This is a genomic window from Chamaesiphon sp. GL140_3_metabinner_50 (assembly GCF_025361915.1).
Lineage (GTDB): Bacteria > Cyanobacteriota > Cyanobacteriia > Cyanobacteriales > Chamaesiphonaceae > Chamaesiphon.
The window spans coordinates 1-47,202 of record NZ_JANYJC010000083.1; the positions used below are offsets into that span (position 1 = coordinate 1).

General features: G+C 46.0%; 53 protein-coding genes, 1 tRNA gene and 2 pseudogenes. 26 read left to right on the forward strand and 30 right to left on the reverse strand.

Annotated elements, in window-relative coordinates; all coding sequences use genetic code 11:
- Positions 1-283: 283 nt before the first annotated feature.
- The 3 genes from Q0R35_RS04065 to Q0R35_RS04075 all read right to left on the reverse strand — a co-directional run bounded on the left by Q0R35_RS04065 (position 284) and on the right by Q0R35_RS04075 (position 4,235).
- Complete coding sequence (locus tag Q0R35_RS04065; protein ID WP_295614728.1) at positions 284-1,150, reverse strand: TIGR02452 family protein; 867 nt, start codon at positions 1,148-1,150, stop codon at positions 284-286.
- 52 nt (positions 1,151-1,202) lie between these two features.
- The gene (locus Q0R35_RS04070; RefSeq protein WP_295614730.1) at positions 1,203-1,463 is read right to left on the reverse strand and encodes a hypothetical protein; all 261 of its coding nucleotides are present in this window, start codon (positions 1,461-1,463) and stop codon (positions 1,203-1,205) included.
- 231 nt (positions 1,464-1,694) lie between these two features.
- Complete coding sequence (locus Q0R35_RS04075; RefSeq protein WP_295614831.1) at positions 1,695-4,235, reverse strand: mannose-1-phosphate guanyltransferase; 2,541 nt, start codon at positions 4,233-4,235, stop codon at positions 1,695-1,697.
- 217 nt (positions 4,236-4,452) lie between these two features.
- Between Q0R35_RS04075 and Q0R35_RS04080 the strand changes: the two genes are divergently transcribed.
- Genes Q0R35_RS04080 through Q0R35_RS04090 form a run of 3 tightly spaced genes read left to right on the forward strand, consistent with a single transcriptional unit; the run spans position 4,453 to position 6,046 of the window.
- Positions 4,453-4,647, forward strand: coding sequence for a hypothetical protein (locus tag Q0R35_RS04080; RefSeq protein WP_295614732.1), 195 nt, complete (start codon positions 4,453-4,455; stop codon positions 4,645-4,647).
- 48 nt (positions 4,648-4,695) lie between these two features.
- Positions 4,696-5,289: a cytochrome b/b6 domain-containing protein gene (locus Q0R35_RS04085; protein ID WP_295614734.1), complete on the forward strand. Its 594-nt coding sequence runs from the start codon at positions 4,696-4,698 to the stop codon at positions 5,287-5,289.
- Between the two features lie 49 nt (positions 5,290-5,338).
- Entirely contained in the window at positions 5,339-6,046 is a 708-nt protein-coding gene (locus tag Q0R35_RS04090) for a molybdopterin-dependent oxidoreductase (protein WP_295614736.1), read from the forward strand.
- On the opposite strand, the gene Q0R35_RS04095 is transcribed toward Q0R35_RS04090, so the two are convergent.
- Positions 6,047-6,844, reverse strand: a complete 798-nt coding sequence (locus Q0R35_RS04095) for a pentapeptide repeat-containing protein (protein WP_295614738.1) — start codon at positions 6,842-6,844, stop codon at positions 6,047-6,049.
- 106 nt (positions 6,845-6,950) lie between these two features.
- On the opposite strand from Q0R35_RS04095, the gene Q0R35_RS04100 reads away from it, so the two are divergent.
- Positions 6,951-7,532: a phycobiliprotein lyase gene (locus tag Q0R35_RS04100; protein ID WP_295614740.1), complete on the forward strand. Its 582-nt coding sequence runs from the start codon at positions 6,951-6,953 to the stop codon at positions 7,530-7,532.
- 72 nt (positions 7,533-7,604) lie between these two features.
- Here Q0R35_RS04100 and Q0R35_RS04105 read toward each other — a convergent pair whose 3' ends face one another.
- Entirely contained in the window at positions 7,605-8,642 is a 1,038-nt protein-coding gene (locus tag Q0R35_RS04105; protein ID WP_295614742.1) for a DUF4351 domain-containing protein, read from the reverse strand.
- 137 nt (positions 8,643-8,779) lie between these two features.
- Between Q0R35_RS04105 and Q0R35_RS04110 the strand changes: the two genes are divergently transcribed.
- The gene (locus tag Q0R35_RS04110; RefSeq protein WP_295614744.1) at positions 8,780-9,283 is read left to right on the forward strand and encodes a pentapeptide repeat-containing protein; all 504 of its coding nucleotides are present in this window, start codon (positions 8,780-8,782) and stop codon (positions 9,281-9,283) included.
- Between the two features lie 339 nt (positions 9,284-9,622).
- Here the strand turns inward: Q0R35_RS04110 and Q0R35_RS04115 are convergent, their stop codons facing one another.
- The gene (locus tag Q0R35_RS04115; protein WP_295614746.1) at positions 9,623-10,258 is read right to left on the reverse strand and encodes a hypothetical protein; all 636 of its coding nucleotides are present in this window, start codon (positions 10,256-10,258) and stop codon (positions 9,623-9,625) included.
- 239 nt (positions 10,259-10,497) lie between these two features.
- Here Q0R35_RS04115 and Q0R35_RS04120 point away from each other — a divergent pair, with 239 nt between their 5' ends.
- Positions 10,498-10,623, forward strand: a complete 126-nt coding sequence (locus Q0R35_RS04120; RefSeq protein WP_295614748.1) for a hypothetical protein — start codon at positions 10,498-10,500, stop codon at positions 10,621-10,623.
- Positions 10,624-10,701: 78 nt separating this feature from the next.
- Here Q0R35_RS04120 and Q0R35_RS04125 read toward each other — a convergent pair whose 3' ends face one another.
- Positions 10,702-10,956 (reverse strand): hypothetical protein, encoded by a 255-nt coding sequence (locus tag Q0R35_RS04125; RefSeq protein WP_295614750.1) that lies wholly within the window; start codon positions 10,954-10,956, stop codon positions 10,702-10,704.
- Between the two features lie 81 nt (positions 10,957-11,037).
- Positions 11,038-11,799, reverse strand: coding sequence for a response regulator transcription factor (locus Q0R35_RS04130; protein WP_295614752.1), 762 nt, complete (start codon positions 11,797-11,799; stop codon positions 11,038-11,040).
- Positions 11,800-12,119: 320 nt separating this feature from the next.
- On the opposite strand from Q0R35_RS04130, the gene Q0R35_RS04135 reads away from it, so the two are divergent.
- Positions 12,120-12,368 carry a DUF6761 family protein gene (locus Q0R35_RS04135; protein ID WP_295614754.1) on the forward strand — a complete coding sequence of 83 codons (249 nt, stop codon included), beginning with the start codon at positions 12,120-12,122 and terminating at the stop codon, positions 12,366-12,368.
- 101 nt (positions 12,369-12,469) lie between these two features.
- On the opposite strand, the gene grxD is transcribed toward Q0R35_RS04135, so the two are convergent.
- The 4 genes from grxD to Q0R35_RS04155 all read right to left on the reverse strand — a co-directional run bounded on the left by grxD (position 12,470) and on the right by Q0R35_RS04155 (position 14,615).
- The gene (grxD, locus tag Q0R35_RS04140; protein ID WP_295614757.1) at positions 12,470-12,793 is read right to left on the reverse strand and encodes a Grx4 family monothiol glutaredoxin; all 324 of its coding nucleotides are present in this window, start codon (positions 12,791-12,793) and stop codon (positions 12,470-12,472) included.
- 78 nt (positions 12,794-12,871) lie between these two features.
- Positions 12,872-13,129, reverse strand: a complete 258-nt coding sequence (locus Q0R35_RS04145; RefSeq protein ID WP_295614759.1) for a BolA family protein — start codon at positions 13,127-13,129, stop codon at positions 12,872-12,874.
- Between the two features lie 64 nt (positions 13,130-13,193).
- Positions 13,194-13,646 (reverse strand): NAD(P)H-quinone oxidoreductase subunit N, encoded by a 453-nt coding sequence (locus tag Q0R35_RS04150; protein WP_295614761.1) that lies wholly within the window; start codon positions 13,644-13,646, stop codon positions 13,194-13,196.
- Positions 13,647-13,877: 231 nt separating this feature from the next.
- The gene (locus Q0R35_RS04155) at positions 13,878-14,615 is read right to left on the reverse strand and encodes a hypothetical protein (protein ID WP_295614763.1); all 738 of its coding nucleotides are present in this window, start codon (positions 14,613-14,615) and stop codon (positions 13,878-13,880) included.
- Positions 14,616-14,899: 284 nt separating this feature from the next.
- Here Q0R35_RS04155 and Q0R35_RS04160 point away from each other — a divergent pair, with 284 nt between their 5' ends.
- Positions 14,900-15,490 carry a 5-formyltetrahydrofolate cyclo-ligase gene (locus Q0R35_RS04160; protein ID WP_295614765.1) on the forward strand — a complete coding sequence of 197 codons (591 nt, stop codon included), beginning with the start codon at positions 14,900-14,902 and terminating at the stop codon, positions 15,488-15,490.
- Here Q0R35_RS04160 and Q0R35_RS04165 read toward each other — a convergent pair.
- Positions 15,480-15,617: pseudogene (locus tag Q0R35_RS04165) on the reverse strand (arsenical resistance protein ArsH); the annotation flags it as partial. The gene Q0R35_RS04160 and the pseudogene Q0R35_RS04165 overlap by 11 nt on opposite strands.
- A gap of 113 nt (positions 15,618-15,730) precedes the next feature.
- Between Q0R35_RS04165 and purU the strand changes: the two are divergent.
- Entirely contained in the window at positions 15,731-16,588 is an 858-nt protein-coding gene (purU, locus tag Q0R35_RS04170; protein WP_295614767.1) for a formyltetrahydrofolate deformylase, read from the forward strand.
- Between the two features lie 395 nt (positions 16,589-16,983).
- Here the strand turns inward: purU and Q0R35_RS04175 are convergent, their stop codons facing one another.
- From Q0R35_RS04175 to Q0R35_RS04200, 6 genes are all read right to left on the reverse strand, one after another.
- A complete protein-coding gene (locus tag Q0R35_RS04175) occupies positions 16,984-17,679 on the reverse strand; it encodes an urease accessory protein UreF (RefSeq protein WP_295614769.1) in 696 nt (231 codons plus the stop codon).
- A gap of 39 nt (positions 17,680-17,718) precedes the next feature.
- Complete coding sequence (gene ureE, locus Q0R35_RS04180) at positions 17,719-18,156, reverse strand: urease accessory protein UreE (protein ID WP_366944819.1); 438 nt, start codon at positions 18,154-18,156, stop codon at positions 17,719-17,721.
- Between the two features lie 99 nt (positions 18,157-18,255).
- Positions 18,256-18,720, reverse strand: a complete 465-nt coding sequence (locus Q0R35_RS04185) for a DUF4168 domain-containing protein (RefSeq protein WP_295614773.1) — start codon at positions 18,718-18,720, stop codon at positions 18,256-18,258.
- Positions 18,721-18,963: 243 nt separating this feature from the next.
- Positions 18,964-19,305, reverse strand: coding sequence for a 30S ribosomal protein S6 (gene rpsF, locus Q0R35_RS04190; protein WP_295614775.1), 342 nt, complete (start codon positions 19,303-19,305; stop codon positions 18,964-18,966).
- 169 nt (positions 19,306-19,474) lie between these two features.
- Entirely contained in the window at positions 19,475-19,600 is a 126-nt protein-coding gene (locus tag Q0R35_RS04195) for a hypothetical protein (protein ID WP_295614777.1), read from the reverse strand.
- Positions 19,601-19,854: 254 nt separating this feature from the next.
- Positions 19,855-20,580: a fatty acid desaturase gene (locus Q0R35_RS04200; RefSeq protein WP_295614779.1), complete on the reverse strand. Its 726-nt coding sequence runs from the start codon at positions 20,578-20,580 to the stop codon at positions 19,855-19,857.
- Positions 20,581-20,897: 317 nt separating this feature from the next.
- Between Q0R35_RS04200 and Q0R35_RS04205 the strand changes: the two genes are divergently transcribed.
- The gene (locus Q0R35_RS04205) at positions 20,898-21,860 is read left to right on the forward strand and encodes an orange carotenoid protein N-terminal domain-containing protein (RefSeq protein ID WP_295614781.1); all 963 of its coding nucleotides are present in this window, start codon (positions 20,898-20,900) and stop codon (positions 21,858-21,860) included.
- A 73-nt stretch (positions 21,861-21,933) separates the two neighbouring features.
- On the opposite strand, the gene prmC is transcribed toward Q0R35_RS04205, so the two are convergent.
- From prmC to Q0R35_RS04220, 3 genes are all read right to left on the reverse strand, one after another.
- A complete protein-coding gene (gene prmC, locus Q0R35_RS04210) occupies positions 21,934-22,833 on the reverse strand; it encodes a peptide chain release factor N(5)-glutamine methyltransferase (protein ID WP_295614783.1) in 900 nt (299 codons plus the stop codon).
- Entirely contained in the window at positions 22,834-23,700 is an 867-nt protein-coding gene (locus Q0R35_RS04215; protein WP_295614785.1) for a Tic22 family protein, read from the reverse strand.
- Between the two features lie 93 nt (positions 23,701-23,793).
- Positions 23,794-23,865, reverse strand: a tRNA-Asn gene (locus tag Q0R35_RS04220).
- A gap of 100 nt (positions 23,866-23,965) precedes the next feature.
- Here Q0R35_RS04220 and Q0R35_RS04225 point away from each other — a divergent pair.
- The gene (locus tag Q0R35_RS04225) at positions 23,966-24,289 is read left to right on the forward strand and encodes a hypothetical protein (protein ID WP_295614787.1); all 324 of its coding nucleotides are present in this window, start codon (positions 23,966-23,968) and stop codon (positions 24,287-24,289) included.
- A gap of 154 nt (positions 24,290-24,443) precedes the next feature.
- Here the strand turns inward: Q0R35_RS04225 and Q0R35_RS04230 are convergent, their stop codons facing one another.
- Complete coding sequence (locus Q0R35_RS04230) at positions 24,444-25,169, reverse strand: DUF2993 domain-containing protein (protein ID WP_295614789.1); 726 nt, start codon at positions 25,167-25,169, stop codon at positions 24,444-24,446.
- Positions 25,170-25,252: 83 nt separating this feature from the next.
- Between Q0R35_RS04230 and Q0R35_RS04235 the strand changes: the two genes are divergently transcribed.
- From Q0R35_RS04235 to aroA, 3 genes are all read left to right on the forward strand, one after another.
- The gene (locus tag Q0R35_RS04235) at positions 25,253-26,038 is read left to right on the forward strand and encodes a pseudouridine synthase (protein ID WP_295614791.1); all 786 of its coding nucleotides are present in this window, start codon (positions 25,253-25,255) and stop codon (positions 26,036-26,038) included.
- A gap of 82 nt (positions 26,039-26,120) precedes the next feature.
- Positions 26,121-26,987: a RodZ domain-containing protein gene (locus Q0R35_RS04240; protein WP_295614793.1), complete on the forward strand. Its 867-nt coding sequence runs from the start codon at positions 26,121-26,123 to the stop codon at positions 26,985-26,987.
- A gap of 323 nt (positions 26,988-27,310) precedes the next feature.
- On the forward strand, positions 27,311-28,645 hold the full coding sequence (gene aroA / locus Q0R35_RS04245) for a 3-phosphoshikimate 1-carboxyvinyltransferase (protein WP_366944820.1): 1,335 nt from the start codon (positions 27,311-27,313) through the stop codon (positions 28,643-28,645).
- Here the strand turns inward: aroA and Q0R35_RS04250 are convergent.
- The 3 genes from Q0R35_RS04250 to Q0R35_RS04260 form a co-directional block, all read right to left on the reverse strand.
- On the reverse strand, positions 28,640-29,161 hold the full coding sequence (locus Q0R35_RS04250; RefSeq protein WP_295614795.1) for an O-acetyl-ADP-ribose deacetylase: 522 nt from the start codon (positions 29,159-29,161) through the stop codon (positions 28,640-28,642). The genes aroA and Q0R35_RS04250 overlap by 6 nt on opposite strands.
- Before the next feature lie 4 nt (positions 29,162-29,165).
- A complete protein-coding gene (locus Q0R35_RS04255) occupies positions 29,166-31,397 on the reverse strand; it encodes an NADP-dependent isocitrate dehydrogenase (RefSeq protein WP_295614797.1) in 2,232 nt (743 codons plus the stop codon).
- Positions 31,398-31,818: 421 nt separating this feature from the next.
- Positions 31,819-32,562, reverse strand: coding sequence for a cobalt-precorrin-6A reductase (locus tag Q0R35_RS04260; protein WP_295614799.1), 744 nt, complete (start codon positions 32,560-32,562; stop codon positions 31,819-31,821).
- A gap of 70 nt (positions 32,563-32,632) precedes the next feature.
- On the opposite strand from Q0R35_RS04260, the gene Q0R35_RS04265 reads away from it, so the two are divergent.
- The 8 genes and pseudogenes from Q0R35_RS04265 (at position 32,633) to Q0R35_RS04300 (ending at position 37,384) form a co-directional block, all read left to right on the forward strand.
- Complete coding sequence (locus Q0R35_RS04265) at positions 32,633-33,118, forward strand: glutathione peroxidase (RefSeq protein ID WP_295614801.1); 486 nt, start codon at positions 32,633-32,635, stop codon at positions 33,116-33,118.
- Positions 33,119-33,387: 269 nt separating this feature from the next.
- Entirely contained in the window at positions 33,388-33,585 is a 198-nt protein-coding gene (locus tag Q0R35_RS04270) for a ribbon-helix-helix protein, CopG family (RefSeq protein WP_295614802.1), read from the forward strand.
- 131 nt (positions 33,586-33,716) lie between these two features.
- The gene (locus tag Q0R35_RS04275; RefSeq protein ID WP_295614803.1) at positions 33,717-35,798 is read left to right on the forward strand and encodes a M3 family metallopeptidase; all 2,082 of its coding nucleotides are present in this window, start codon (positions 33,717-33,719) and stop codon (positions 35,796-35,798) included.
- A 113-nt stretch (positions 35,799-35,911) separates the two neighbouring features.
- Complete coding sequence (locus Q0R35_RS04280) at positions 35,912-36,100, forward strand: hypothetical protein (RefSeq protein WP_295614805.1); 189 nt, start codon at positions 35,912-35,914, stop codon at positions 36,098-36,100.
- 5 nt (positions 36,101-36,105) lie between these two features.
- Positions 36,106-36,528 (forward strand): type II toxin-antitoxin system VapC family toxin, encoded by a 423-nt coding sequence (locus Q0R35_RS04285; protein WP_295614807.1) that lies wholly within the window; start codon positions 36,106-36,108, stop codon positions 36,526-36,528.
- Positions 36,529-36,550: 22 nt separating this feature from the next.
- Positions 36,551-36,700, forward strand: a pseudogene (locus Q0R35_RS04290) (M3 family metallopeptidase); the annotation flags it as partial.
- 89 nt (positions 36,701-36,789) lie between these two features.
- Positions 36,790-37,167: a hypothetical protein gene (locus Q0R35_RS04295; RefSeq protein WP_295614811.1), complete on the forward strand. Its 378-nt coding sequence runs from the start codon at positions 36,790-36,792 to the stop codon at positions 37,165-37,167.
- 64 nt (positions 37,168-37,231) lie between these two features.
- Entirely contained in the window at positions 37,232-37,384 is a 153-nt protein-coding gene (locus Q0R35_RS04300; protein WP_295614813.1) for a hypothetical protein, read from the forward strand.
- 99 nt (positions 37,385-37,483) lie between these two features.
- On the opposite strand, the gene Q0R35_RS04305 is transcribed toward Q0R35_RS04300, so the two are convergent.
- Both Q0R35_RS04305 and Q0R35_RS04310 read right to left on the reverse strand, forming a co-directional pair.
- Complete coding sequence (locus Q0R35_RS04305; RefSeq protein ID WP_295614815.1) at positions 37,484-38,176, reverse strand: HAD family hydrolase; 693 nt, start codon at positions 38,174-38,176, stop codon at positions 37,484-37,486.
- Positions 38,177-38,210: 34 nt separating this feature from the next.
- Positions 38,211-39,506, reverse strand: a complete 1,296-nt coding sequence (locus Q0R35_RS04310) for a hypothetical protein (RefSeq protein WP_295614817.1) — start codon at positions 39,504-39,506, stop codon at positions 38,211-38,213.
- A gap of 297 nt (positions 39,507-39,803) precedes the next feature.
- Here Q0R35_RS04310 and Q0R35_RS04315 point away from each other — a divergent pair, with 297 nt between their 5' ends.
- The 3 genes from Q0R35_RS04315 to Q0R35_RS04325 all read left to right on the forward strand — a co-directional run bounded on the left by Q0R35_RS04315 (position 39,804) and on the right by Q0R35_RS04325 (position 43,848).
- Entirely contained in the window at positions 39,804-40,187 is a 384-nt protein-coding gene (locus tag Q0R35_RS04315) for a hypothetical protein (protein WP_295614819.1), read from the forward strand.
- Between the two features lie 42 nt (positions 40,188-40,229).
- Positions 40,230-40,877 carry a class I SAM-dependent methyltransferase gene (locus tag Q0R35_RS04320; protein ID WP_295614821.1) on the forward strand — a complete coding sequence of 216 codons (648 nt, stop codon included), beginning with the start codon at positions 40,230-40,232 and terminating at the stop codon, positions 40,875-40,877.
- Positions 40,878-41,172: 295 nt separating this feature from the next.
- Entirely contained in the window at positions 41,173-43,848 is a 2,676-nt protein-coding gene (locus Q0R35_RS04325; RefSeq protein WP_295614823.1) for a chloride channel protein, read from the forward strand.
- Between the two features lie 60 nt (positions 43,849-43,908).
- Here Q0R35_RS04325 and Q0R35_RS04330 read toward each other — a convergent pair whose 3' ends face one another.
- Both Q0R35_RS04330 and Q0R35_RS04335 read right to left on the reverse strand, forming a co-directional pair.
- Positions 43,909-44,619 carry a hypothetical protein gene (locus tag Q0R35_RS04330; RefSeq protein WP_295614825.1) on the reverse strand — a complete coding sequence of 237 codons (711 nt, stop codon included), beginning with the start codon at positions 44,617-44,619 and terminating at the stop codon, positions 43,909-43,911.
- 64 nt (positions 44,620-44,683) lie between these two features.
- The gene (locus Q0R35_RS04335) at positions 44,684-45,892 is read right to left on the reverse strand and encodes a TetR/AcrR family transcriptional regulator (RefSeq protein ID WP_295614827.1); all 1,209 of its coding nucleotides are present in this window, start codon (positions 45,890-45,892) and stop codon (positions 44,684-44,686) included.
- Between the two features lie 308 nt (positions 45,893-46,200).
- Here Q0R35_RS04335 and Q0R35_RS04340 point away from each other — a divergent pair, with 308 nt between their 5' ends.
- A complete protein-coding gene (locus Q0R35_RS04340) occupies positions 46,201-47,064 on the forward strand; it encodes a fatty acid desaturase (RefSeq protein WP_295614829.1) in 864 nt (287 codons plus the stop codon).
- The last annotated feature ends 138 nt before the right edge of the window (positions 47,065-47,202 follow it).

Below are 47,202 nucleotides of genomic sequence, written 5' to 3' on the forward strand. Positions count from 1 at the left end.
TGGGGCTTCTTTTTCACTTAATGATAAGCATCATCCAGAACTGACGGTTAGATTAAGTCAAAGTGCATTCGTAATCATTTTTCGCTTTCTCTCAGTAGGTTTTGGTGATTAATTATTACTATTAGAAAGCTTTGGGTGTAAATCATCCTTACGTACTGAGCCACTGACATGTATAATTAAATCGCTTGAAGCTAAGACATTAAAAGAAAGACCCAACTTCTTGAAGAAATTGAGTCTTTGGTAGTCTTTGTGGGGATAAAATCTTGAATTTGTTTTAGTCTCTCTAAATCTCATCCAAGCTAATGTTCGATCGAAACCGCTGTTGAAATGCCGTCAGCGTACCTGAATTAGCACTAGAAGTATAAATCGCAAATATCACTCTATCGAAACAACCCCAAAAACTGGGATGTTCCAGCCACCGCCCGAAGGCATCGGCTACCATACCAGGATCGTTACAAAATACCCCACAACCCCAAGCTCCGAGTAATATCGATCGATGTCCATTATCGCGTGCGATGGCTAAAACAATCCCCGCACGTCGTTCGAGTGTGGCTGCAATCGCCGCACTACATTCAGGATCTCGACGTAAAGCTTGTCCCGCGTTGGGTGCGGGTGCGGTAATTACCGATGCTAGAAATACATTATCTGACAACTCCCGATTGCGGACGCGAAACCACGGGACATTCGGAGAATAGATAGTATAATCGCTATACAGCAACGATTCACCCGCACGGTTGACATCGTAGTAAGTGGGTTGAGTCAACAGACACGGGTAGATGCCCGAACAACGCGCCAAATCTTCTTCCTGAGCTTTGGCACCATTAATAAAGCCACCACCCGGATTTCGGGCTGATGCGAAGCTTAATAATACCAAATCTCTACACCCCTCAGCACGCACGAGTCGATTGGCGGCTACTTGGGTTGTTTCGGTTGTCACTTCAATCTGGGGTTGCTGCTTGGATGTACTAGCAGCGGGCTGTTCTAATAATGCATACGACTGTTGCGGGGTGTATAAAACTGTGTTTTTGACTGCACTCTGTTGTGCGGCTAAAAACTCAATTGTTTTTCCAGCCCGATCGATATATTTCCCTATTTTGAGAATATCTAATGTTTCCTTAGCAGTATTTTTGAGTGACATAATTCGATTCATTCATAGAGCGTGAGCTAGACAGCTCGATATCGATCGAAACAGCTAAGTATTGTTAGATTGCATTTGGTTCTTTTGGCTCTTCTCCAATTGCTTGTTGTGAAGAGTGGCGAATATGAAGAATCCGAACACTAGATACGAACTCATCTAATCCCTGCTGAATACCTGCTATCGCTGCCGCTGAATCTTGTGTTTCCCATTCAAGAATACTCGCCAAAAGCTCGGTTGCAACCAGATTAATATCTTGTCCCTGACGTACCGCTTTTTCTCGTAACTGTTCTTCTAATTCTGGACTTAGAGTGACGACAATCGACATAGATCTAGTTCCTACAGCAGTTAATCTGTATACGATTTTAACATAATGGTAGAGTAGATCGTAGGTTGGGTAGAGCAGAGCGAAACCCAACGATCCCACAATTATCGGTATTGGTTTAATGTTGGGTTTCATTCTGGTTGATGAGCGACTCGTACCGTGCGACAGCCGAAGTGTAGTCGAATTACAATCCAACCTACAATTTACTAAAATCTAAAATCTAAAACCTAAAACCTAATCACTAGTCTGGCGATATTGTTCGATGAAATCTTGCACTAGTTGGCGATATTCGCGCATCGTTTCATCGACCCAATTGCGATCGTTACCATTGACATAAATATGTACCAAAGGTTCGCCAGCATCGGGGAGAATTAAGATCCAGCGATCGTCTTGATAATTGATAATTTTAACCCCATCTTCGGTATCTAAATATTCTGGTTGATGGGTTTCGAGAATATGCCGCATTAAGCCACCTTTAGCCGTCCAGGGGCACCGAATTGAGTGGCTGCGATAAAAGACGCGCGGTAGCTCGGCGCGGAGGCTGCTGAGGGAACGTTCTTGGCGGGTGAGCATTTCGATTAGTTTGGCGATGCAAAACATGGCATCGAAGCCGGGATGAAATTCGGGGAAGATAAAGCCCATTTCGCCGCTCCCGCCGAGGACGACGTTTGGTAACTGTTGGCAAGCTTCCATTAATGCTGTGGGGCTGGCTTTGGTGCGCTTGACTTTGCCCCCATGACGGCGGACAATTTGTTCGATTGCGCTGGAAACTTGGACGGGAACGACTACGGTACCGCCGGGGTAGGCGGTGAGGACGATTTGCACCATTAGGGCGGTGAGCATATCGCCGCGAATTGGTGCGCCTTCTTCATCGACGAGGATCAGTTGTTCGCCGTGGGCGGAGACTTGCACGCCGAAGGAGCCTTTGAGGGCGACGACGACATGTCCGAGTTGGTTTAATAGGACTTCCCGCTCGTTGGCGGTGAGGGAGATCTGGCTAAGGCTGGCGTTGAGTACTACTGCGTCGCAGCCGAATTTTGAGAGGAGTACGGGGAGAATTGCGCCAGAGACGGCGTAGACGTAATCGACGACTACTTTAAAGCTAGCATGACGGATCGCATCGATATTAAGTTGCTTTTGGAAGGCGGATTTATAGATTTCCATGCCTTGGGAAAAACGATTGACATCGCCGATTTCGGGAATCCGCGCGCGGCGGAGATCTTCTTTGAAGTAGGCTGATTCGATTTTTTTCTCTTGGGTGGTGGAGATATTAATGCCGCGATCGTCGAAGAATTCGATTAAAATTGAATCCATGCGATCGGGATGCAATCTGACGTGAATGCCGCCGATGACTGTGACTTCATCTTGACGTTGGCGCAAGGCATAAATAATTTTCCGAGCGACGGGGATGGCGGTGGCTTCAAGATCTTGGATATTAATACCTACTGACATTAATCCCGCAATTAGAGATCGCGACACCATCCGCGATACATTTCGTTGATCGCGAGAAACTGTGACTTGGGTGCCTATTTTAAGGGTGGAACCGTAAGCGGCACCCAATTTAACGGCAAATTCGGGAGTAATATCGATATTTGCCAAGCCCTGCACGCCACGCTGGGCAAATAAGTTGCGGTGGGCGATTTGCCCCCAGATTAGATTCAGATTTAGCACGGCCAAAGGTTCGATTTCTTTATTCGGCCATACTCGCACATTCGGATTGATCTGCGCTTCTTCACCCACGTTCGAGAGTGCCCCCAAAACGGCTCCTTCTAGCACTTGGGCACCGCGACCGATCCTCACCCCGCGCGCTAGCACGCAAGCCCGAAGCTGGGCATCCTCGCCGATAATCGAGCCACTGCCAATAATCGGACGTTTGAGATTAGCATTAGCTCCGATCGCCACATTATCACCGACAATCGTCTCGGCAGAAATTTTTACCCGCGCGCCAATTTTACAATTTGCGCCAATTACCGCTGGAGCCTCAATTTGGGCACTCGGATCGATGTAGGTATTCGCCCCAATCCAAATTCCGGGGCTAGCTTCGGGAAATGGCCAGTCGAGCTGGACTTTGCCGCGCAGCGCGTCGTATTGGGCTTCCCGATAGGTATCGAGTTGTCCGATATCGCACCAATAACCGCTGGCGACGTAGCCATACATCGGGATATCATGCGCTAGGAGCTGGGGGAATAAATCTTGCGAAAAGTCGGCTTCGGTATCGGGATGGAGATAGTCTAAGACTTCTGGTTCGAGAATATAAATCCCTGTATTTACCGCATCAGAAAATACTTCACTGGCGGAGGGTTTCTCTAAAAAGCGACGAATCCGTTGATTTTCATCGATGATTACCACCCCGAAATCAATCGGGTAGGGAATCTGAGTTAAAATAATAGTCGCCTTAGCACCTTTTTGACGATGGAATTCGATCGCACCCGTAAGATCGATATCGGTGAGACTATCCCCACTAATTACTAAAAATGTCCCGCCTAGAATTTCTTCGACATTTTTGACGCAGCCAGCCGTACCCAATGCTCGCTCGGCTTCGATCGCATAATGAATTTTGACACCAAAATCGCTACCATCGCCAAAATAATTTTGAATTACCTCTGGGAGATAATGCAAGGTGATGATAATTTCGGTAATGTGGTGGCGTTTGAGCAAATTAATAATATGCTCGGCGATCGGACGATCGATCGCTGGTACCATCGGTTTGGGTAGTTCGCAGGTTAAAGGTCTCAACCGCGTTCCAGAACCTCCAGCCATCAATACTGCGCGCAGTTGCATATCGTTTTTCGAGGGGATAGTCTCACCCAATATATCTTTATTGTCAATCGATTTTTAGAAGCTGGCACCAGGCGATCGCATAGGTTAATATATTCAGCCCAATTCAGGATTTATGGAATCAGACTAGAATAGAATGTAGATTGATACCATAGTGCAATTTTGCGATCCATTCTGTCAAACTCGTCATCATTGAGAAAATAAATAAAGATTTATGCAATTCGTTGTCGTCGGTTTAGTGGGAGCTTACGGATACGGTGTCTGGAGATTTTCGCGCAACTTCAACCGTACCAATTATCAACGTACCCTCCCCACCAAGATCGTGCTAGCTCTATTATGGCCAGTTTGCTACATTGTCAATGCTTCCTATCGGCAGAACTTTAATAGAGCATTAAAGGGCGGCGATTGAGTCCGATCTGGCTCTTGGAATGCGAATAAGTTTACCGAGTTGATTGTTATGGCAACACCCAAAAAAATACCACCGATTCCACACCAAAAAATTATCATCAAGTTATTTCACGGTATCATCATTATCAGTCTATTCTTGATGATTGGTAGCGGACTCCAAATTTATAATGCTACGCCCGTATTTGGTGATAAAGAAGGGTGGCAGTTTCCCGATTTTATGACTCTGGGTGGCTGGCTGGCGGGTGGTAGAGATTGGCACTTTGCCATCATGTGGGTATTTTCATTTAATTTATTAATTTATGGTATCTACATCTTTTTAACTAAGCGGTGGCAACGCCGTTTTGTTGCCAGCAGCGATCTGCAAGCTATCAAAGTCGGACAAAACCATAAGCGTAAGGCTTATGCTTGGCATCGGCTAATTTATACTGGTATTATTCCCATTTTAATTCTGGCGATCGCAAGTGGATTAGCAATGTATAAGCCCGTTCAATTAGCTTGGTTGATGAGTTTATTTGGCAATTGGAAAACACTCCGCATAATCCATTTTATGACAGTGCCGATCTCTTTAGTATTTACGGTTTTACACATGTTCATGGGTTTAAAAGTCGGCGGACTAAGGCTCTGGAGATCGATGTTTGTCTGAGTGAATATTAAAGTAGGGGCAATAATCAAAACTTTAATTCCTAATTTGTATGCATCCTCAGTCTCTAAGTCGGCGGCAATTATTCCAACTATCTGGTTTCGCAGGTATGGGTTTATTACTCGATAGCTGTGGATTAAACGAATACTCTACGGCTGTAGGTAATGCGATCGATCCGCTCAATCAACGAGTCGAAGAATTACTACTCAAACCGCAAGCTTTAGCACGCGAATATCCTATTAGTTCGATAGATCCTAATGCATTAATAATTAATAGTTTTACCGATGTCCCCCAAATCGATCCGACTACTTTTAAGCTAATTATCGATGGAGCAGTCAACCAGCCCCTGCAATTAAGTATGAACGACATTTACAAGTTACCACTCCAAACGATGGTAATTCAGCATGTCTGTGTCGAAGGTTGGGCGGCAATCGTCCAATGGGGAGGAGCAAGACTAAAAGATTTAATCGCGTTAGCGCAGCCAAAAAACACGGCTCGTTATGTTTATTTTGAATCGGGTGATGGTTACTATAATAGTTGGGATTTACCCTCAGCAATCCACCCACAAACGCTGTTAGCCTATCAAAAAAATGGACAACCGCTTCCCGTCGATAATGGGGCACCATTGCGCCTTGCTGCACCAATTAAGCTGGGCTACAAGCAAAGTAAATGGGTAACTAGGGTGACGCTAATGAATCAGTTGCCGATAAAACGAGGCTACTGGGAAGACCAAGGTTATGAATGGTTTGGCGGGCTTTAATTAGAGTGTTAAACTTTGTCTGGTAGTGCGGCGCGTAAAAGCATTCCAAACATCTAATTCTGCTGCCGAACGCCCTAATAATGTTCCTCTGAGCGCGTCGCCCAGTCCCTGCACGCGGCTAAAATCTGCACCAGCAATACTAGTCAAATGTTCCATTTCTACGCCACTCAAGTCGGCGGCGCGCAAATCGACACCTTGCAAATCTACACCATTCAAGCGCGCATTTCGCAACGAAGCACCTGTCAGATACGCTCTCTGGAGCGTTGCACCACTCAACTTGGCATTTTGAAGATTGGCTCCTGTCAAATCGGCTCCGCTGAGATAACTTCCGAGCAGATTCGCGCCACTGAGATCGGCATTGCGGAGATTAGCAGTATTGAGGTAAGCACCATTAAGGATCGCTCCAGGGCCGATCGCACCTGAAGATTTATAAGCAAATCCTTCACTCCAAGTGGTACGATCGTCGTATCTAGCGACTTGTAATTTAACTCCAGTTAAATTTGCACCAGTCAAATTGGTATTGTAAAGTTGCGATCGATTGAGATAAGCTTTTTCTAAGTTCGCATTACTCAAGTTGGCATCGCTGAGATCGACTCCTCGCAAGTCAGCTCCGCTCAAATCGGCTCCGCTGAGATTAGCTCCCCGAAAATTTGCCCCGATCGCATTTAATCCGCTCAGTTTAGCACCTGGTAAATCGATGCTGCTAAAATTAAATCGATACAGATCTAACTGGGCGATCGATCGACCAGCATCAATAGTTGCTAAAATTTTGGAAGTAGCGATCGCAGAATCGTTCAAGGTTGCTTTAAATAACTCGTTATTAGTCAACTTTATAGTGTAACGGTCGGTTTAGGCAATCGATCGGTACAAATAGAAACCAACAAAACTATCCACTAATTCCCCCATGTCTCTAGTTCCCCCCATGACGATGATGGACTTCTTTCGCAAAAGCGCAGGAACCTGGCTTACCCTCCGCGCGGTTCATCATTTCGATTTGGTTGAGGATGAATCGGGAGAATCAAATTTGATCGTGCGTGTTATCGAGCAAACAGATGCTAAAGTTGCCGCAATTTGCGAGCAGCAATCGATCGATCCCGCTCAGGCTATGGGTGGCGGACTATTTATGTGGCAAGCCAATCTCGATGAAGAGCCGCCAAATGCCGATTATGGTGCGGTGCTGATCGATGTCCCCGATGATGAGAGTAGACTATCTGGTAAGCTAATTCGCGATCGTGGTTATGTCGAAAAAATTCCCGTAATTTCTAGGTATTGGTTTGGTCGAGATGGGATTTTAACGATCGAGACGGAATATGATAACAATCAAGGACAAGAGCGATGCTGGTTTATTACCGACGATTTTCGGGTGCGGGTAAGTAGCGTCAGAATGATGAATGGCGTAAATTTGACAACCTACTGCTCGGAGCGAAGATGTATCGAGGATACTACTCTAAATGCCATGATCGATCGTAATTCAGCTAGAGTTTAGGGAATAGTGGATAAGCGGTGGAACATCTCAATCGCTCAATTGAATGACTTCGGCTGTATTGGGTTGGTAGTATTAATTTGGTGAGGTAGGAATGCCTAGATATTCAAATAGAGAATTTGAAGTACTCCAATCCAACGATCTAATCAGCAAATCATCCAAATCGTCTGCCGTCATGCTCGTCAATTTGGCTTCGATTTCTGGAGAAACCTTGCCAAATCTAGCCGATAAGAGTTTTTTTGCTGTTTCCAGTTTGCCTTCGGCTTTACCTCTAGCTTCGCCTTCGGCTTGAAGTTCTTTGACACGCTTTTGATAAGCAGGTTCTTGTTGCAAAATGCTCATGGTACTTACCTCTTGTGGATCGATCGATGCGGTTGTTGTGAGTCCTTGAATGTGGATGCAATATTCGTTACATGCTCCAATTATATCATTGGCTAACGGTAGGTCGGGATACAACCGATCGATGTCGCGATAGGCTCTTAATACGGTGTCGGGATTATTACTCAACAGCTTGAGCAACATTGTATCTTCTGAGTAGGCGAGCTTTTCGAGGACGACAATTCCAATTCCTGTTTGCGGATCTAGTCTGTAGACATGTTTGCCAAAAATGGGATCGGGTTCGGCACGGGTACGGAGTAGTAAGTTGTCACCACATTTTGCTGTCAAGATCCAGGTAAAGGGCATGTCTGGGGAGAGCGGAGTCGGTTTGTTTGCGGTGCTTTTATCCAGCCGCAAGTCGCTAGAGCGATCGATCCGGGTATCGTTTTCACTATACCAATAAACTTGTTTACGAAGGGTGCAACTATCGATGTATTCGGGTTTGAGATATTGGCTGTAGTGTTCGACAATGATGGTGGGATGAATTTTCATCATTCGTCCTAACATGCCTAGCAGTTGTTCCTGCTGAGGGTTGAGGGGATTGGGGTCGGTTAAACTTTTGTAAAAGATGTCGATGAAGAGTTCTTCTTTAAGTCGAACTGGGCGTTGGGTTGCGGCGATTTGGGTAGGGAAGAGGAGTGGGAATATTGCTTTGACAAATTTATCATGCGGCTGGTGGGGTTGAGCGGTCATTGGGTAAAGGAGTTGTTCGGGCACTCTTGTCTGTGTTGACAATGATTTTTAGCTAGATCGTAACACTCCCGTTTCCAGAAATGGCGTTAATAATTGTCCAATCCATTGTGGATAGGGGTGTTGGTGTGCCAGATCGATCGGGCGGTAGAATAGATGCTAGTTAGTAAGGAAGTATTGGTATGGCTGAGATTACCAGAGAAGAGTTGTTGGCTCGTTACGGTGCTGGGGAGAGAGATTTTAGTAAGTTGGATTTGCGATGGGTTGAACTTCAGTACGCTAGTTTGAGAGGAATCATTCTCTCTGGAGCCAATTTGTCTGATGCTCGACTGTTCCGTGTTGATTTGAGGGAAGCTAATCTCACTAGTGCTTGTATGACTGATACTATCCTTGAGGATGTTGATTTGAGTGGGGGTAATTTGAGTGAGGCAGTCTTGCAAGGTGCTACTGTTAGAAGATCCTGCTTGACAGGATCTAACTTCGAGAATGCCATCTTGGCTGAATCGGGAATGGATGATTCCTGTCTCAATAGCGTTAATTTCAGTGGGGCTGAACTCTGTGAAGTATCTTTCACAAGATGTAATTTTAGGGATGCTACTGTCAATATCAATGAACTTCTTGGGTGTTATCTGACTGAAGTCTGTTTGCCCAATGGAGAGATTGTTACAAATGGTATCCAAGATTGAATTGACTGCAAAATTTTCATCTGCTAATAGTGACGCGTTGGTAAGTAGTAGCCTGTAGGTTGGGTTGAAGCCTGCGTTGGCGTAGTCTTTCGGGACGAAACAACCCAACAACCCCAGCATTAACGGAACGATCGGTTAAAATTATCGAAGATCTTTACATCTTCCCAATTACCTCCAGCACGCTGCGAGATCGAGAAGATCTTAGAGCATTTAATATTGGTGGTGTTGGGTTTCGCTTACTTCGACTACGCTCAGTACAAGTCACTCTACCCAACCTACAAATCTTCTTACTCCTTACTTCTTACTTCTTACTCCCTACTCCCATCTCCCATCTCCCATCTATTTCCTCAATTTCCCGATTAAGTCGGCAACTGGCGTATTTAGCCAACTTTGCTTGTGATGCTTATTGAATTTTCGCAAGAAAGCACCATAAGTTCTGAGTTTGACTAGTGAATTCTGGTTGATATCGCGCTTGCGTTCTTGTTTTTTGCGATTATTAAAAAATTCTCGATCTTGCCCGATAATTAATAACCCATTAATACTATCGGGATCTACTTCCTCTATTAAATTATTTTCAACTAAAACCCGTGCTAAATTATTAGTGCAGTAATGTAATTTATCGAAGGCTAGTTTAGCGGCTGGCGTGAGTTGCAACTCGTCATCCCAAGTTTGTTCCTGAGAGCCAGCGCACATAATTATATGCCAACTAATACCTTCACGATAACTAAAACAACCGCAAATATAATCGGGGCGGTTATCTTCGTTAGCAATTAGATTACTCGACAGAAAATAGATTTCGTCGTAATCGACATAGGCATTAAATAAATAAGCGCACAAAGAAATGTTGCGATTTAATAATCCTTGAATTTCGCCAATTTTACTATTGCTACTAATTGTAGCGACCAATCGATCGATCTCTTGTCGCTCGACTCGATTGGGATCTACTTGAAATGGTTGCAGGTGCTGTAAAGACATAATTAATCGATCTCGCTGGCGGCTCGGCTATGCCAACGCAAGGCTCCGTTATCTCTGAGTATACCCAGCAGTCGCCAAGTTATGAAGATTCACTCAAAAACAATCGGATCGACAAGAGTATTATAATTAATTAGAAAGCTGTCGATCGCCAGTCGTGCTGATAAGTAGTGATATCTGCGATTGGGCAGTTAGCTCGATCTGGTAACTTAGTCGAACAGTCTAAATTTACACTTTATTTTATGAATCTACAGTCGATAATTATTGATGAATCAATGCAAAATGCCATCGTTGGTGGACTGGCGATCGCGATTACGCTCGGCGCAATGCTAATGATGTTTAGTAATGTCTGGACTACTAAAAAGTAATCGGTATCTATACCTGAAGCTCGATCTGTTTGACTGAACGATCGCGAGCTTGTTCGTGTATCCTCGATTCTGCTACTGCTACAATTTACTCGTGACATAATTGTGACGATAGTTGTCGAGATCGAGGCATTCAGGTTTTCGATCTGGGGCGATGGTGCCGATCGCTTCGAGGTCGCGCAGGATATAATTGAGCTGGTTAGCGATCGAACCGATCGAAATCGAAGACTGACAATCGAGCTGACGATTGGCTTGTAAAAAATGCAGGCGCATCTGCCAAGCAGAATGGTTGGGGTTTTTATTGAGATAGTCTAGTACGGCTTGACGGCTAATCATTTTTATTACCCACTTGTGTTATGACTATTGTCTCGCGATCGTCAACAATTGTGTAGGTATCTTAACATTTTTCTCGCTATTCTAATAATTTAATCGATAACCGACACCGCGTACCGTCTCGATCGGATCTGGATCTCCCAGCTTTTTGCGGAGTGCGAGGACATGGCTATCTACCGTCCGCGGATTGTCAATATCAATATCCCAGGCACGTTTGAGTAGTTCGCTGCGATGGACGGATCGACCACTTGCTTGCGCCAAAACGATTAGCAAGCTAAACTCCTGGGGGCTAAGATCGATTCTCATTTGTGGTAGTTGCTGGTGCCCACTTATAGCAGTCAGCTCCGAGCGGGAATGAAGAGAATCTACGACTGGTGATATCGCACAGGTACGATATACGCACCGTCGCACCAAATCGATATGTAAATCTCCACACGTCATATCCATCGGAATGGTGGTTGCAACGCGGTTACGGCGGAGTAGAGCCGCCACTCGTGCCAAAAATTCTGGCATTCCAAATGGTTTTTTGAGGTAGTCATCTACTCCCGTTTGCAGCGCGGTAACTAAATCGATCTCGCGAATGCGTGCAGATAACATTAATATCAGCGAATTCCCCTGTGGGTATAGCCACTGGCAAAATTCGATGCCTTCACCATCGGGAAAATCTGAATCGACGATCGCTAGCGTCGGTAATTGGCGATCGCAATGTTGGTAAGCTTGAGCTAGGGTGGCAATTTGCTGCACCTGATACCCAGCTTGTTGAAGATGCCAAGCGAGGAGCGATCGTAAGTTGTGATTGCCTTCGATAATATAAATCTGCACGATTGCCAGGGTAATATTTGTCAACCTTGGAACATTCGCTAAGTAATTAGCGATCTTAATTCTAAGCTGTTCGGCATTACAAATTTAATCTTTATCGATCTGATTATTAATTTGGCAGATTATATCCGATCTGCTGCTGGCAGCAAACCTCGATTCTTTCCGGCTCGATTCAGTTAACAGGTAGTTATCGGCTACCAGCGATAAAATTAACTCAAGCTGTGGCGATCCCTACCTAATTGTCGCGATCTCTCTCTCACCAATTGTCGGTAATTGACGATAAGTTAGATTTATACCCAGTAGAACGATTTTGATATATCCTATTTAGTATGTCGAGGGATTAAGCCATGCTGCAATCTATAGAAACGATCGGGCACTACCAAAAAATTACTGATGCCTTAGTCGAAATGTGGCATCGAGGATATCGCTTCGATGACTTGCGTTTGTATCTTGATGGGTATATATCTGCACTGCGTAACACCAGTGTGTTAGAAGCTTATCAGATTAATCGACTTGAGGAGGAAACGATGCGATATGTATCCGATCCTTCCAACTTTGAGCGAGTCGAACTTCAACGGGAGCTAGATTATTACTAAATTGTCTGGTAACTCTAGAATTTCGATTTTGCAGTTATCGACCGATTGAAATATTAGTCGATAACTGCTAATCTGAAACTCAAAATGTGTAGCTCGACAATTTAACTAGCCAATGCTACTTCAACTTTTTGTTGCAGTTCGCCTTTCTGGTAAAGTTCGGTTAGTACGTCAGAACCGCCTACAAATTCACCATCGATATATACTTGGGGAATTGTCGGCCAGTTAGAATATTCTTTGATACCTTGACGAATTTCTGGATCTGCTAAAACGTCTAATGTCTCGTAAGGTACGCCCAGAATATTGAGAATTTGGACTACTTGGTTGGAAAATCCACATTGGGGCATTAATTTATTGCCTTTCATGAACACCATAATTTTGTGATCTGCCAAGAGCTTGTCGATTTTTGCGGTTGTAGGTGTCGTCATCAGAAGATATTTTAAATAGTAGTGGATATATTAGAGCTTTGAAATTATTGCCAAGCAACGTCTAACCGCAACGAGCTATTAGTTTTCAGCTTGCCATGTTGCTGGTGTATAAGTCTTGAGTGCCAAAGCGTGAATCGCTCCACTTGCCAGTTCTGCACGCACTGTACCGTATACTAACTGGTGTTGTTGAACGGAGGATTTACCTTCAAATTGAGCGGAAACCACCACAGCTTGGTAATGATCGCCGCCACCTGTCAAATCGGTAATTTGGACGATCGCATCGGGAATACCTGCTTCGATCGTGGCTTTAACTTGACTGGGAGTAATTGCGCTCATGCTAAAAATCGATCTAGTTGCTGTGAGATATTTTGATTATAGCTGGATCCCACAGTAATCTAGCTTAGGCAGCGAGTAAATCTGTAAGCTTGACCCAGCTAAATTGCCGATCGCCACCTAACTCAACCACAATTTTAACACGCGGATCGATCGTCGAAAATTGAGAGAGATAGGTCAATTCTTGAGTGGATAGTACTTGTCCGTCGATCAGCCATAATACCAAACCTTTAGCAGTAGCAGGCATGGTCGCCAGCCGGGTTTCTAGCATCGGCGGGATAAAATAGGTGCGAATTTCTTTTTTGCCAACGTGAGGGGGACGCACGCCATGTACCCCTGTTAGATACGCACTCAAATCGCCCAAACCTCTAGCTGAAAGAGTCATACTTTCGTAGCCAGTTGCCCGCAGTCGGCGCAAATAGCGACCCTCGTTGCCCCCTTCCAGAGGGGCGTAGACACCCAATGCTCCAGATTGTTCTAGATCGCGGATAAATGGCTTGCCAGTCGTAAGTAGGGGCATTTCGACATCCTTGGTTGACAGATTAGATAGTTACTGAAGCTCGAATCCTCACTTGATGCAATCTTTTAATTCATCGCTGCAAGTGACACTCTTTTAGACTCGTTGGCGTAGCCTCTCATGAAAGAGAATCGCTGTGACGGTAGCGGTAACTTTTTCATCCACCATTATGCCACAAGTCGAGCTGTAGTAACGATCGATCTCCATCTGCTTTCCCGATCTAGGCTCGATAATCTAGTCGAGGATATTAATACCATCGTAAACCAAAGCGATCAGTTCGCCGTTATCGTTAAACTCGATTGCCGATGGTTTGGGAGTCAAAATGGCAATATTTTCAAATGCCCAGCAATAGCCACAAGAACGCGCCAAATCGACAAGTAACTGAATTTGGGGAATGTCAATGCCGATTTGATGAAAGTAATCAAAATAGCTTAAATAAGCAATTCGATAATCTTGAATAGTCGCGGGTAATGATGTGGGATCGAGTTGGGGATAACTTTTCTGAATTTCGCAGATCGAGATCTGATTTAAAAAATCTCCTAACAGATCGAATGCCACTTTTTGTTCTTCGCCCACCACTCGCGCGCGCGGGTTAGCATAAGCTTTGACAACATGCATAAATTCAGGTGCAATTTGCTGCTCGATTTGCCGATCGCAACTGTCGCAAATTTGGTGTAATATTTTACTGCCGACATCGACTAAATCTGGTCGATCGATTAAAGTCTTCATCGCTGTCAGCGGGTTTTCAGTCCACAAAATTCGCGCTCGATCTAGTCCAGCATATAGATAGCAGGCGTTAATTGCATTCTCGGCACTACCTCGATCGGTCGTGCTATCGTTGAGAATTTTTTCCCACTTTGTTCTACTTTGCGGAATAAAGTCTACTTCTAATTTAGCTAACTTGCGACGTTCCATTAAAACTTTTGATAAGTGCTGGGCTAAAGATTCGACTTGAGGAGCTTTAATAGGCATGGTGCTAAATGATATGTTGACGATCGAAAAAAATATAATACTTAAAAAATACTCAATTTTTGGCGGAGCCACGCCGAGAGGTAATCGCCGATTTGTGGTAAATTAGATATAGCATTAAAATAATATAGCTTAAATATTATTTTGAGTAGCTTTTATAGGAGCGATACTGACATTGATGCTGAAAAGATTGGCGATGCAGATAGATCGCCATACCATTAAATTTTAGCTAGAGATCTAGTCGATCGTCACTAGCAATCTGGCGGATTGTAGTAAGTTTATCGACAATGACGAGTATTAATTGCCAAAAACAGCCCTTACGCCGCAAATTACTGGCACAGAGACAAGCTAGATCGGCAGATTGGTGGCAATCTTCAAGCGATCGGATCTGCGATCGACTAGCAAACTGCGACGACTTTATCAATGCACACACAATTGTAACATATAAAAGTAATCGCCAAGAGCCGAATCTCGATCGGTTATTCGCCCATACTACCAAGCAATGGGGACTACCGAGATGCGTTGGTAAAGATCTACACTGGCACCACTGGCAACCCACACAACCGCTGGCGATCGGGAATTATGGCATTTTAGAACCCGATCCGGCATTGCCACAGCTTCTAGCCGAAAACGTCGATCTGCTCTTGGTGCCAGCAGTCGCGATCGATCGTGGTGGTTATCGATTGGGCTATGGGGGCGGTTATTACGATCGACTGCGTGCCGATCCGTGCTGGCGGAAGATTCCCACAATTGGCATCGTCTTTGATTTTGCCTATGTCGATTCACTCCCGATCGATCCTTGGGATTTACCACTAGATGCAGTGTGTACGGAATTGGGATTGATGAGAGCGGAACTACAAGTAGGCGTTACTGATTAGCTCTTTCCTTACGTTCGCTATAGCGATCGGTCAAATCGTCCACATTGTCTCGTAATAGTAGAGTAAATTTGTAAAGTTCTTCCATGACATCGACAACTCGGTCGCGATAAGCTGAATCCTTCATCGTCGTTTTAGGTTGCCCGATCGATAGAAAATGGTGAAAGCATTATACCGACCGATTAAATCGACGAGCTAGAGATTACTAACTCTTAAATATTTTAAAACATTGACTAATAGCAGATGAAACCAACAGCCACGCTCTTATTTTCTTGTCCCGATCGGCGGGGATTGGTTGCCAAAGTTGCCAATTTTATTTATAGTAATGGCGGTAATATTATTCACGCCGATCATCATACTGATTTTAATGCAGGTTTATTTTTAACTCGAATCGAGTGGCAGATCGAAGGATTTAATCTACCCCGCGAACTAATCGAGCCAGCTTTTAGCGCGATCGCCCAACCGTTAAATGGTACTTATCAAATTCGATTTTCAGATACCGTACCCAGGCTGGCAATTTGGGTCAGCCGCCAAAATCACTGTCTGCTAGACTTAATTTGGCGACAACAATCGCGAGAATTTTTGGCAGAGATTCCGTTAATTATTAGCAATCATCCCGATCTCGAACCGATCGCCAAGCAATTTGGCATCGATTATCATTATCTACCAATTACTAAAGATAATAAACCAGAACAGCAACAGCGGCAGCTAGAATTACTTCAGGAATATCGGATCGATTTAGTAATTTTAGCTAAATACATGCAAATTATTAGTCCCGAATTTATTGATGCATTCCCCGGTTACAATATTATTAATATTCACCATTCTTTTCTCCCGGCTTTTGTCGGTGCCAATCCCTATCAAAAGGCTTACGAACGGGGGGTGAAAATTATTGGTGCAACAGGTCATTATGTGACTTCCGAGCTGGATGCTGGGCCGATTATCGAGCAGGATGTGGTCAGAGTTACCCATCGCGATGATGTGGACGATTTAATCCGCAAGGGCAAGGATCTCGAACGTGTCGTGCTAGCGCGTGCGGTACGTCATCATCTCCAAAATCGAGTTTTGGTATATGGGAATAAAACTGTGGTGTTTGATTAGGGAGATGGGAGTAAGAAGTAAGAAGTAAGGAGTGACAGTTTGTCTTGTTAGATAATTAAGACTTAATCTCAATTAAGGCAAGCGAAAAAAAATCGGATGATGAGACGATACTCATCGATCCGATTGACCGATCCTTAATTTTAGAGAGGAGAACACCAATCCAATGGCTAGAAGCTGCAAATAAATCTTTCGTGCATTCAGCTCTGATGGGCGGCTAAATTGCTAAAGTAGATGAATGACTGCTGGCAATCGGTGAATTTAGGTGATGTAAACCACTATATACGTATTGATAATCTATGTCAATACATATTGAGAATTAATATCAACAATTTTCAATCGGTCAAAATTAGAGAACGGGAAATTCAGGATGGTACAGCTAGCAAGCTTATGATGGACTAACTTCTAAACAGACGGCTGTAGAGGGTTTCATGCTGCATACTCGCCAGCGACGAACCCCAGGTACAGGCATAAAGATCGTCATCGGCGAGGGTTGGAATCGTCTGAGCGAGGAGATCGAGCTGTGCTAGTAATTGCCAGAGCATCTGCTGTCCCGCTGTTTGTCCGAGCGGAATTAATTTGATCCCCACACCGATCTGACTGGTTACCCAACACTGGAGATAAGCTAAAATTGTGGCATGTCGATCGATTTGCCAAGATTGGGCGGTAATGCCAAAAGCAATGGCATAATGACAAGGACGATCGAGCGTGCTAAATAACTCTTGAATTTCGGGTGTTAGTTCGATCGCCAGTTTAGTCAAAGAACCGCCCATCTGCCAACTTTGATGGCGTAATTCTTCAGTTTCTCGCATCGCTGACAACCACCGATCCCAGTATTTTAGTCGCGTTAAATTGTTTTGACTTGTCGCTAAATAGGCTCGATCCATCACTGCGGCTTCGATCCGAATTGCTCCAGCCTGTAATTCATACTCAATCCAGGTTTGGAGCGAAGATCGATCGCTAATCGTGCCCTGTAAAATTAGAGTTTCTAGTCCTTCAGAATAACTATATCCGCCCACGGGTAATAGTGGACTAGCTAACTGTAATAATCGAGATAATTGCTGGAAGTGCGATCGTGAGTTGACATCCTGCATATTTGTGTGAATATCGACATTTGGCTCTCAAATCCCGATTTAATGGTGATGGCTGTAAGCACCACCTTGAGGACAAAATGGGGCGACTTCGGTAATTAATTGCAATCCCAAATGTACTAACATCGCTTCCAAAACCGGATCGGGACTCAACCGGAGATATGTAGGCGCGATTTCTAAACTGACATGACGATTGCCCAGATGGTAAGCCGCACGTAGCAAATTGAGCGAATTATCGCTAGTTATCGTCAGCACTAATTCTGGTTTAGCAACAACTCTGACGAACATCTCATCTGTTGTCGCCGCTAGTAAGTCGCCATTCTGAAGCGTAGTTCCTCGCGGTAGTTGTAAAAATACCGCCGTATCATCGTCTGTCAGAAAATGATAGCGGCTGCGGGTACGTTCTTCTGCTGTCAAGGAAAGGATTAGAGCAGGTGCGGAAAGAAGGAGATCGCGCTCTAGTCGGCGATCGAGTACGATAGCTGTTGCGGATGACGATTCGTTCGACACGGTAGATTTAACCTCACTAGCTGACTATTGCTATTTTACGCGCGCCCAGATGCCGATCGCCACTACTGACTAATTATTCATGTAACCTCGTACCTTGACTTGCAATGAAGGATTGGAGCGTACTGCTTGAGTAATTTGATTAAACCTGTCGATACTCAGTCCCCGACTAGCTGCGATGCTCTCACATTGGTTGCAGTATCTGACAAATAGGGATTTTGCTTCACTATTCAACCCTTCCATTGTGTTAGGCTGGTTGCAAACGAGATTTGGTAAGTTGCCATTGTTAGCACGACTAACTTGCGACAGTGCCGATTGTCGAGCTGGCTCGATTTGCATCAGTGCAGCCGCATAGTTGCGGAGATCTGCATCGCTAAATTCTTCAGCTCGCGCCGAGCTACTAAATAATAAACTAGGTTGTGGTGCGGTCAGATCGGGTACAATTCCACCTAATATGCCCAAGCAGCTAGCGAGAGTTCCGAGTAATAGCGGGCGAGATAAACGGTAAAAGTGACGGCGGAGGTGTGAAGTTGTCATATAACCAGGTGTGAAACCAAATCGAGCGAATTTTGGTTTGATTTACATTCTAATTGAAGTGTTCGATGGTTGATAAGTTCCTGAATGTCTTTGACTGGCGCGATCGAACTGTATTCGGTCGTATGATACTGTAGTTTGTTAAAAATTCCTGAAAAATAGGGTGGGGGTAATTCATAAATTACCCCCACCCTATTTGAGGGCACTTTATCACCCATTCAAACTATAGATCGCACGATCGAAAGACTACGCTGCTTCAAGTGCCGCCGCCGCCGCCGCCGCTTTAGCAGCTTTCTTGGGCGGATCGAGTTTGAGGCTCAGATAACGGATGACATCTTCACTCAGACGCATCGCTCGTTCTAAAGGTGCAATTTCTTTCCCAGAGCCAGTATAGTTGACCTGAACGTAGATGCCATCGCGGTGTTTGCCAATTAGATATGCAAGACGACGCTTGCCGCGTTGTTGAATCTCAATGTCGGTAGCACCATTGGTTTCAATGATACTCCGATATTTCTCGATCGATTCACCAGCCTGTTCGTCCGATAGATCGGGACGCAGGATGTACATAATTTCGTATTTATCGCTCATAGATTCTCCTTATGGACAAAATTGGCTTAGGCTCTATTCACCAGTGTGATGACCTAAGCAAGGATTTACCATTTTATCAGCAATTGGGAACCTACGGATGTACTAAATTAGCAATACAAACAGATATTGGGGGAGTGGATCGACTCAACCATTTGGATAAGTGGGTATTTTAATGTTCTAGATATGAGATCAGCCACCAAGTACCGCTAGTAAAGCTCAATAACAAACAGGCAGACAGCAGGTAAGCACTAGAGATAACGCGGACTATCTCAACGGCGGAGACAGGATCGAACATAGTTCATGCAGCTCAAGGCTGTCGAAGTTGGTTATGAATTACTTGATATATGTAATTCTGCTATTTACTACTCAGGTTCGGCAGTGTTTTCCAGCACTTTTATCCAATATTTTTTGTGCTAGCACCACCACGATCGATTAGTTCAAATCTATTGTACCCCGTTTATTAAAAAATAGTGAAGGAGACGGGTAGTTCGGCTTCGCTCACTAGCCGATGGGAGATGGGAGATGGTTGTGTTTCTTACTCCCTACTTCTTACTTCTTACTTCTTACTCCCTCCCGCTCCAATTGCCACCAAGGAAGATGAGGCGACTCGTGATGTTCCTTGTGGTAGCCAAAATGATAGCAGCTAATTAACGACCACCAGCGCAATCGCGCGATCGTGTGGGCGCGATGTGGGTTGACATAACCATTTGGTGGTTCGCGGTGGGGTAAAAATGTCCCAAAATAAAAGAGCTGAAGCGAACTTAATATTGGGGGGATCGCCCAAAATAGTCCTAAGTTGACGATCGAGCAATTGCCGATGAGTAGGTAACCACCCAACATCGCGGCTAAATTTATCGCTTGTCGCCAACTGAGATGTTCGCAAACAAAGTGTCCATACCAGCTCCAGAACTGGGATGCAGCGCCATCATGAAAATCGGGATCGCGATCGCTAGCTGGATATTGATGGTGCAGGTGATGTTTGCTTGCCAGTAATGAATAGTCAAATCCAGCATATAGCCACAAACACAATTGCCCGATCGCCCGATTTACAAGTGGTGATGAATGGAGACTCCCATGCATGGCATCATGAGCGGTAATAAATAATCCTGTATATAGCCAAGTTTGACACCCAACCAGGCAAATTGTCCAAATTGGGTGTAAAGTTCCAATCTGAATTTGTAAGCAGTTCCACAGACCGATCGTCCACATTCCGATAATTGCTATGGCTACCTGTAACGGCAAGCCGATCGTAAATTCTCGGAATCTGGATCTCATCAAATTAGGGCTGAGGGACTAAAAATTACTTTACTTTAATAAATTGCGCCAGTGCTACTATATCTTGTTGGCGTAGCGTCTCCGCAGGGAGAAGGGTAGCCTGTCCCCTGGACAATCGGTTATCGATCGGATACTTTTAGTAATAAATCTGACTTATTCAATACAAAAAACTATAAATATTCTTATAACTCAAGCAATCTTCACTCACAGCAGTTGCTTTTTAGGCAACAATTGTTTTAATATCCTAACAAGACAGTAAAGTTTTGTAAACGGAATCTGAGAACTAACTGTTTATTACCTAAGGGGTCGTAATACTTATGTCTATCACACTCAAGTCCGCTCAATCCATCTTTTCCAACACATTAGTTGCTGATGCAGTTCCGGCGGTTACCGCTGCATTCGACCAGCTCAGTGTTGAAGATCAGTTAGCTTTACTTTGGTATGCTTACACTGAAATGGGAATTACCATTACGCCTGCGGCGACAGGTTCGGCAAGTATGGCACTAGCACAACCACTGCTCGACCAAATTAAAGCCATGCAGCCTGTGGATCAGACTCAAGTAATGACCGACCTTGCCATGCACACCGATACGCCAATCTGCCGGACTTTTACGGCATTTCGGATGAATACCAAACTTGGCTTCTGGTATGAATTGGGACAAATGATGAAACAGGGTTTGGTGGCACCGATTCCGGCTGGTTATGTTGCGTCTCCAGAAGCAACAGCTTTACTCGAAACCATCAAACAACTCGATGCTGGTCAACAAATTACGGTGTTGCGGAATACTGTAGTTAACATGGGTTTCGACCCCGCACGCGGTCAAGACTATGACAAACGCGAAGCACCTTTAGTTACGCCTCGTGCCTTTGCAGATCGTTCGCGCGCTGCGATCGAAGGTGTAGACAACTATACTGTGTTGAGCTACATCGATAACATGAACGCCTTTGACTTCCAGGCGGCATCTAATCTATTTGTCCAAGAAGGCGCGCTCCAACCTCCATTCCAAGCTCCCGTTGTCGGCCCTGCGGCGATTCTTACCTACATGCGGGAAGAGTGCGTGGGTTTAAAAATGTTACCAGAACGCGGTGTCGTCGAATCGATCGATGATGGCTACACTCAAGTTAAAGTTACTGGTAAAGTTCAAACTCCTTGGTTTGGTGCCAGTGTTGGTATGAACATCGCTTGGCGGTTCTTGCTCGATCCTCAAGGTAAAATCTTCTTTGTTGCGATCGATCTGTTAGCTTCTCCTAAGGAGTTACTCAACTTACGTCGCGTTTAAGATTAGACAGCAGTCGCTATATTAGTTAGCACACAAACCCGACTTTTTTTAAAAAGTCGGGTTTGGAACAGCACTAGTTCGCTCCTCTCAATTTCGCTAATACAAATCGATCGAGTCCAGCGAGATCGTCGATAATTTCAATATCTACATAACTGCCTTGTTTGGTTAACAAATCTGCGACGCTCGTACCTTGTCCAGCCATCATTTCAATTAACCAAATGCCACCCGCCTGAAGATAATTCGGTGCGGTATCGACCAGTAATCGAATCGCATCTAAGCCGTCTGTACCGCCATCTAACGCTAGATGCGGCTCATGCTCTACAACTTCCGGTTGCAAGTACAACACCTCTTGAGAAGGAATATAGGGGGGATTCGAGAGCATTCCGGCGACTTTACCCTGAAGATGTCCGAGCGACGACCACCAATTGCCGCGACTAAACTGAATTCGCTCGGCAACACCTAATCGATTAGCATTAATTTGGGCGATCTCTAGAGCTTCAACACTACAGTCTACTGCGTAAATTTCCGCCGCTGGGAAAGTTTTTGCCAACCCGATTGCAATTGCACCGCTACCCGTACCCAGATCTACCCAAATGCCCTGCTGTTGAATGTTATTACTAGCAGCTAACACGATATCGATCGTCAATTCGGTTTCGGGGCGGGGAATTAGTACCGCAGGTGAAACAACTAGTTCAAAATCTCGCCAAAATGTCTTCCCGACTAGATATTGAACTGGCTTGCGTCGCTCGACTCGATCGAGCCACAATGCTGAGAGTCGATCGAGCGATATGGCCATTTCGATCGATTTATCATCTGCGATCGATTCTAGTCGCAATGTGAGTCGATCGAGATCGGCAACCGATCTCAGCAGCCAATCGATTTCGCGCTCTTCAACATGATGAACTTTGGCGGCATTTTGCGCCCATCTGCGCCACGCCCACAATTCTTTTCCGGTAATTAGCTGCGATCTCACCTATTTTTTGGGTGTGGTGGTTGTCGATGTTGGATTTGGTTTGGGTTGAGCTGCTTGAATTTTGCGGACGCTATTGACGCTCTCTGGAGATGGAACTAGTACTAATTGCTTTTGCTCTGCGTAATTTTTACCCTGAAAATCGGCAACTACTACGTGCAGATAATTAACTTTAATTTGGGCTTTGGCAACTAATTTTGCATCTTTCTTTTTAACGCGATCTAACCATTGTTGTGCTTGTTCTCTGCTAAAAAATAGCGGGGTCAAATTATTTTCTTGAACTGTGACATACTTGCCCTGCTGTTCGATCGCTACCATGAATAATGGTACTGGGTAAAGAGCGTTAGCTTGATAAGGCTTTTTGAGGAGTTGAGCATTTTTGAGCTGTTGCTCAGTGGGGAAAAACACAAAGCTGACGTTCTGAGATTTTTTTTGGGCATCTACTTGTAATTTGTAGATCTCGCTCAACGGCACTACTGTAACTTGTGCGACTTTACTTTGTTTGGGTTGTTCTTTCTTGAGCTTTGTTAAAAAATTGACGGCATCTTTAATCTCCATAAATACTGGTGTAATTACGCGAGTCTTGCCAGCCGCCGTCACATTTTGCTGAAGAAAATTCCCGGTGTTATTGGTGATGGCAAATACGGGGACTTTTTGCAGTTTGTCCACGATTTGGGCTTGGGGTAGAGCCTGCGCTGGTGGCGCAATTGTTACTAGCGGTACCATCGCGACGGAGATGGCAATCGAGAGCATCAAAGATTTAAACATGGGGTAGTAAGCTAGCGTGCGGCTAAATTGAATAGTAAAGTAGAAAGGAACAGAATGAGAATTAAGACGAACGATCGATCGATAATAACTATCGACTGTCATATTTCTGAATTGTTTCCACTCGATCTGACCTAAACACAATAGAGACCGATCTTAGCGATCTGCCTCTACTTGTATGTTTAGATTTGTGGTGTACTCCCCGGGCAAGGCTCGAACTTGCGACCAATCGATTAACAGTCGATCGCTCTACCACTGAGCTACCGAGGATTAGGATAGTGTTTTTATCCACTTCACCTATAATATCATCATCTATTGAAACTTGGCAAGTACCTTTTGAAAATTTATCGCCCGATAAGTTGACACACTCATGAATTTGTTCGCTACGGTGGTTTTCTGTAATTGCGCGATCGCGATTGTCATTTTTGTCGTTACGCTGTGGACGATCCAATTCCGCAAGCAAATAGTCGCATTGACGAGTTGGTGCGATCGCCAAACGAGTGCGTGCGAACAGCTAAACGCGCTCGAATCTTCTCTAGGCGCGAACATTGCCGCCAGCAGTGAGAATATTCGCGCTGTGCGCCAGCTCTATCAGCAACAGTTACGCATCCTCGATCTGATTGGTTCGATCGGATCGATAGTCAGCTTTGCCAGATATTTATCGAGATCTCGCCAGTCATCTCGGCGGTTTTAGGTGTTAGGTGTTAGGTGTTGGGTGTTAGGTTTTAGCGAAGATCTACCCACCCCATTGGGCGGGTGACCCGACCAGTAGCCCTATGGGCACCCCTCCAGGGAGTGGATTTTTACTACTTCTTACTTCTTACTCCTTACTCCTTACTCCCATCTCCCTACGGATTAACCTGAATACACCCCTGGCAAAGTAACATGCCTGTAACAAGTTGAAGCTGAGTAATATTGACATCTGTACCGAGATCGATTTGATAGCTATTGATGTTGCTACCGGGAAGATCGATCGAGCAATTAATCTGTAATGGATCGAGGATTAGTAGATGTCCATCGTGAATATCGATCCCCATCGAGATCTCGATCGGGACGGTGCGATCGTCAGCGGTGAGATTTCCTTGTAGAATTAAAGTAGATGGTGCAATGTGTAGATTTTGCCAATCGATGTGCCAATTAGCCTGTTGAGGATCGCTGGCGAGAATTTGACAGAGTAAATCTTTAATGGCTTGAGATAGCAGGGGTGCAGCCAGTGAAGCTTGTAAATCTCGTTCGCTAAACTTGACATCAGCGATGACTGAAATTGGCTCTAACAGCCGTAATGGCTGACCTTTGATGACTTGGGGTAAATTAATTTGAATATTTTGGGCGATCAGATCGATCGATCCTAATGATAAGCCTTGATAAACCGCCCCGACAGCGACCACCGTCACTTGGGGAATCGTGCCACCCAAAATTTGCCGACTTCCGCCTTGAATGTCTACTCTGAGGTCATCTACGTGCGATACTTGCGATCGCAACCAGACCCGACAAGCAGGGGATAGCACCGAACCCACAATTCCTCTGGTTTGATTTGTCAATTGAGCTACATTTTCCATGTAATATTGCTGCAAAAGAGTTTACATGTAAATAGTCACTGGTTACTAGTGAATACTAGAAGATAAGTTAACTGAATTAACGTCTCAACTCCCGACTCATGAGCTACCGACTCCAGAAAATTTTATCTCAATGGGGAATTGCTTCTCGGCGGCGTGCTGAGGATCTGATTTTAGCCGGGAGAGTGCGGGTAAATGGAGCGGTAGCTAAGTTAGGACAAACAGCCGAACCGACTACCGATCGAATCGAAGTTGATGGTAAACTAATCGCAATGCAGAGCCGACCCAAGCTCGTATACCTACTGCTCAATAAGCCAGTCGGTGTAGTTTCTACCTGTTTCGATCCTCAAGGTCGTCCGACAGTATTAGAGCTATTACCACCGCAACTGGGCGATTGTGAAGGAATTCACCCAGTAGGTAGATTAGATATTGATTCCAGTGGCGCGTTGTTGCTCACCAACGATGGTGAACTGACATTTAGGTTAACTCACCCGCGACACAGTATCAGTAAGACTTATGCCGTTTGGGTGCAAGGTCGTCCCACCGCCGCAGCACTAGCTGATTGGCGCAACGGGATCGACTTAGAAGGGCAATTAACTTTGCCTGCGCGGGTTGAAGTTATTAAGCAACAGACCGATCGCACCCTACTCGAAATTGTGCTTACTGAGGGCAGAAATAGACAGATCAGACGAGTTGCAACTCAGCTCGGATATCCAGTCTTACATCTCCATCGTACCAGAATTGGTGACATTAGCATCGATGGCAGTTCCGAACGAGAGCGGCTGCGCTTACACTCATTAGCCAGCGGCTCTTACCGTCATTTGCAAATAGCCGAACTCAACAGCCTCCAAGGTAATGGGGATCGCAATACAATCGCCAAACCCTAAATAGGTAAAGCCGTAAATGTAAAAGATCCTCAAACCCTAACCCCGACTATTATCCCTTAACACTACCCCACAATCAGCGATCGTGACTCTACTGGCACCGCTCAAGCATCTTACCGCTCTTCAATTATCCAAGCTGTCGATTTTTGCAGTTACTGTTTCTTCAATGGCACAGTTGGGCACAAAAACACCAATCGTCAGCGAACCACTGGCTGCGCTCCCCGATTTAGTACCCGCACCGCCGACTCCCAACGAGATCCTGGAGCAGATTGGGGCAAACTTGCGCCAAACTCGCCAACAGCAACAATTATCGATCGAAGATATTGCCGCACGGACGCAGATTCAACCCCGATTGGTACGCGCGATCGAAGAAGGTCATATAGAAATGTTACCCGAACCTGTCTACGTTAAAGGCATGGTCAAACGCTATGGCAATAGTTTGGGCTTAGATGGCAGCTCAATTTCTCAGCAGGTGCTAACTTGGGAGCCAGAAGTAGCAACATTCGATCCGACTACCAAGCTTCAGACAACAACTTTCCACCCGCAGATCCGAATTAAGCCGGGATATATTTATCTCGCTTATCTGTTGGCAATCTTGGGTTTGAGTGTGGCAACTTCTAATTTTCTCAGCAATGCACTCGCCCCAAAAGTTACCCCTCTAGCAATACCCGCACCTAAAATCCAACCAGTCGCACAGCCTAAACAATTGCCAGATATTCCCGTGGGGATTACTGTCAAAAGTCCGGCTTGGGCACAAATTGGCATCGATGGGACGACCAAATTCACAGGTAATCTTCAAGCGGGAATGCAATTGAAGTGGATGGCTAAAAAGCAAATTACCATTAATACCAATAATGCTGGTGGCTTAGTTATTTCGCATGACTCGCAACCGCCTAAACCGTTAGGTAAAAACGGTCAAAAGCAGAGCGTTACCATTAAAGTAGGTAAATGATACTCCCCACCGATGAATCCTACAGTGTACCGACAAGTTATTTGAGCTGCTGCGTAGATTTACCCCACCCCAGCCCTCCCCTTATAAAGGGGAGGGAGCCGGAGTTAGCTCCCCCCTTTATAAGGGGGGGTTGGGGGGGGTAAACCAACCCAAAACGAAGTCCAGCCGACTTGTGTGTACACGGGAAGGGTCTTAGCTCGTTTTTCGATAACCGGATTGACTATGCTACAAACCCGACTTCTTCAAGAAGTCGGGTTTGTGTTTTAATGAGAATAGCAATTGCTATAAAATAGACACCTAGACTTTCTGCCAAAATCGCTGTGATAACCCTGCAACCGTCCGATCGTCATCAAAGTCTTACCGTCACGATACCACCTGCGGGGGTATCGCTTCAGGGGACATTACAGATTCCGGGAGATAAATCGATTTCCCATCGCGCCTTGATGCTCGGAGCTTTAGCTGAAGGCGAGACTACGATTCAGGGATTATTACTCGGAGAAGATCCGCGCAGTACTGCGGCTTGCTTTACCGCGATGGGGGCGCAGATTTCGGAATTAAATACCGAATTAGTGACAGTTACTGGGATTGGCTTGGGGCAAATTCAAGAACCTGTAGGGATTCTCGATGCGGGCAATTCGGGAACGACAATGCGGCTAATGTTGGGGATTTTAGCTTCCCATCCCGATCGCTTCTTTACTGTAACCGGAGATGACTCATTGCGATCGCGTCCCATGTCGCGGGTAGTTAACCCCCTGGTAGAAATGGGGGCGCAAATTTGGGGGCGCAAGGGCAATTCACTCGCACCCCTAGCCGTGCGCGGGCAAGAATTACAGCCGATTCACTATCATTCGCCGATCGCCTCAGCGCAGGTGAAGTCAGCAATTTTACTCGCTGGATTGATGACTTACGGGCGCACCACGGTCACAGAACCCGCTTTATCGCGCGATCACTCCGAACGGATGTTGCGGGCGTTTGGGGCGCAGGTGGATGTCGATCCGGAGACTCATAGCGCGACAGTTACGGGTTATCCCACCCTGAAAGGGCAACAGGTAATCGTCCCTGGTGATATTAGTTCCGCCGCCTTTTGGCTGGTAGCTGGAGCGATCGTGCCCGGTTCGGAGTTGTATATTGAAAATGTGGGGGTGAACTCTACCCGCACGGGCATTTTGGTCGCTTTAGAATTGATGGGTGCCGACATTACGCTGGAAAATCAGCGCGAAGTTGCAGGCGAACCCGTGGCAGATTTACGAGTCAAACATAGCAAATTAATCGCTTGTGAAATTGGTGGGGATTTAATTCCGAGGTTAATTGATGAAATCCCGATTTTGGCAGTAGCAGCGGTATTTGCCCAAGGGACGACGATTATTCGCGATGCTGCCGAATTACGCGTTAAAGAAAGCGATCGACTCCAAGTAATGGCAGCAGCTTTAACTAAAATGGGTGCAAATATTACCGAATTACCCGATGGATTAGAAATCACCGGAGGCGGCTCACTAGTCGGAGCCGAACTCGATAGTTATACCGATCATCGGATTGCGATGAGTCTGGCGATCGCCGCCATGATGGCCACCGGAACGACGACGATCGATCGAGCGGAAGCTGCATCGATTTCTTACCCAACTTTCTTTGATTCGTTACAGAGTATTGCTAAACTATAACATGCCAAAAGCTTCGACAAAAGTATCGTAATCGGCATCGCTAAAACACACAAAACTTACCCCAGAGATCGATAGTTCTCGCTCTAAAAACTCATGTACTGTCGCTAGTGCTACCTGAGCCGCTAGATCGATCGGGTAACCATATACCCCACAACTAATCGCCGGGAAGGCGATCGTTTGAATTTGGTTTTGGGTGGCTAAAACTAGACTTTCTCGATAGCAACTAGCGAGTAATTCTGCTTCATTATTGTTACCACCCTGCCAAATTGGGCCGACAGTATGAATTACATACCGAGCCGGAAGTCGATAGCCCTTGGTGATTTTTGCCAAACCTGTTTTACAACCATTAAGTTGCCGACACTCTGCTAATAATTCCGAGCCAGCCGCGCGATGAATTGCTCCATCGACACCACCACCGCCGAGCAGCGAACTATTAGCCGCATTGACGATCGCCTCTACATGCAGTTTAGTAATATCGCCCTGAATAATTCCCATCCGTTCTTGAGGAGTTGTCATTGATTTAACCTAAAGAAGCGATCGCACTATTAAAGATCGCACTCGGACGCATTGCCTGAGTTGCTTTTTGCTCATCGGGGTGATAGTAACCGCCAAGATCGAAATCTTTACCTTGAGAAGCATTTAACTCAGCAACGATCGCGATTTCATGCTGTTCCAATTGTTGTGCTAACTTCCCGAACTTTGCCTGCAATTCGGGATTTTTATCCTGCGCTGCCAACTCCTGCGCCCAATACATGGCAAGATAAAAATGACTGCCGCGATTATCTAATTCATGGACTTTAGCAGCGGGAGATTTGCCATTATCTAGATACTTACCATTAGCTCGATCGAGTGTTTCGGCTAAGATTAGCGCGTCGGGATTATTGGTTTTCTGTCCCAAGTCTTCTAATGATACCGCCAGAGCCAGAAATTCGCCTAAAGAATCCCAGCGCAAATGTCCTTCAGTAACAAACTGTTGGACGTGCTTGGGTGCCGAACCACCTGCACCCGTCTCGAATAAGCCGCCACCCGCGAGTAAAGGCACGATCGATAACATCTTAGAACTCGTACCCAATTCTAAAATCGGGAATAAATCGGTGAGATAATCTCGCAACACATTTCCCGTCACCGAAATAACGTTTTTACCAGCTTTAATTTGGGCGCAAGTAAACCGCATTGCGGCGACAGGTGACATAATTTGAAGATCTAATCCCGTCGTGTCATGCTTGCCCAAATATGCAGATACTTTCGCAATTAAATTAGCATCGTGAGCGCGCTGCTCATCCAACCAGAAAATCGTTGGGCAACCAGTTGCTCTCGATCGATTGACGGCAAGTTTCACCCAATCTTGAATCGGTAAATCCTTCGTCTGACACATCCGCCAGATATCGCCTTTTTCGACACTGTGCTTCATTAACATCGCTCCAGCGGCATCGACAACGCGCACCACGCCATCAAAGGGAATTTCAAAGGTTTTATCGTGCGAACCATATTCCTCAGCTTTCTGAGCCATTAAACCCACATTGGCGACATTTCCCATCGTCGTTACATCAAATGCGCCATGCTCTTTGCAGAAATTGATACATTCCTGATAAATTGTCGCATAACAGCGATCGGGAATCATCGCTTTGGTATCGCCAGCCTTGCCATCCGCGCCCCACATTTTGCCTGAAGTCCGAATTGCCGCTGCCATCGACGCATCGATAATTACATCGCTGGGTACGTGCAGGTTGGTAATCCCCTTATCGGAATTTACCATCGCTAAATCGGGACGAGCGACATAAACTGCTTGAATGTCAGATTCGATCGCATTTTGCTCATCTTTCGGTAAAGATTGCATCTTGAGATAAACATCGCCAATTCCATTACTCGGATTCACTCCCAATCGGGCAAAAGTATCGGCATACTTAGTAAATACATCCCGATAATAAACGGTAACAGCGTGCCCGAATAAAATCGGATCCGATACCTTCATCATCGTCGCCTTCAGATGGAGCGAGAGCAAGATCTTATCCGCCTTGGCTGCCTTAATTTCTCGATCGTAAAAAGCCCGCAACGCCTTGACACTCATCACCGCCGCATCGACAACTTCCCCCACCATTACCATCACCCGATCCTTCAGCACCGTCACCACACCATCGGCTACGACTAGCTCGATTTTTACCGCCCCCGCCTCATTAATAACCACCGACTGCTCGCTACCATAAAAATCACCACCTTCCATGTGCGCCACATGAGTCTGAGAATCCGCCGCCCACGCACCAACTTTGTGCGGGTTCTGTTGGGCGTATTGTTTCACCGCCGCCGCCACCCGCCTGTCAGAATTCCCCTCACGCAATACCGGATTCACCGCACTCCCCAGAATCTTGGCATACCGCGCTTTAATTGCCAGATCTGCCTCATTTTGAGCCGCCGCTGGATAATCGGGAATATCATATCCCTGCGACTGCAATTCGGCAATCGCCGCTGTTAGTTGGGGAATCGAAGCACTAATATTCGGCAGCTTGATAATGTTCGCCTCAGGAGTTGTCGCCAGTTTTCCCAAGATTGCTAGCGCGTCGGGCTGCTGTTTTGCGGCTGGCAATCGATCGGCAAAAGCGGCAATAATCCGCCCAGCCAAAGAGATATCACTAATTTCGATCGTCACATTCGCCGCCTGGGTAAATGCTTGCACGATCGGCAAAAAAGAGTAAGTTGCCAAAGCCGGAGCTTCATCGGTAAAGGTATAGACGATTTTTGAAGGTTGGGCGATCATGAATCTTCCTCGATGTTTAGTGTGGGAGCGTGCCGACTCCAAACCATCATTTTGGCATCTCTGGGGATTCTGGTGGTAGTGTACTTGGCACAATCTGGATTTGTTAATCGATCGAATCGGCAAATAGTTCGCTTTTACAACACACCAGGGGGCGTACCTATTCAAAAATCAAAATGTTCTTTGACGAACATTTTCTTCGAGACCAGCTCGAAAAATATGTTTGGAGAGGGTGCTAATCTGGCTCACAACTGACGATCGGGCGATCTAACGATTCAATAATGAAAATTTTGAATATTATGCGTTAGGGACGACCGATCCTATACAGAGAAAATAGGTACCCCCACCGCATCTCAAATATCGCAACTTAATTGCCTGCATATTATCGAGTGCCATCAATAATCAATTTATTATCATCGATAAATTAGCATCCTCGATCGATTAACCATTCAATCGCCCCCGCCACATCTGTAACGATTTCCCCATCAGGCACCATCGGACGTTTTACCATAATCACAGGCAAACCCAACTCCCGCGCCGCAATAATTTTGGCATAAGTCGCATCACCACCGCTATTCTTACTCACGATCGCCTGAATCTGATACTCTCGAAGTAACTCGCGTTCTGACTCTAAACTAAATGGCCCTCGATCGAGTAATAATTTACCTGGTGGTAAGGGCATACTCAGATCGGGAGGATCGATCGATCGCATCAAACACCATTTATCTGTCAAACTGGCAAAGGGAGCGAGTTGTTGCCTGCCGATCGTCACAAATATCCGCTCTGCACCAGCCGGAATCGCCGTCACTGCCGCCTCAACACTTTCAACCTCAATCCAATTATCTTCAGGCGATCTCCCCCACTCAGGGCGAATCAGCATCAATCTAGGAATCCCCACTTTCGTCGCCGCACCCGCCGCATTTCGAGATATTTGGGCCGCAAACGGGTGAGTCGCATCAATTAGCAGATCGATTTGCTCGGTTTGCAAATAGGCAATTAAACCAGCTTCACCACCAAAGCCACCGATTCGCACATCGCCGACTAAATTTTTTGGCGCGCTTGTTACCCCCGCTAGGCTGGTAATCACCACCAATTCAGGTAGATCTATCGCCAGATTTGCTAACTTTACCGCATCCCCAGTTCCACCCAAAATTAAGAGTCGCTTCATCACACCTAGCAAGTTCTGAGTAGTTCAATAATAATAAATAGATTAGTACCCACCAAACGAGAACATCTTTATGTCATCCACAGTTTACGACTTTTCGGCTACCAGCATTGAAGGTCAACCCGTCGAGATGAGTACCTATCGCGATAAAGTTTTGCTAGTCGTCAACACCGCTAGCCAATGTGGTTTCACGTCTCAATACAAGGGTTTGCAAGAGCTGTACGATAAATATGCCAGTAAGGGGTTTGCGGTGTTGGGCTTTCCTTGCAACCAATTCGGACAACAGGAACCAGGTAGTGCGACAGCGATTCAGTCTTTTTGCGAAACCAGATTTGGGGTGTCTTTTCCACTATTCGAGAAAATCGATGTAAATGGTGCCAATGCTCACCCACTGTTTCAATATCTAGAAAAATCCGCACCAGGCATTTTTGGCACGGAGGGTATTAAATGGAACTTTACCAAGTTTTTAGTCGATGGCAGTGGTAATGTGGTCAAACGCTACGGCTCGAATACCGAACCTAAGGATATTGCTAAGGATATCGAAGGACTTTTGAAATAATTACTAACGATCGGGAGATATTCTCCCGATCGATTTTAAATTAAAAACAAAAGGTCATAAGCTGTTCGACATTTAAAGTGAGTCCGCCGTTGGTTGTGCCTACGGCAGGCTACGCCAACGACTCCGCGTGGGCGAACTGGTTTAAAAAAGTCAAATAAGTGATTTAGATGTTCCACAGCTTAGCGATCGAAAACCAGACAGAGCATCCCATATCGATCGAGAGCTAAAGGTGATAATTTTAACCATATTAGAAGATAGAGGTTTCTTATATGACTTTAATTACTATCGATATTCCAGACGACCAACTTCAAAAATTGCAACAGTTAGCAAGGGAGAGTCAAGTATCACCCGAAGATTTACTACGGGCTAATATCGAAGACTGGTTAGTACGTCCTAAAAATGAATTTACTCAAGCAGCAAGTTATATCCTCAATAAAAATGCCGAACTCTATCGTCGGCTAGCATGATACGCTGTCTAACTTTAGGGGAATTAATTGAGTTGCATCATCAAGTCATAAAACAGTCGAAAGGTGCGATCGACATTCGAGACATCAAGATCGAGGGATAATAGAGCTATAAACCTTATCGCACACCATATATGAAACCACTTTTACAAGGTCAGGGATTACCCCCATTTCCAGAGATTACGCCAGAGCAAGTCGTCCCCGCGATGACCGAACTGTTGACTGAGGCGAACGCAGCATTAACCCAGCTTGAAGCTAATGTTATCCCCACCTGGGCGGGATTGGTCGAACCACTCGATCGATCGACCGAACGCATCGGTTGGAGTTGGAGTATCGTCGGACACCTCATGGGTGTCAAAAATAGTCCTGAACTTCGTGCCGCCTACGAAGAAATGCAGCCCCAGCTCGTCCAATTCTGGACGCGATTGGGACAGAGTGCCCAGCTCTATCAGGGCTATAAGGCGATCGCAGCCAGTTCCGAATTTGCTAACTTCGACGCAGCCCAAAAACGGATTATCGAGGCTGCCATCCGCGATATGGAGCTATCTGGAGTCGGTTTGACAGGCGAGCCAAAGCAGCGATTTAACGATATTCAATTGGCACTTGCCGAACTTTCTAATAAGTTTTCTAATAATGTCCTCGATGCGACCAAAGCTTTTAGTCTCACCCTGACAAAACCCGAAGAAATCGCCGGACTCCCACAGAGTTTACTCGCTCAAGCCGCTCAATCTGCCAGAGCCGCCGGGAATGAATCCGCTACACCCACCGATGGCCCCTGGACGATTACGTTAGACGCGCCTAGTTACGGCCCTTTTATGCAGCACAGTCAACGCCGAGACTTGCGCGAACAGGTATATAAAGCCCTCGTCAGTCGGGCGGCATCTGGAGAATATGATAATCTAGGGAATATCGATCGCATCCTCGAATTACGCCGCGAGAAATCTAACATCCTCGGCTTCGACAACTTTGCCGAACTCAGCCTCGCCAGTAAAATGGCACCCAACGTCGCCGCAGTCGAAAGTCTGCTCGAATCCCTCCGCAGTGCCAGCTTTGAAGCTGCCAAACAGGATCTCGAAGATCTCCGCGCCTTTGCAATATCCAAAGACGCACCCGAAGCCAACGATCTCAAACATTGGGATCTCGCCTACTGGTCGGAACGCCTGCGGGAAGCCAAATTTGACTTTAACGCCGAAGAATTGCGCCCCTACTTCCCCTTAGAACAGGTACTTTCGGGCTTATTTAATCTCGCGCACAATCTATTTGGCATCAACATCACCGCCGCCGACGGACAAGCACCAGTCTGGAACCCTGATGTGCGCTATTTCCAAGTCGCCAACGAGCAAAACTCACCGATTGCTTACTTCTATCTCGACGCATATAGTCGTCCCGCCGAAAAACGGGGTGGTGCGTGGATGGCAGATTGCATCAGTCGCTCCAAATTGACCGACAAAGATGGGTCTACAGTCCGTTTACCCGTTGCTTACCTCACCTGCAATCAAACGCCCCCAGTAGACGGCAAGCCCAGTCTAATGACCTTCGGCGAAGTCGAAACCCTGTTCCACGAATTCGGGCACGGCTTACAGCACATGCTCACCACCGTCGATTTTGTCGGCGCATCAGGCATTAGTAACGTCGAATGGGATGCCGTCGAGTTGCCCAGCCAATTTATGGAAAACTGGTGTTACCATCGCCCTACCCTGCTAAGTTTGGGCAAGCACTACGAAACTGGCGAACCCTTACCCGAACATTACTATCAAAAACTTCTTGCCGCGCGGACATTTATGAGCGGTAGCGGGATGCTGCGTCAAATCCACTTTAGCTGGTTGGACATCGCACTCCACAGCAGCTACCAGCCAGGTGGTAACGAAACAATTGCCGACGTTCGCAATCGCCTTGCCAAAATCAGCATGGTGATTCCGCCATTACCTGAAGATAATTTCCTCTGCTCCTTCGGGCACATATTTGCAGGCGGTTATGCGGCGGGATATTATAGCTACAAGTGGGCGGAAGTCTTGAGTGCAGATGCGTTTGCGGCGTTTGAAGATGCTGGCTTAGATGATGCTGACGCGATCGGCACCACCGGACGACGGTTCCGCGATACAGTATTATCGCTGGGCGGTAGCAAGCACCCGATGGAGGTATTTACGGCGTTCCGAGGACGGGAGCCAGATCCAGCGGCGTTGTTGCGTCACAATGGGTTAGTTGCTGCGAAGTAGCCGCAAATCTGAAAATATCTTCGAGTAGGGGCAATTCATGAATTGCCCCTACTCGAATTTAATGTTTTTAACCGCAGTAAAATAGAGATAGGTTTATTCCTAAGTTCAAAAATATGCCAGAAACTAAAATCGAGGAAAGATTAGCAGCCTTAGAGCGTGAAGTTGCCGAGTTGAAAAGACAATTACCACCAACAGAGCCAGTCGTCCAGCCTTGGTGGGAAATTACGGCTGGCACCTTTGCTGACGATCCTGCCTTCGAGGAAGCGATGGAACTAGGGCGACAGTATCGTAAATCATCATAGTCAAAATGTATTTACTAGATACAGACCATTTGACTATCCTAGATCGTGGTGGTTTATCAGCGCAAACCTTACTTACCAAACTGTCACAAGTACATCCAAATGAAATTGCTACTACGATAATTAGCTATGAAGAGCAAACCAGAGGATGGCTTAGTTATATCGCTAAGGCTAAGAATCTGGATGCTCAAGTACTCGCATATTCCAAGTTGGAGCGGCATTTAGCTAAATTTCGAGCAGCCACTGTGATTGGCTTCGATTCCAATTCAGCTAGCAAGTTTGAAAGCCTCCGAAAACTATCTCCCAGACTGGGCACGATGGATCTCAAGATTGCTGCGATTACTATTACCACTGATGCAATACTACTTACTCGCAATAAGTCTGATTTCGATCGAATTGAGGGCTTAATATTTGAGGATTGGACGAGCTAACCTTAAAAATGTATGGTGGGATGCGATCGAGACCACCAGACGACGGTTCCGCGATACAATATTATCGCTGGGCGGTAGTAAGCACCCGATGGAGGTGTTTACAGCGTTCCGAGGACGCGAGCCAGATCCAGCGGCGTTGTTGCGGCACAATGGGTTAGTTGCTGCGAAGTAGCTGCGAAGATATTCGCAAATGTGAGGTAGGGGCAATTCATGAATTGCCCCTACCTCAAATCAATTTATTCATGATGCTGGAGTTTTACTATGAATACCCGATCTGAGGCAGTTCAATATTTGCAAGAGCATGGTTATGAGGCCTTTGAAAGAGATTGGAATATGGGTAAGACAATCGGTATTCCTACTGGAAAACACCGTTATACAAAAATGGGTAACGGTGTTTTAGAAACCTGGGATGGAATGATGTGGCTGTATCCGATTGAGGAAGGATGGGCTGTAGATGATGGTTGGACTGATGATTACATAGACCACAAAAAGTTTTCATCTTTGAATGAAGCAGTCTTAGCTGCTCAAGAAATTGCAGCAGCAATAAATCGTGGGGAATGGCATCGCACAAGGATGAGTCCAAGTCGTCGAGAAAGCTATGGCGATCGTTGTAATGAGCTATTCAATATTCACAAGTAATACCAGGAGCGGGATGTAACTTTAGTAATTCAGAAAATCTCACAACATAACGCTTTGGAAAAAGATGATGAAATCGACGAAAATTAAATATGAAATGACGATCGCATTGTCAGAGGAAGATGATTGTTATTTAGTAGGCTTCCCAGATTTTTTAGGACAAAAATGGCGAACCAATGGCGATATTTATGAGATTGCTGCAAGTTGTAGGTTGGGTTGACGAAGGAAACCCAACGATCTTACAAATATCTGTGAGATTGTTGGGTTTCGCATTCGCTCAACCCAACCTACGAATCTGTTTATTTCTGGACGAGCGATCTCAGGATCGGGATGTAAACTTAGCAAATATAAAATCTACGGCTTCTGCTAAATTATTAACAATTTTGTCTGGTTGATGTTGCTCTAATCGATCGCGATTCCTAATTCCAGACAATACGCCAATAACTGAGATATTATAAGTTTGCGCGGCAACAATGTCGGCTTCAGTATCGCCAATCATCCAGGTATCTGGATCTGGTTTTAGTTCTGTTAATGCTGTAGCCATCAATTGAGTTTTGGCTTCGACATCTCCATGTTTTACATAGTCGTCGGGCAGACAATAACGGTGATGAGGTGGGAAAAACTGGGCAAGATCGTATTGAGTAAATGCGGGGATTAATTCGCAGGTGCGCCGTAATGTCATTACTAATAATTTGCTACCAGATGCCTGAATTTTGGCTAATGCGGCGATCGATCCGGGGACGACTCGATCGAATGATAGATACTGTAGTTGATGGGCGTGGAGATCGCGCATTTGTTTGAATGCTTCTGCCTGAGCCGCCGTCAATCCCGACTCAATACCTACTTGTTGTTCGGAAACTTGGGCTTGCTTATATGCCCAAAATTTAGCTTTAGAAAAGATGGTAATCGGTTGGTGTGGTTGTTTAACTGTTTCTAGACAGAGCTGATAGACATGATAGTATCGATCGGATAAATCCATTATCGGCCCATCAAAGTCAGTAATAATTCGCATGAGCTTAAATCTTGAATATAAATGGGCGATCGGCTTAATTATCGATCGACTTGGTACTGCGCCAACTGTACAATAGATAACTAATTTCCACGATCGCACCTAACACCATCCCTAGTGCGGCAGCAACAGCTCCATTTTGCCCAGATTGCGTGGTAAAATACGCACTACTCAACATTGCTACCGCGCCTATACATGCTGCTTGATTGATGCCCCAAGTATGCCCCGAACTAACTAAAAAGCCTTGCACGGCATTTTGAATCGATACTAATAGCGGCATTCCAGCACAAATCAATAGTACCGGACGGACGCGGGCAATTAGGTCGCGATCGTTACCGATAAACCAGCCGATCGCCTCTTCACTTGCAGGTGTCCCGCTGACTGATAATAAAATTAACGAGCAGACAATTCCGACGCTAATTGCAAAAGTAATTAATACTCGATCGGGTAATAACTTGCGATTGCGAATGATAATCTGCTGCACCATTCGCGTTGAATTAGCGATAACTAATACTAACCCCCACGCTGCTGGCCAAGCAGCCAAAGCAATACTACCATCATTTGCCCGCGCCACAATCCCGACTAAAGCTGCTCGTGCGCCCCAATTTAACATCATGGTGCCGCCTAGTGGGGCGTAAAATTTCCAGACACCTGCCAAATCTTGGGGTAATTCGGGTGTAGATACTAGCTCTGGTGGTTTTGTCGCGCCGAGCTGACGTGCCAAATAGGTAACGGCTACTGCCTCGGCAATTACGCCCCAGACGAGGCTCAGTGCTGCTACCGTCGCGCCATTTGCTTTGAGATTAAATCCTCCCGCTAGGATGCCTACGACGGTTATGAGCCGAATTAGCCCCGCCTGAGCGACTGCATTACTGTGTCCGTGATGGATTAATAAACCTTGGAAATATCTGCGCCACCCGATCGCGAATGGCCATAAAATAACGATCGTCAGGATCGATCGAATCGTACCGCTCAAATTTGGCGTAACACCCAGCCAACTTTCACCGACGATCGCAAACACAGGGGGAATAGCTGTTAGCGCGAGTAATAAACTCATCCCGCCGCTAGCAATTAACGTAAACTTCCATAGGGCTTGGCGCGAGGCTTGAGTAGGCGCGAGGGCATTACTCGCATGGAGTAACATGATAATCGGACTTTCACAAAATATCGCGATCGCTTTGGCAACACCGACAGCCGCAATATTATTCCGCGCATCTGGCAAATGAGCGAGGGTGGTAGTAGTTAACGGATCGCCCAATGCCATCGATACATCGGATAGAGATAAGGGGATAAATTGCTGCCAGAGTTGGATTAATTGGCGATTTCGAGACATTATGGGGAGATAGGAGTACGGAGATGGGAGATGGAAGATTTCAGTTGAAATAAGACACAGCAGCTCTAAACAAACTGTCTGTGGATTGTGTCGAACGTTCGCGGTACAGCTAGATTAATTTGCTATCTTAAAAATAACGGCATTCCCACACGATAAACGTTTTAAAGTGTAGTTTGCCTTACTCCCATCTCCCATCTCCCATCTCCCATCTCCCATCTCCTAGACGAAACAATCTCAGCCAGCTACCGTCACGACAGATATTAGCTGTGACTTGCCAGCACTAGAGGAATATTAACGATGCAATTTAAGTCAATCTGTGGTTCTCTATGTGCGATGATTGTCGCGATCGAATCTAGCCAAATGGCTCCGGTATCGGCGCAACTAGTTCCCGAACCTTGGGTAACGGTGGGTACTAAAAATGGCACGGTTTCCTACGGGGTGGGTGTCAAAATTTTCGATCTCGGTGCCGAAATTACCAATAGTGGTGGCACTACAGGTGTTGACGTGCTGAAATTCTTTGGGTTTCCGTTAGTTTCTCCTTATGCTGGCTTGGGAATTTACGGAGATAAGGGTGTTGCTTATTCTGGTGGCGTTCAATTTACACCGCCGGGGAATACTTTTTTCGGAGTGGGGTATCATTCTATTCGTGGTATTAACGGTCAAGTTGGGATTAAGTTTTAGCTAGCTCTTAAAACCTTTAGTTCGAGATTTTTTTATTTAATCATGTTATTAAACCCTACACAACGTCAAAAATTAGATGGCGGTAACGATCGACAGTTCTACGACACGCCGCGATTTGTTACTCATGTCGATACTGGATTTATCGATCGATTGACAAATCTCTACCGCGAACGGCTGATGCCCGATACGCGGATCTTTGACATGATGAGTAGCTGGGTGTCTCATCTTCCCGATGAGCTGCAATTTGAGTCCGTGCAGGGACATGGTTTAAATGCTGAGGAATTAGCCAAAAATCCCCGCTTCGATAATTATTTCGTCCAAAACCTCAATCAAGATCTCAAGCTACCGTTAGAATCTGAGAGCTTCGATGCCGTTTTAAATACGGTTTCCGTTCAATATCTCCAGTATCCCGAAGCGATTTTTGCAGAAGTTTATCGAATTCTCAAGCCCGATGGCATCGCGATCTTTAGCTTCTCCAATCGGATGTTTTACAATAAAGCGATCGCCGCTTGGCGCGATGGTAGCGAAACCGATCGAGTGGAATTAGTCAAGCGTTATTTTCAGTCTGTAACTGGATTTAGCACTCCCGAAGCGATCGTCAAAGTCAGTCAAGCACCCGATCTCATGCGTTGGCTCGGTGCTGGCGGTGGCGATCCGTTTTATGCCGTTATTGCCAAAAAAATTAGTTAATCTTCCCGTTCCCCATTAACCAGCAATTCTCGAAAATTGAGATTGGATGTAATGGTGTTTTTTAAAAATAAAACTGCTACAACCCGCATTCTGTCGTCAACAACCCGACAGAGATCCTCCAGGGGAGAGGCTCACGGGAACGAGACACTGAAAATAGTGCCTGAGTTTTAAAACGATTGCTGCCCATTAACCAAACAGGCAGTGTCGATCGCCCGATCGCGGTATGCTATTACCGAATTGGGTGTAACTATGAGGACGGGCAACGGTTTTGTAGACCGTTCAGCAGTAAATTTAGATGTGGATCGATCGAAAAATACGACAATTGCTGCGCCCTAAACCGATTGCCATTGTTGAGGCTTGCTCGATCGGAGTAGTTTCGGCTTTAGCTGCGGTAGGTTTGCGACAATCGGTGGCGTGGTTGGAGGCGTGGCGGTTAGATCTTGCGGGTGCTTTCCCTGCCTGGATTGTATTGCCACTCATCGGCATTGTCGGCGGGTATTTAAGTGGTTTTTTAGTCGAGCGATTTGCACCAGAAGCGGCGGGGAGTGGGATTCCGCAGGTGAAGGCGGCTTTAGGATACGTGCCGATCGCGTTGGATTTGCGGGTGGCGGTGGTGAAGTGGCTCAGTACCAGTCTCTCTCTGGGTTCTGGCTTTGCTTTGGGGCGACAGGGGCCGACGGTGCAAATTGGTGCCGCCTTAGCCGCACAATTGAGCCGCTGGACGGATACATCGCCAACTTATCAACGTCAATTAATTGCTGCTGGAGCGGCGGCGGGGCTGGCGGCGAGTTTTAATGCGCCGATCGCGGGGGTATTATTTGCGATCGAGGAATTGTTGCAAGATGTCTCGGATCTGACGCTGGGGACGGCGATTATTGCAGCGGTGGTAGGGGGTGTCATTGCGCGCACGTTGGGCGGACGCGGGATGGTGCCAGATCTGAGCCAGTTGCCGATTCATTTTGCCCTCGCGGAGATTCCCTTATTTATCGGATTGGGCATCCTGGCGGGATTGGTGGGGGTATGTTGCAATCGCAGTCTGTTGGCGAGTTTGAAGTTTTACCGCCAGCGGTTTCGCGATCGATCTTTAGCAATTAAAATTGCGGTGGCTGGGGGGGTAACTGGCATTCTGGCGTTACTTTCGCCCTATGCTTTACTAGGCACTCAAAATTTACAAGACTTTCTAATCGTCGGGGATATTAACTGGCAAATTGCTGGGGAAATTCTACTCATTCAATTCGTACTGTGTTGGGTGGGGTTTGGGGCGACGGCACCGGGCGGATTGTTTTCGCCGAGTTTAGTGTTGGGTGCGGCTTTGGGCGATGCGATCGCCACGGGATTGCAAAGTTGTTATCAAGCAGGAATCTGCCCGACAAATCTGGTGCTGAGTTCGCCGACAGTATACGCACTGACAGGGATGAGTGCGGTATTTAGTGCCATTACCCATCGTCCCATGTTCGCGATCGCGATCGTGTGGGAAATGACGACTCAGTTCGATTTAATCTTACCGCTGACGATCGGTTCTGTATCGGCATATCTGGTTGCCGAACAACTTTTTCCCGGATCGATTTATCAACATTTACTTACCAGTAGAGGGATCGAGATCGATCGACCAGATTTAGCCCAACGTCGCTGGGTGGGCTTAACTGCTGCCGATCTAATGCAGCGATCCGTCGAAACTCTCACTTGTGACACGACTATTTCCGCCGCCGTTACTGCTTTTGCCAATTCTTCCCATCGCGGATTTCCGATCGTCGATGATGGTAAATTAGTCGGCATTCTCACTCAAAGCGATCTCTCTAACTCTCAACAGCAAGATCGTCAAACATCAATCTCGACACTGATGACACAGCGCGTCATCGTCGTCAGTCCTCAAGATCCGCTCACCTCAGTATTGCATTTGCTCGATCGCCATCAGATCGGGCGATTGCCAGTCGTCGAAGGTAACAAACTCGTCGGGATTATTACCCGCGCCGATATCATTCGCGTCGAAGCCGATTTATTAAATAGTACCGTCAGCCCCTTTAAAACTCGCCCGGAACCCTCCTATTTAGTCTATCGGACTCAATCGCCAGCCACGGGACGCGGACGGCTGCTCGTGCCCCTGAGCAACCCGCAGACAGCCGATATTTTGCTCCGACTAGCTGCGGCGATCGCCCTTGAATTTAACTACGAATTAGAGTGTCTACACGCGATCGTCATTCCGCCAGCGAGTCACCCCGCCGAGACTGAAGTAGATCTCACCGCTAGCCGTCAATTATGCGATCGAGCCACCGCTTTAGGCAAAGTTTTAGGCGTTTCCGTCCATACCCAAGTGCGCGTCACTCATCATGTTGCTACAACTATTTTAGAGGTAATTAACGATCGACATATCGACTTATTATGCATGGGTTGGCAGGGCAAAACTTCTACCCCCGCTCGGATTTTTGGCAATACGATCGATACCGCCATTCGCCAAGCTCAGTGCGATTTAATGCTAATTAAATTGAGCGATAAATTACAGTTAAATTTACCCGTAAATGAACTACTCGCGCCGAACTCTTCGCTAGATGCCTTAATGCGCCTAACTCATCTCAATCGGTGGTCGATCCCGATTTCAGGTGGGCCAAATTCCGAGTATGCTTTACAATTATTGCCCGCGCTAACTTCCCTCAGTCGCGCACCAGAAATTCATCTGTGTCAAGTGTTTGCGCCGACTCAATCCCCGCCAGATCTGCATAATTTACAGATGGCGGCAGATTTTATCTGCCAAAATTTAGACACAATGCCAACGATTACGCCCTTATATGCCGATACGATCGCGACTGCGGCAATCGATTTTGCGACATCTAAACAATGCGATGCCATTATTTTAGGGGCGAGTCGCGAAAGCCTACTTCAACAAACCGTTCGAGGTAATATTCCCGATGCGATCGCGCGGGGTGCTAATTGCACGGTAATTGTCGTCAGAAAAGCCGATCGCGATTCGATCTAGATAGTGCTGCTACAAACCCGACTTTTCCAAAAAGTCGGGTTTGTGTCCTCACCGACAAGTCTATTCATCTGCATTAGTTTCGACAGCAGCCTTAGCTGTTAATTGAGCGATTGCCTGTCGTTCGCACCATCCTGGGGATCGATCTGGATGCTTGCTTCTGATTTGAGACAGCAGCCATTGAGCTTGGGCGCGATCGCCACCGCATAATGATATTAATTCTGGACTTAGGGTTAATGGTTGAGGGGGCACTGGTTTCGGTTTGCTCGGTGCTGGAGAGCTAGCTTGACTCGTGTCTACCGATTGTTGTTGTTTGTTAAGGGTTGCTTCTGATTCTAGTAACATTGTGTATCTGCTGGTACCGAGTATTCCTTGCCATAAGTAATAAAATATAATCCCAGCCAGTGGCGCAGCCGTGGGCGGAAACTGTCCAGAGAAGATTTGATAAAGCTTACTCAGTAAATAGTAACCAAACATCAATATGGCGCAGATGTTACTATTCTTGCGGATGCCATAACCCAGCCCGAATATTAAGATGAGATCTAAGATACCCCAACTGCTGTCGGGTACGCCGCGAGTTATTTGTACCCACCAGATGAGGGTTGAAAAACCGCCGACTACCATCGTGGCTTGAAATGCACTATTGATTTGCGTGCGTGCGGCGGCGATATCTTTTTTGATACCGAGGAGAATGGCATCAGAAACCTGACTATCGTCTAGCAGGGTTGGGGGTGTCATAAGATCGATAAATAAGAGTGCATCTCTAACATTCACAAAAATCACTCAGATCCGATCGTTTGCACCAGATATTTTACATGGGGAGATGGGAGATTAATATTTATGGAGAGTGACGATCGACATTAAATGCTTGTGCTAAAACTGTCAGCTCTTTGGCTCGGCGCAGATAAGGCTCTAGTCGCTCGGCTTCCCACCCTGTAAGTAATTCCATTGCTTCGATCGTCAATCCTCTCATTATCATTTCCACGCACCATGTCGCTTGAGTTTGGGCGATTGTCGGCGGTTCGCCTGTCGGGGTAATAATTTCGCTAGTTAATTGTTGCCATTGTCTTTCTAATTCTACCGCTGTTAATGCGGCACCATCTTCATTAATAAATAAAGCATGATGAGCATCTTTACGACTTTTTAGCCATTGTGTCAGCGGATTTTTAAGATAGGAGCCGTACCTTTTGCCCATAATCCATTGATTTACAGGTACCTGTCGATCGCTACTATGAGTAATTTGTAATAACTGAAAATCGCTACTACTCAAATGATTCGATCGAGTTAAAGTAATTAGCTCTCTAGTACTCAATCCCGCGCCAAATAATACGTATGCAATTGCATAAATTTGAAGGTTCTGCTTTTTGGCTGTTTGGAGAATCCGCTCCACGATCGGTGCGGGTAAATCGAGAGCGATCTCGTGTCGATCGGCTGGTATACTGGCATTTTCAGCCTCTGCACCTGCGATGAATAGGGCAACCACTCGATCTAAAAAATCTGCTCGATCGCGCCACAAGCCATGAAATTCACTAGTTAGTTCGATCGTCGCATATCCGAATAACAATGTATGTAATAAACCCGTTAATTGTTCGATCGGGAATTGTAAATCTGCTTGCGATTCGCCAATATTAGTTTTTAAATACTTCGCGACACGACGATTGGCGCGATCGAAACTACGTCCCAATCCTTGACGGTTTTCGAGCGAATATTGTCCCGATTCGCCAACTAAAGAACGAATCACGGCGGGGGTTTGTTCTAGTGCTTGCAGGCAGGTATTGGCATACGTTCTAAGCATTTGCGCCAGACTGCTGGCTGGTGGCAATTCTGTCGCTAAACTCTGCCCTAATTGCCCAAATACTTTGGCATCTTCAATGACGGCGAGTAGCAACCCATGTTTATTCCCAAATTGACGAAATAATGTGACTTCGTTTACTTGTGCTAGTTCGGCAATTTGCTTGGTGGTAGTCTCACTTACCCCTTGGCTGGCAAATAATTCGATCGCTGCTTGGATAATTTTTTGACGGCTAAGGTTGCGGGAAGATGGCATGGAATATGGGTTTGGTTAGCTGACTGGATCGCGATTTTTCGCTGGAGCGGTTGCACTAACGACATTTATGCAAGTGATACTTGCATAACTTCAAAAGAGTTGTTAAGATATAAATGCAAGCGTTACTTGCAACACCTCTTTCCACTATACCTAGATGCGGAACCAGTGTCCAAGAATTTAGGGGTTAGGGATTAGGGGCTAAGTATGAGGGAAATCTAACTAAATGATTAAAATTTAGTACCTACAACCCAACCACCACAGACGAAAACTCACAGACTAAAACCTAAAACCTAACTAATCAACTATTTATGACTGCTAATTCGATCGCACGCGGGCAAAGCCCAACCGAGAAAGGCTCACAAGAACGAGATACCACACCATTAAGTTGGGTAAATGTCATCTTTTTTGGTTCGTTTCACCTCGTTGCTTTAACGGCTCCGTGGTACTTTAATTGGTCGGCACTAGGAGCGGCAATCGTGCTGCATTGGCTATTTGGTTCGCTCGGAATTTGCTTAGGATTCCATCGCTTGCTAACACATCGCAGTTTTAGCGTACCCAAACCCTTAGAATATGTATTTGCAACACTTGGCGCATTAGCACTCCAAGGCGGGCCAATTTTCTGGGTAGCTGGACACCGACAGCACCATTTATATACCGAAGATTGGGATAAAGATCCCTACTCTGCAAAACGAGGATTCTGGTGGAGTCACATGTTATGGATCTTCTACCCAAAATCGAATTTCTTTAACTTCGATGAATATAAGCGCAATGCTCCAGATTTAGCGAAAGATGCTTACTACACTTGGCTGGACAAGTATTTTCTGTTTTTGCAAATTCCAGTCGGATTACTATTATATGCGATCGGCGGTTGGTCGTTTGTGATTTATGGTGTAGCTGTCCGCGCTGTGGTTTTATGGCACAGTACTTGGTTGATTAATTCTGCCAGCCATATTACTGGCTATCGCAGCCATGAGTCAGATGACAATTCTCGCAATCTCTGGTGGGCAGCACTGCTAACTTACGGTGAAGGCTGGCACAACAACCACCATGCATATCCCAATGTCGCTAAAGGCGGCTGGCAGTGGTGGGAAATCGATATGACTTGGTGGGCGATTCAATTATTACAGCAGCTTGGTTTGGCTAAACGAGTAATTTTACCCCCGACAAATTAATAGATTTAAAAATCTCTTTCGCCTGAGCTAGCCATTACTTACAAATTGTGTGAGTGATGGCTATCTGTTTGGGTATGGGACTTGCTTGGAAATAACATTCCAGATATTTGTCGGTTTAGGTTGTGCCGTAGGCACAAC

Coding starts and splice junctions, on each gene's coding strand:
- Q0R35_RS04250 (WP_295614795.1), bottom strand. CDS start 29,161: ATGACAACTCCTCAAGAACGGATGGGAATTATTCAGGGCGATATTACT.
- Q0R35_RS04280 (WP_295614805.1), top strand. CDS start 35,912: ATGCCAGAAACTAAAATCGAGGAAAGATTAGCAGCCTTAGAGCGTGAA.
- Q0R35_RS04065 (WP_295614728.1), bottom strand. CDS start 1,150: ATGAATCGAATTATGTCACTCAAAAATACTGCTAAGGAAACATTAGAT.
- Q0R35_RS04145 (WP_295614759.1), bottom strand. CDS start 13,129: ATGAGCGCAATTACTCCCAGTCAAGTTAAAGCCACGATCGAAGCAGGT.
- Q0R35_RS04315 (WP_295614819.1), top strand. CDS start 39,804: ATGCAATTTAAGTCAATCTGTGGTTCTCTATGTGCGATGATTGTCGCG.
- Q0R35_RS04310 (WP_295614817.1), bottom strand. CDS start 39,506: ATGTCTCGAAATCGCCAATTAATCCAACTCTGGCAGCAATTTATCCCC.
- Q0R35_RS04200 (WP_295614779.1), bottom strand. CDS start 20,580: ATGAGATCCAGATTCCGAGAATTTACGATCGGCTTGCCGTTACAGGTA.
- Q0R35_RS04150 (WP_295614761.1), bottom strand. CDS start 13,646: ATGCCCCTACTTACGACTGGCAAGCCATTTATCCGCGATCTAGAACAA.
- Q0R35_RS04335 (WP_295614827.1), bottom strand. CDS start 45,892: ATGCCATCTTCCCGCAACCTTAGCCGTCAAAAAATTATCCAAGCAGCG.
- Q0R35_RS04295 (WP_295614811.1), top strand. CDS start 36,790: ATGAATACCCGATCTGAGGCAGTTCAATATTTGCAAGAGCATGGTTAT.
- Q0R35_RS04320 (WP_295614821.1), top strand. CDS start 40,230: ATGTTATTAAACCCTACACAACGTCAAAAATTAGATGGCGGTAACGAT.
- Q0R35_RS04270 (WP_295614802.1), top strand. CDS start 33,388: ATGACTTTAATTACTATCGATATTCCAGACGACCAACTTCAAAAATTG.
- Q0R35_RS04305 (WP_295614815.1), bottom strand. CDS start 38,176: ATGCGAATTATTACTGACTTTGATGGGCCGATAATGGATTTATCCGAT.
- Q0R35_RS04085 (WP_295614734.1), top strand. CDS start 4,696: ATGGCAACACCCAAAAAAATACCACCGATTCCACACCAAAAAATTATC.
- Q0R35_RS04225 (WP_295614787.1), top strand. CDS start 23,966: ATGAATTTGTTCGCTACGGTGGTTTTCTGTAATTGCGCGATCGCGATT.
- Q0R35_RS04135 (WP_295614754.1), top strand. CDS start 12,120: ATGCTGCAATCTATAGAAACGATCGGGCACTACCAAAAAATTACTGAT.
- purU (WP_295614767.1), top strand. CDS start 15,731: ATGAAACCAACAGCCACGCTCTTATTTTCTTGTCCCGATCGGCGGGGA.
- Q0R35_RS04115 (WP_295614746.1), bottom strand. CDS start 10,258: ATGTCTTTACAGCACCTGCAACCATTTCAAGTAGATCCCAATCGAGTC.
- Q0R35_RS04090 (WP_295614736.1), top strand. CDS start 5,339: ATGCATCCTCAGTCTCTAAGTCGGCGGCAATTATTCCAACTATCTGGT.
- Q0R35_RS04340 (WP_295614829.1), top strand. CDS start 46,201: ATGACTGCTAATTCGATCGCACGCGGGCAAAGCCCAACCGAGAAAGGC.
- Q0R35_RS04260 (WP_295614799.1), bottom strand. CDS start 32,562: ATGAAGCGACTCTTAATTTTGGGTGGAACTGGGGATGCGGTAAAGTTA.
- rpsF (WP_295614775.1), bottom strand. CDS start 19,305: ATGAGCGATAAATACGAAATTATGTACATCCTGCGTCCCGATCTATCG.
- Q0R35_RS04300 (WP_295614813.1), top strand. CDS start 37,232: ATGATGAAATCGACGAAAATTAAATATGAAATGACGATCGCATTGTCA.
- Q0R35_RS04265 (WP_295614801.1), top strand. CDS start 32,633: ATGTCATCCACAGTTTACGACTTTTCGGCTACCAGCATTGAAGGTCAA.
- Q0R35_RS04125 (WP_295614750.1), bottom strand. CDS start 10,956: ATGATTAGCCGTCAAGCCGTACTAGACTATCTCAATAAAAACCCCAAC.
- Q0R35_RS04235 (WP_295614791.1), top strand. CDS start 25,253: ATGAGCTACCGACTCCAGAAAATTTTATCTCAATGGGGAATTGCTTCT.
- Q0R35_RS04285 (WP_295614807.1), top strand. CDS start 36,106: ATGTATTTACTAGATACAGACCATTTGACTATCCTAGATCGTGGTGGT.
- grxD (WP_295614757.1), bottom strand. CDS start 12,793: ATGACGACACCTACAACCGCAAAAATCGACAAGCTCTTGGCAGATCAC.
- Q0R35_RS04215 (WP_295614785.1), bottom strand. CDS start 23,700: ATGACAGTCGATAGTTATTATCGATCGATCGTTCGTCTTAATTCTCAT.
- Q0R35_RS04080 (WP_295614732.1), top strand. CDS start 4,453: ATGCAATTCGTTGTCGTCGGTTTAGTGGGAGCTTACGGATACGGTGTC.
- Q0R35_RS04100 (WP_295614740.1), top strand. CDS start 6,951: ATGTCTCTAGTTCCCCCCATGACGATGATGGACTTCTTTCGCAAAAGC.
- Q0R35_RS04155 (WP_295614763.1), bottom strand. CDS start 14,615: ATGCCTATTAAAGCTCCTCAAGTCGAATCTTTAGCCCAGCACTTATCA.
- Q0R35_RS04275 (WP_295614803.1), top strand. CDS start 33,717: ATGAAACCACTTTTACAAGGTCAGGGATTACCCCCATTTCCAGAGATT.
- Q0R35_RS04110 (WP_295614744.1), top strand. CDS start 8,780: ATGGCTGAGATTACCAGAGAAGAGTTGTTGGCTCGTTACGGTGCTGGG.
- Q0R35_RS04175 (WP_295614769.1), bottom strand. CDS start 17,679: ATGCAGGATGTCAACTCACGATCGCACTTCCAGCAATTATCTCGATTA.
- Q0R35_RS04195 (WP_295614777.1), bottom strand. CDS start 19,600: ATGTTCGATCCTGTCTCCGCCGTTGAGATAGTCCGCGTTATCTCTAGT.
- Q0R35_RS04070 (WP_295614730.1), bottom strand. CDS start 1,463: ATGTCGATTGTCGTCACTCTAAGTCCAGAATTAGAAGAACAGTTACGA.
- Q0R35_RS04120 (WP_295614748.1), top strand. CDS start 10,498: ATGAATCTACAGTCGATAATTATTGATGAATCAATGCAAAATGCCATC.
- Q0R35_RS04160 (WP_295614765.1), top strand. CDS start 14,900: ATGACGAGTATTAATTGCCAAAAACAGCCCTTACGCCGCAAATTACTG.
- Q0R35_RS04255 (WP_295614797.1), bottom strand. CDS start 31,397: ATGATCGCCCAACCTTCAAAAATCGTCTATACCTTTACCGATGAAGCT.
- Q0R35_RS04325 (WP_295614823.1), top strand. CDS start 41,173: ATGTGGATCGATCGAAAAATACGACAATTGCTGCGCCCTAAACCGATT.
- Q0R35_RS04185 (WP_295614773.1), bottom strand. CDS start 18,720: ATGACAACTTCACACCTCCGCCGTCACTTTTACCGTTTATCTCGCCCG.
- Q0R35_RS04205 (WP_295614781.1), top strand. CDS start 20,898: ATGTCTATCACACTCAAGTCCGCTCAATCCATCTTTTCCAACACATTA.